This window comes from Streptomyces sp. NPDC050619, from assembly GCF_040654815.1.
Classification (GTDB): domain Bacteria; phylum Actinomycetota; class Actinomycetes; order Streptomycetales; family Streptomycetaceae; genus Streptomyces.
Genome location: NZ_JBFAIR010000044.1, coordinates 1 through 57,047 on the forward strand (window position 1 = coordinate 1; position 57,047 = coordinate 57,047).

Genomic DNA, 57,047 nt, shown 5'->3' on the forward strand with positions numbered 1-57,047 from the left:
AACGCTCGGCTGGGAAACCCCAGCCGAGCGCCTGCATAAACTACTCACGGCCTGATCAAACCGACCACGTGTTGCGACGACCCCTAGAAACCGCCGATCAGGAGCGGCCCTTTCAGAAGCGGGTACGTCAGTCGCCGTTGCCCGGCGTCGGCGTGGTCTTCTGGATCTGCATCAGGAACTCGGCGTTCGACTTCGTCTGCTTCATCTTGTCGAGGAGCAGTTCGACCGCCTGCTGCTGGTCGAGGGCGTGCAGCACCCGGCGCAGCTTCCAGACGATGCCCAGCTCGTCGGGAGCGAGCAGGATCTCTTCCTTACGGGTACCGGACGCGTCGACGTCCACCGCCGGGAAGATCCGCTTGTCGGCGAGCTTCCGGTCGAGCTTGAGCTCGGCGTTGCCCGTGCCCTTGAACTCCTCGAAGATCACCTCGTCCATGCGGGACCCGGTGTCCACCAGGGCGGTGGCGAGGATGGTCAGCGAGCCGCCGTCCTCGATGTTGCGGGCCGCACCGAAGAAGCGCTTCGGCGGGTAGAGGGCCGTCGAGTCGACACCACCGGACAGGATGCGGCCGGAGGCCGGGGCCGCGAGGTTGTACGCACGGCCCAGACGCGTGATCGAGTCGAGCAGGACGACGACGTCGTGGCCCAGCTCCACCAGCCGCTTGGCGCGCTCGATGGCGAGCTCCGCGACCGTGGTGTGGTCCTCGGCCGGGCGGTCGAAGGTCGAGGAGATGACCTCGCCCTTGACCGACCGCTGCATGTCGGTGACCTCTTCCGGACGCTCGTCGACCAGGACGACCATCAGGTGGCACTCGGGGTTGTTGTGCGTGATCGCGTTGGCGATCGCCTGCATGATCATGGTCTTGCCGGTCTTCGGCGGGGCCACGATCAGACCGCGCTGACCCTTACCGATCGGCGCGACGAGGTCGATGATGCGGGTGGTGAGGATGCCCGGGTCCGTCTCCAGGCGGAGGCGGTCCTGCGGGTACAGCGGCGTCAGCTTGTTGAACTCCGGCCGCCCGCGCCCGGATTCGGGCGCCATGCCGTTGACGGAGTCCAGGCGGACCAGCGCGTTGAACTTCTCGCGGCGCTCGCCTTCCTTGGGCTGACGCACGGCACCGGTGACGTGGTCGCCCTTGCGCAGGCCGTTCTTGCGGACCTGGGCGAGGGAGACGTACACGTCGTTGGGACCGGGCAGGTAGCCCGACGTCCGGATGAAGGCGTAGTTGTCGAGGATGTCGAGAATGCCCGCGACCGGGATCAGGACGTCGTCGTCGGTGATCTGCGGCTCGGACGTCATGTCGTCGCGGCCACGACGGCCCCGACGGTCCCGGTAACGGCCACGACGGCCGCGACGGCCGCCATCGAAGTCGTCGTCGTCCTGAGGGCCGTTGTCCCGCTGGCGGTCCTGACGGTCCTGCCGGCCGCCGCCCTGCTGGGTCTGCTGCCGGTCCTGCTGGCGGTCCGGACGGCCGCCGCCCTGCTGCTCGTCGCCCTTGCGACGGTCACCGCGGTCGCCACGGTCAGCGCGGTCCCCACGGTCACGGCCGCGCTCACGGCGGTCGCGGCGGCGGCCCTCGCCGTCACCGGCGTCGCCGCCCTTGGCCTCGCCCTGCGGCTGCGTCTGGGTCTGGGTCTGCGCCTGCGGGGCGGGCGTCTCGGCCTTCGGCTCGCTCTGCGCCTCGGCAACGACCTTCTCGGGGCTGCCGACCTCAGCGGTGGCGCGACGGCGGCGGCGCTCCACGGGAGCGTCGTCTCCCCCACGCTCGGCCGTTCCCCCACGCTCGGCTGCGCTCGCGCGGGAGGTACCCCCATCGCGGGAGGGGCCTCCAGCCGGCTGCCCGGGGATCTCGATCTGCTGCTGGGCCACGGCCTTCTCGGCGGGCGCCGCGGCCTTCTTCGCGGCCTTCTCGGCGGGCGCGGCCTCCTCGCCCGTACGCGCCTTCGAGGTGGCTCGGCGCTTCGGCTTGGTCTCGGTGGCTGCCTCGGCGGTCTTCGCCGGGGCACCCCCTCCCGCCTGCGCCTCCTTGATGACCTCGATCAGTTGACTCTTGCGCATCCGCGCGGTGCCCCTGATGCCGAGGCCTGATGCGACCTGCTGGAGCTCGGCCAGCACCATGCCCTCGAGGCCGGTACCGCGGCGCCGCCGGGAGCCGGCACCGGTGGCAGGCGCGGAGGCGTCCGTGGAGGGCGCGGCAGCGGTCTCCTCGACACGTGCGCCCATCAGATCGGTGGTGTCGCTCACGAAGGGTCCTTCCCTGGAGCGGACGTCGGCCTGTCTGGCTCGGCGACCGGTTGTGCTGTCCGGCTTCGGTCCTTGCTGTGTGGACCGTGCCGGGGCGGTGGTCCGCCTAAGCGGCGGAGGAATGTGGTGACGGCGCTTCCCGAAGCAGTGGCACTGAGTGTCTGTGTCACGTGGCTTGGTCGCACCGGTTCCGGAGCGTGCCCGGCAAGTCGCTCAGTGCCCGCATACGACGTACTGCCCGCATACGACGTACGAAACACAGTGCGGCTTGGGAGGCTCCCGGAAGGATGTCTGTCCCGGACGGGGACAGGAAGCACCTCGCCATGGTGGGGTCGGGTGCAGACTTGAGATTAACACTACCGGATCCAACAAACATTCCCCCTCTCGAAATCCGGCAACCGCCGGTGCTAAATGTCACCGGAGGGCGCCAGCGGGAGCACGCACGCTCCCTGGGCGTCGAGTTCCAGCCGGTTCGCGGCCCAGCCCTCGCCCGCCAGATGGGCGACTTTGTCAGCGCTGTCGCCGTCGACCAGCGCGAGCACCGTGGGGCCCGCGCCTGAGATGACTGCCGGGACTCCGTCGGCCCGCAGCCGCTCCACCAGCGCCGCGCTCTCCGGCATGGCCGGGGCGCGATAGTCCTGGTGGAGGCGGTCCTCGGTGGCGGGCAGCAGCAGCTCGGGGCGCCTGGTGAGGGCCTCGACGAGCAGGGCCGCCCGGCCCGCGTTGGTGGCGGCGTCGACGTGCGGCACGGTGCGCGGCAGCAGGCCGCGCGCGGTCTGTGTCAGGACCGGCTTTCCGGGCACGAAAACCACCGGAACGATGGAATCGGCGGGGTCCATCCTGATCGCCCGCGCGGCTCCGGCCTCCATCCAGGAGAGCGTGAAACCGCCGAGCAGACAGGCCGCCACATTGTCGGGATGGCCCTCGATCTCGGTGGCGAGTTCCACGAGGGCCGGGTCGTCGAGCCTGGCCTCGCCGCCGATGGTCACGGCACGCGCGGCGACGATGCCGGCGCAGATGGCGGCCGAGGAGGAACCCAGGCCACGGCCGTGCGGAATGCGGTTCGCGCAGACGATTTCCAGGCCGCGCGGCTGTCCGCCCAGCAGATCGAAGGCGGTGCGCAGGGACCGTACGAGAAGGTGGTTTTCGTCACGCGGGAGCGTCTCGCCGCCCTCACCCGCGATGTCGATGTGCAGCCCGGAGTCGGCCACCCGGACGACCACGTCGTCGTAGAGCCCCAGCGACAGGCCGAGGGCGTCGAAGCCCGGGCCGAGGTTGGCGCTGGTGGCGGGGACGCGCACCCGGACGGCGGCGGCGCGGAACGCTGGACCGGCCATCGCTCGATGACTCTCCTTGAGCTGCGTGATTGTCGATTGTCGAAGACATTCGATAGGTACGTGAGGTTTCCCGGGGCGTCAGGGCCCTGGGGACCACTTCCGGGCCGCGGAGACGGCGCGGGACCCGGCCATATGTGAAGGCATATGCGGCGGGCGGGTTCACTACAGCCTATCGAAGGAAGGTTCTGTGACGACATAGGGCGCACAGGAGGCGCACGATGCGTGTCGTAAGCCCCTTGTGCACCCCCGGCCGGGAACTCCCCCGGCAGGTCGTCCGTTTACGCGAGACCCAGGTTACGCGAGACCGAAGTTACGCGAGACCGAGGCGCCGGTTACACGAGACCGAGGCGCTCGGCCGCGATCGCCGCATCGACCGGGACGGTGACGGGCTGCGGAGCGCCCGCCACGGCCCAGTCGGGGTCCTTGAGGCCATTGCCCGTGACGGTGCACACGATGCGCTGCCCCGGGTCGACCTTGCCCTGCTCGGCGGCCTTCAGCAGACCGGCCACGGACGCGGCGGAGGCGGGCTCCACGAAGACACCCTCCTGCGCGGCCAACAGCCGGTAGGTGCGCAGGATTTCACGGTCCGTCACCTCGTCGATGAAGCCGCCGGACTCGTCCCGCGCGGCCAGCGCGTACTGCCAGGACGCGGGGTTGCCGATGCGGATCGCGGTGGCGATCGTCGACGGGTCCTTGACGATCTCGCCGCGCACGATCGGGGCACTGCCGGACGCCTGGAAACCCCACATTCTGGGGGTCTTGGAGGCGATGCCGTCGGCGGCGTACTCCTTGTAGCCCTTCCAGTACGCGGTGATGTTGCCCGCGTTGCCCACCGGCAGGACGTGGATGTCGGGCGCGTCGCCGAGCATGTCCACGATCTCGAACGCGGCCGTCTTCTGGCCCTCGATCCGCACCGGATTGACCGAATTGACCAGCGCCACAGGGTAGTTGTCGCTCAGGGCGCGGGCGAGGGTGAGGCAGTCGTCGAAGTTGCCGTCGACCTGGAGGATCTTGGCGCCGTGCACGAGCGCCTGGCCCATCTTGCCGAGCGCGATCTTGCCCTGCGGGACGAGGACGGCACAGACCATCCCGGCGCGCACGGCGTACGCGGCGGCGCTCGCGGACGTGTTGCCGGTGGAGGCGCAGATGACCGCCTTCGCGCCCTCCTCCTTCGCCCGCGTGATCGCCATGGTCATACCGCGGTCCTTGAAGGACCCGGTCGGGTTGGCACCCTCCACCTTGAGGTGGACCTCGCAGCCGGTGCGCTCGGAGAGCACCTGCGCGGGCACGAGGGGCGTGCCGCCCTCACGGAGCGACACGACCGGCGTGGTGTCGGACACCGGCAGCCGCTCCCGGTACTCCTCGATGATTCCGCGCCACTGGTGGGTCATTGCTGGTTACTCTCCTTCAACCCGCATGATGCTGGCGACACCACGCACGGTGTCGAGCTGACGCAACGCCTCGACGGTTCCGCCCAGGGCGGCGTCGGACGCGCGGTGCGTGACGACGACGAGGGAGGCCTCGCCGTCCTTGCCCTGCTGGCGAACCGTATCGATCGACACCCCGTGCTCGGCGAACACGGTCGCCACCTGGGCGAGAACACCCGGTTTGTCCGCGACGTCGAGGCTGATGTGGTAGCGGGTGAAGACGTCACCCATGCCCGACACGGGCAGCGCGGCGTACGCCGACTCGCCGGGGCCCGTGGCGCCGTTGAGCCGGTTGCGGCAGACGGCGACGAGGTCGCCGAGTACGGCGGAGGCCGTGGGGGCGCCGCCGGCGCCGGGCCCGTAGAACATCAACTGCCCGGAGGCGTCGGACTCCACGAACACGGCGTTGTACGCGCCGCGCACGGAGGCGAGCGGGTGGGTCAGCGGAATCATCGCGGGATGCACGCGCGCGGTCACGGACCGCCCGTCGGCGGCCCGCTCGCAGATGGCGAGCAGCTTGATGGTGCAGCCCATCTCCTTGGCGGAGGCGAAGTCGGCCGCCGTCACCTCGGTCATGCCCTCGCGGTAGACGTCGTCGAGGCGCACGCGCGTGTGGAAGGCGATCCCGGCGAGGATGGCGGCCTTGGCGGCGGCGTCGAACGCCTCGACGTCGGCGGTGGGATCCGCTTCCGCGTACCCGAGCGCCATGGCCTCGTCGAGGGCCTCCTGGTAACCGGCCCCCGTGGAGTCCATCTTGTCGAGGATGAAGTTGGTGGTGCCGTTGACGATCCCGAGCACCCGGTTGACCTTGTCGCCGGCGAGGGACTCGCGCAGCGGGCGGATCAGCGGGATGGCGCCGGCGACGGCGGCCTCGTAGTAGAGGTCCTTGTTGTTCGCCTCCGCCGCCGCATGAAGGTCTGCGCCGTCCTGGGCGAGAAGGGCCTTGTTCGCGGAGACGACGGAGGCGCCGTGCTCGAAGGCGGTGGTGATGAGGGTGCGCGCGGGCTCGATCCCTCCGATGACCTCCACCACCACATCGATGTCGCCGCGTTTGACGAGGGCGGTGGCGTCCGTGGTGACGAGGGCCGGGTCGATGCCTTCGCGGACCTTGGAGGGACGGCGGACCGCGACACCCGCCAGCTCGACGGGGGCTCCGATCCGGGCGGCGAGGTCGTCGGCGTGCGTCGTCATGATGCGCGCCACCTCTGAGCCGACCACTCCACAGCCCAGCAGCGCCACCTTCAGCGGACGCGTACGCATCATCCGACCTCGTTTCCTCATACCGTCTACGGTGGGACCAGTCTCACTCACCGGACGGGAGTTTCTATCCCTCGTCCGGATCGTGAGACATCTATTTCATTTGCGCGGGGGTGGATCACAGGAGATCTTCCGCCTCGCATTTATGACCTGCTTTTCATAGCCGGCCTTTAGCGGTTGTTGCGGCTCACCCGACATCGAGGCGCAGGAGATCCTCCTCCGTCTCACGGCGGACGATCACGCGGGACTCGCCGTCGTTCACCGCGACAACCGGCGGACGCGGCACATGGTTGTAATTGCTCGCCATGGAACGGCAGTACGCGCCCGTAGCCGGTACGGCGATCAGGTCACCCGGTGCCAGGTCGGCCGGCAGGAACGCGTCCTTGACCACGATGTCGCCGCTCTCGCAGTGCCTGCCGACGACGCGCGCGAGCATGGGCTCGGCGTCGGAGACGCGGGAGACGAGGGCGACGCTGTACTCGGCGTCGTAGAGCGCGGTACGGATGTTGTCGGACATGCCGCCGTCGACGGAGACGTAGGTACGCAGCCCGTCGAGGGGCTTGATGGTGCCGACCTCGTAGAGCGTGAACGCGGTGGGCCCGACGATGGCCCGCCCGGGCTCGACGGAGATACGAGGAGTGCGCAGCTTGGCGCCCTCGCACTCACGCGTGACGATCTCGGTGAGCGACTTGGCGATGTCGTGGGGCTCGCTGGGATCGTCCTCACTCGTGTACGCGATCCCGAGCCCGCCCCCGAGGTCGATCTCCGGCAGCTCGACGCCGTGCTCGTCGCGAATGTCCTTGAGAAGGCCGACGACTCGGTGGGCGGCGACCTCGAAGCCCGACATGTCGAAGATCTGCGACCCGATGTGGGAGTGGATCCCAATCAGCTCCAGCCCGTCGAGCTGGAGAGCGCGCCGTACGGCCTCGGCGGCCTGGCCGCCGGCGAGCGGAATGCCGAACTTCTGGTCCTCGTGGGCGGTGGCGATGAACTCGTGCGTGTGGGCCTCGACACCGACGGTGATACGGATCTGGACCCTTTGGCGCTTCCCGAGGGACTCCGCGATGTGGGCGACGCGGACGATCTCCTGGAAGGAGTCGAGGACGATACGCCCGACGCCCGCCTCGATGGCCCGGTGGATCTCGTCCGTCGACTTGTTGTTGCCGTGGAAGGCGATGCGGTCGGCGGGCATGCCGGCGGAGAGGGCGGTGGCGAGCTCACCGCCGGAGCAGACGTCGAGGTTGAGCCCCTCTTCGTGCAGCCACCGGACGACCGCCCGGGAGAGGAAGGCCTTCCCGGCGTAGAAGACGTCGGCGTCGTGCCCGAAGGCGGTGCGCCACGCCTGCGCCCGGGCACGGAAGTCGGCCTCGTCCATGACGTAGGCCGGGGTGCCGTGCTGTTCGGCGAGGGTCTTCACGTCGATGCCGCCGACGGTGACGACGCCGTGGGTGTCCCGGGTGACGGTCTGGGCCCACACCTTGGGGTCGAGGGTGTTGAGGTCGGCGGGCGGGGCTGAGTAATGCCCCTCGTGGAGGACATCGGCGTGACGGGGCCCTGCGGGGTGTGCGGAACGACTCATGACTCTTTTAAGGGCCTTTCCAGGGCTCTCTGTGGGTGTCTCAGAGGTATTCGGGTGCGTCGATGCCGAGCAGGGACAGGCCACCGGCAAGCACCGTCCCGGCGGCTTCGGCAAGGGCCAGCCGGGAACGGTGGGCGGCCGAGGGTTTCTCCTCGCCGCGCGGAAGAACGGTGGGCAGGAAGGGGACGACGGCATCGGCGACGGTGACGAGGTGCCGGGCGAGACGGTCGGGGGCGTGGTGGGTGGCGGCGGTGGTGAGGATGCGGGGGTGGTCGGCGAGGAGGGTGAGGAGGGGGGCTGTGGCGGGGGCGGTTTCGGCGGGGGCGGTTTCGGCGGGGCCGGCGGTGAAGCCCAGGTCGGCGGCGTTGCGGGTGAGGGCGCGGGTGCGGGCGTAGGCGTAACGAACGCGGAAGAGGGGGTTGCCCTCACTCTGGACGAGATGGTCGTCGCTGATCCGGGGCCGGTCGTGGGCGGCAGGGTGCAGCAGGGCCCAGCGGGCGGCGTCGCGGCCGAGGGGGAGGGGATCGGCGGGGGCCGCTGGTACCGGTCGGACGTTGACGTCGAAGGGGGAGGGCGATTCAGATGACGCGGGTGATGCAGCTGATGCGGGTGATGCGGGTGATTCATCAGTGCCGTATGCGTCGACGTACGGGTCAAGGCGTACGGCGAGGACCTCCTCCCACTCCGGCTCGGGCCGGGCGGCGCAGCTGATGCGGACGAGGGTGCCCTGGGACCGGAGGAGGCGGGCGACGGTGTCGGCGGTGACGACGGCGCGGACTTCGTGGGCGGCGTGCAGTTGCGCGAGCTTCTCGGTGGGGCTGTCGGCATGGCCGTACCGCAGACCGCGCCGCAGGATCTCCTCGACGAGAGCGGCGGGCGAGGTGCTCTCCAGCCGGATGTTGATGAATCCGGGCCCGGTGATGACGACGTCGGCGACGACGGCCGTGTCGAGAAGGTGTGGCCGGAGGATCTCGGCGACCCGCCGGGGCGGCTGCCCGGCCGGGCGAGCGAGCTGAAGGGCGATGTTGGTGGCGTAGTCACCACACCCGCCAGGACCGGGCACCGTGACAACGGCCCGTCCCGGAACGGTCACACTCAGCTCCCCCTCGTCGACAGCACGACGCACCGCGCACAGCACGGTACGAGAGAGCTCGACGGGGGTCACGGGACAAGCGTAGGGGAGGAGGGGGGTGGGTAGGCGAGCCGGTTTGAGTGGGGTCCCGGATGCGGACGGGAGGGGGCGGGGTGGGGGGCGCTGTTGGACGGGCGGTGTTCCGGTTCGAGGATGTCGGGACGAGGGTGAACGCCGCCCCGGCCTGGCGGGCGCACCGGGATGATCGGCTACCGGCGTCGGCTGATCATCTGTAGCCCCGGAAGCACCGCGGAGTAATCAATCGCCGATCAATCACCGATCGACCACCGAACGACCGGAGTACGGAAGTGACCAGCTGCTGGCCCCGACCACCGCAACGAGGCAGCCAGCCACCGGCCTGACCGATCCACGGGGTGATCAGCCGCCGGCGCGGCCGGCCCGCTCAGCCTCTCCGGCCAGTTCGGCCTCTCCTGCGACCCCAGCAGCCCCGGCGACCCCGAGGATGTCGTCGAACGCCGACTGCCCCTCCGCCTCGACTTCCACTTCCACTTCCCCCTCCTTCCTCGCTCCCCCACTCCCCCGCCGCTCGATCAACTGCCGTACGAGACGTACGAGTTCGGCGGGCTCGAAGGGCTTCGCGAGGAAGGCGTCGACGCCGACGCCGAGGCCGGTCTCGACCTCGTACTGCGTACAGGCGCTGACGATGGCGAGAGGGAGGTGGCTGGTTCGTGGATCGGCCCGAAGTCGAGCGGCAGCGCGGAGCCCGTCCAGTCGAGGCATGACGACATCGAGGGTGACCACATCGGGCCGCACTTGATGAACGACATCCAGACACTCGGCACCGTCGGCCGCGGTCACGACCTCGAAACCCTCCAGCTCGAGATTGACCCTGATCAGCTGCCGGATGACCTTGTTGTCGTCCACAACAAGCACCCGGCCGGACGCCCCTGGCACAACTTGAGAGTAGGTCGAGACCGGCCACCGCGTCCGGGTTTTCCCCACTTCCACCCCGTGCGGGCGACCCCTCCCTGGGACGGGTAGGACCAGACCCCCACACCAGGTCCGCAGACCCGCCTCGACGCCGCGAAACCCATTCATGAACACCCCGAAGGAGCTGGTAGGGTTCTACCCGTCGCCGCAAACACCGCGCCCGACACGCCCCCGTAGCTCAGGGGATAGAGCAACGGCCTCCGGAGCCGTGTGCGCAGGTTCGAATCCTGCCGGGGGCACTCGCCGGTCAGAAAGTTGAAACGAGACCTGACCAGGGCGGATGCCGACAGAAAAGGGCGAGAGTCAGTCTCACTGACTCTCGCCCTTTCTCACTCTCTCTCACTGATCGTGCGTGAGGAGTGCGTGAGCCACGAGCGGCTCACACAGCGTCCGACGGCCCCCACCCCATCGCCTTTTCGATCTTCTTGTTGTCCTCCTCCTCGCTGTTGTCGAGGCAGCCCGCATAGTGGCGATCGATGACCTCCGGCGACGTGCCCGCCCGGCGAGCCACCTCTGCCACCGGGAGGCCGGAGCGGAGCCAGTCCGTGATGCACGTGGCCCGCCCGTCGTACGGCTTCCTGGCGAGCGGCGATGCGACCTTGTGCGGCGGGAACGCGAGGGGGCGAGCCGCCTGCCAGACACGCCAGTAGCTGGACGTGCCCACCAGACCGCCCCGCTCGTTCTGGAACAGCCGGCCGTCGGCCGCCGTGCCGAACTCCTTCACGTGCGCCCGGAGCATCGCCACCAGGACGGGAGGAATCGGCACCGGGCGGTCTGCCTCGGGGTCCCGCATTTTCAGCCCTCGCGTGTCATGCCGCTCGCCTGAGTCGGTCCACTTCTTGCCAGACACGGGCCGTGTTTCTCGGAGGGTGAGTACGCCCCATCCCGTTTCCGGCAAGTGACAGTCGGCCAGCCTCAGCCCCACCACTTCCGCCGGTCGCATCGCGGCGTAGAGGATGCAGCCGAAGAAGGCGACCAGACGCCTTCCCCTGTTTCTATGCACTGATCCCACGTACGAAACGGCCGTCAGAAACTCGCGCCCCTGTGTGGCGTTCATGAGGACACGTGGGTCAATCGGGCCGCTGGCGGCAGTAGCGGGCCGCTCCAATCCAGCGATCGGGTTCTCGTCCAGATAGCTCTTTTGAATCGCATACGTCATGGCCGAATTGAAACCGCGCCGACGACGCTTGTACGTGTCCTTGGCAGCGAGCTTGCCATCCAGCCTGTACGCGAGTCGGTAGTGCACGTCCTCGGCGATGCCGGATTCTCTCAGTGCCGACAGGGAAAGGGAATTCTCTGCAAGCCACGCGCAAACCTTTTCCAGGTCCGGCGGGGGTTCCTCGCTCTCGTGAGCCGGTACGACGGCCCACCTCACGGCCCGCCGCACCGCGGGGAGTTCCGGAGTGTCGGGCCCCTCCTGCACCATCCCCAAGGCTGCCGAGGCAAGACTGTCTGCGAATCCCTCTCTGGTCTTCGCTGCCGCAGTACGCCAACGACGCTTCATGAACTCACGCGAGAACTCCCACCATGTGGGGTCGGCCTTGGACTCGGTCTTAGCCTTTGCCGCTGCCTCCGCCTTTCGAACCTCCGACTCAGGTAGGCCCGATTCCACGTCGAACGCCTCACCCTTGCGCATGGCATGCCGCAGCTCCGAACGACGATTATCGGCAAGCGTGAAGGTGGCAAACGATGCGTAGCGCCGCTCACCCGCAACGATCCAGCGGAGTTGATACGGGGCACTTTTGCTCTTCACCTTACTGATGCCCCACACACGGACGTCATTAGAGAAGACGCGTTCCTTCCCGCCCTCAGGGCGCCCACTCTCGTGAGCGCCCTCGGGTGCACTGGACGTGCGGCTGCTCACGCCGTCTCCTCCAACGTGGTAATCCAGCGGTCCAGTTCGGAACGACGAATCCGCACGGAGCCGTTCGGGAGTTTGATTGCCTTTGGCCCTTTCCTCAACTGGCGCCAGCGGTGGAAGGTCGACAGAGGGACGCCGATTTCCTCAACGACTTCAGAGATGGTGAGCATTTCGTCACGCGCCATATTCGACTCCCCTCCAGGGTTCGTTGGCGGGCCGAAAGTCGGACAGTCGGACACTGGGGAGTTGAGGGTGTCCGGTCTGTTCGCGCAGGTCAGACGGGGCAATCGGACAGTCGGACACCTAGGACACCTCCGGGGGTGGGGTGTCCGGGAAGTAGCGGCCTCCGGCGCCCTTGGTGAGCTGTCCCGCCTCTGCCATGCGGGAGCAGTAGCGGCGGACGGTGTCCGCGTCGATGTCCGGCAACGCAGCGACGACGTCCCGCGGCCGGACGCCGGGGTTTTCCCGGACGTATCGCAGGATGGCCGCGCGGGTGTCGCCGATGGTGTGGTCGGTGACCGGCCCGTCGAGCATGTGCCAGGCGCCGGAGGCGGCTTGGAACTGAAGCGCGTACTCGGCTTCGTCGACGTCGCGCCCGGTGACGTGCAGAATGCCGTCCGCCTGCCCGCGCGCCCGCTTGAGTACGAGCGTGGCGTCCGCGGCTCCGGCGATGCCGTTGGTGCCCGAGACCTCCGTCAGGAAGTCCTCGGAAGCCATCTTGCGGACGTGGTGGACCAGCACGACGGCGATGCCGTAGTGATCGGCGATCCGCTTGGCATAGGTGACGGCGACATAATCCGCGTCGTACGCCGACACGCCCTGAGGGGCGGGACCGCGCATCTTGGCGAACACGTCGACGACGACCATGCGGGCGTCCGGGTTGCGGTCCAGCCATCCGGCGATGGCCTCGCTGCCGCCCTGCGGGAAGGGCGGGCATTCGGTGACCAGCGTCAGCCCGGCCGGGGCCGCCTGTCCCCCGAGCATCTTGCCCATGCGGGTCTGGAGACGGCGCGGGGTGTCTTCCAGGGCGAGGTAGAGCACCGGTCCGCCATCAACGGGCAGGGAGTCGAAGGCGTAGCCCCCGGAGGCGACCGCAAGAGCCAGTCCGAGGGACAGCCAGGACTTGCCCACCTTGGGCGGTCCGGCGAGCAGGTTGACGCCCTCGGCGAGGATGCCGGGCACCGCCCATTTCGGCTCCGGGAAGTCCGCGGCCATGAGCTGATCCGCAGTCCACGCGGTCCGGGGCCGTTCCCGCTTCGGCATCTCCCGTGGGGCTGGTTGCGGGTCGCTGGGGACGGAGTACAGGTGAAGCGGGGGGATCGGGTTGGTACTCATGCCGCGACCCTTCGGGGGCGGTTGGCTCCGGCTCGCAGGCCGGAGGCGATGGTGCGCCGTGCCTCGCGCTCGCCCTGACCGACGTTGAGCGCCGCTTCGACGAGCTTCTCGGTCACCTCGTACGCGTCCAGCTCGCCCCCGGCGACCAACTGACCGAGGGCCACGGAGGCGATGTAAAGCGCGATGTTGTGCTGGTGCTCGCCGGAGCCGGTGACGCGCGCCAACTCGCCGTTGACTGCCGCGGTCAGGAACTTGCCTCGCCGATCGCGGGTCGTCAGCGGGACCGTGACCGGACGCTGCGGGGGCAGCGGCGCCGGGCGCAGCAAGTTCGTCAGCCAGCCCGGCAAAGGGGCCACCGGCACGTCATGGACGGTCGCGTACGGGTGGCCGCTGACGACGCTGCCAGGGGCGACGACGAATCCTCCTGCCGCGCGGGTGTCGACCTTCCAGCCCAGCCCGCGGGCACTGTCCCCGGCAGTGTTACGCAAGGGCTCACCCTCGGGTGCGGCGAAGTACAGGTGCCTACCGCCGCTCCAAGTACAGACCGTGTACGTGTCGGTGGGGAACGTATGGCCGTGGCGCTCGCAGAGGACTGCGAGCACGTCGGCTCCATCGGTGACGCCGTGCTCGGCCCAGTCGGCCGGCGGGGTGTCGTCCGGGCCCTTGGGGATGTCGAGGTCGACGACGACCAGGCCGGAGGGGCCGGTGGCGATGCCGATGTTGTAGCGGGCGTGCGTCCAGCACCGGGTGATGCGCTCGCGGTCGGTGGTGGCCCGCTGCTCCCATGCGGTGATGGCGGGGCGCTTGTCGCCGGGAATGAGGGGGAAGACGTGCCAGCCGCGCGACGCAGCGTCAAGCGCCGCGGTGAGCTGGGCAGGGCCGTCCAGTTGAGGCATTCTGGAGGTTCTCCTGTTCTGTCGAAGGGACAAGGGAGCCGGGGCGGCCGTGGTCTTGTGGTGAGAGACGGCCGCCCCGGGCGCATCTAGAACGGGGGTTCGTCGCCGTACTTCGCGTCTCCGGCCGCAGCCGGGGCGGGCGTGCCCCATCCGCCGGAGGCGGGAGCGGCGGTGTTCCACGCGTCGGTGGCCGGGCCGGAGTTGGCGCCGTTGCGCTGGACGCGGTCGACCTTGGCCGTGGCGAAGCGCAGCGAGGGGCCGATGTCGTCGATTTCCAGGCCGAGCATCGAGCGGTTCTCGCCCTCGGGGGTCTTCCAGTTGTGCTGCCGCAGTCGGCCGGTGACGACCACGCGCATGCCCTTAGTCAGGGTCTCGGCGATGTGGTTGGCCAGGTCGCGCCATGCGGTGCAGCGCAGGAACATCGCGGTGCCGTCCTGCCACTGACCGGTGGTCTTGTCGTAGCTGCGCGGAGTGGAGGCGACGGAGAACTTCACCAGCGCGGCGCCGCTCGGGGTGTAGCGCAGTTCGGGGTCTGCGGCGAGGTTGCCGACGACGGTGATGGGGGTCTCTCCCACGGACATGGGGATCACTCGCTTTCGGTGTGGGTGGGGTTGGTGCTGGAGTCTCGGTGTTCGGCGGTGACGTACAGCCGCTGCCGCTTGCCGTCACGGGTGGGGTACTGGCGTGCCGGACCGGTGTCGAACGCAGCGGCCAGTGCCTGGCTGATGCGGTCGGCGTCGCCCAGCGGGCAGATGACGCGGATCTCGAACACGGCTTCCTTTCGTCAGGCTGCGTCGAGGAAGGGCTGTTGCCAGGTGGGCACGGCGTCCAGCACGCGGGTACGCCAGCGCAGGGCGTAGGGCAGACAGTTGGCGCAGTTCTTGTGCGTGTGGCCGGGCATGGCCGGGCGGCGGCGGGCGTGGGAGCTCCAGGCCATGGAGTCGGCTGAGGCCATGAGGTGACCGACGCGGGCCAGGCCCAGGGTCTTGAAGCCGAAGCCGTGGAGCTTCAGCCCGTGTGCGGCCATCGCGGTCACGATGGCGGCTCCCTCGCTTGTGGACTGCAAGCGGCAGACCGAGCCGAGGCCCACGGTGGGCTCCCGGGTCAGGTCGACGCCTGCCTTCTCGTACAGCTCCGCGCACCACTCGTAGTCCGCGACCTTCCGCCCCTGAAGCACGGGGGCGATCCGCAGTTCGGGGGCCAGGGAGCGCAGTTCGAGGAAGTTGGCAACGGTGCGGCGTTGGTGCTCTTGCACGCTGAGGTGGGTGCCGACGAAGGTGAGCGGTCCGGCCGTGCCGCCGTGGATGATGAGGTCCTCACACATCCAGTCCTGTGGGGCAGCCCAGTCGTACGGGCCGACGTGTTCCCAGATGCGGCGCAGGTCGTCGATGTACTGGCGCGGGGTGCGCGTCCAACGGCCGTGGCGCTGGAGTTCCGAGAAGCCGCCGGAGTCCACGGCGTACGGACCGCGGGCCGGATCCAGCTTGGCCGCGTTCACGAAGTGCTCGGACTTCAGGAACAGCGGCACGTCGGTCAGCCGGACCCAGTGGCGTTTGTGGGTGGTCAGGTAGAAGCGCAAAGCCGCTCCCCTCAGCCGTGGAAGTGGTTGCGCTTGATGACGGCCTTGCGGATGTGGACCGTGCTCCCGCTCCGGCCGTTGGCAATCGCACGGACGGGTGTGCGCCAGGCGAGGACGGCGAGGGCGATCCACATGGCGGCGCCGGAGCTGAACCCGGCGACGGCGTTGATGACCTCGCCGATGCCGTAGCCGACGCCGGCCGACAGGGCGCCCCCGCCGATCCCGGCGCCGATGAAGCGCTGAGCGATCGGGTCCAGTAGGGGCAGCGGGGTCAGGTCGCGCGGCTCCGGCGCGGCCATGGGCGCCGGGGCGAGGTGTTTGGGCATGGGGACCATGCGCCCGTACGCGTCGGGCACCCACACCACCGGTCCGCGGTCGGCGGCCAGTTCGACGGCCGCGGGGTCCGGCGCGTACAGGCTCAGCGCGACCGGGTCGTGCGCCGGGGCGGTCGGTGTGTCGGGCCGCAGGGCGGGGACGTGTTCGTTCATGGCCTGCCTCCTCTACAGGTCCGGGAGCGCGTTGACGACGGCGCTCATGAGCTGGTTGACGGTGTCGGCGGCGCCGGTGGAGGCGAGGTAGAAGCCGAACATCACGGCGACGAACGCGGAGCCCGCTCCGAGCGCCTTGGAGCGCAGCAGGATGACGAGCAGGAAGCCGAAGAGCAGGGCCAGGGAGATGGTCACGGCCATGCGGCGGGGTTCCTTCCGGTGAGGGGGTGGGGTGGTCAGCGGGTGCCTTCGCGGTAGATCCGTGAGGCGCGGTTGTAGATCCAGCGGCCGACACGGACGCGCTTGCCGCGGCCCTTGCAGCGGCGGCAGTTCTTGCCCCGCTTGGGGCGTCCCTTGCGGTCGGTGGTCATGGCGAAGCCGAAGCCGTTGCACTTGCGGCAGTCGCCGAACGGGCTCCCCGCACACACAGCCGCGTAACACAGCGTGACGGCGAGTAGGCAGGCCATAGCAAGGGCTATGGGGGTCATCGGGGCCCCTTTCTCGGGGTTTCCGGGGTTTTCGCAGGTGGGGTGCTATCCGCTAGAGCGCAGATGGGATGCTGTTTGGGGTGCTAGCGGGGGTGCTACCGGTAGCAGGTGACCCCGCTACCGGTAGCAGTCACTCGGGGCTAGGCGGCGCCCTGCTTTTCGTCACGCTCCGCAATTGCTGCGGTGAGGTCGTCGCGGACGATGCCGCGGCGGGTGGTGCGCTCACCGTCGTCGGTCGTCCCGGCCACGCCGGTGGTCTTGATGCCGTGCGGCTTGAGCGCGGACGTGACGTTCTCGCCCTTCCAGCCGCCGTAGACCTCCGGCCGCAGCTCCGCCAGTCGGGCGGCGATCCGCTCGTTCCACACCCGCTTCTCGCTCGCGGGCACGACCGCGGCGACGTCGGCGAGCAGGTCGTACGACGGTCCGGCCGTGCTCTCGGCGTCTTCCCCGAGCGCGTGCCCGGACAGGGTGCCCTCGGCCTTGCGCAGTGCGAGCGCACGCTGAGCGATGGCGTGCGTGGCGTTGTCGTCCAGGTAGGCGGTGCGCACCACGACCGGCAGCGTGGTGGCGCCGGCGAGGTAGCCGTTCCCGGCGTCGATCTCCGGGCGGAACGAGGTGGCGCGCACGCCGTTCTTGTAGGCGGACGTGCCGAGGATCATGTCGTTCTCGACCTGGCCCGCGACCTTGAGTGCGAACCGGATGGACACGTTGCCGCTGATCCCCGTGGGCAGCGAGTCCTTGTCGGGCCGCTGCGTGGCCAGGATCAGGATCACGCCCAGGGCGCGGCCGAGTTTGATGATGAACTCGGCGTCCTCACCAGCCTGCTTGCCGTACTTGGGGTGGGCGAACAGGTTCTGGCACTCGTCGAACACTCCGACCAGCGGCCACAGCTTCAGCGAGCGCTTGTCGGCAATCTGCCGGGTGATGCGCTTGTCCGGGCACAGATCCCGCGGCAGCTTCTTGATCACGCCCGCCCGGCGCATGACTTCCTCGCGCAGCAGCTTGAGGGAGTCGGCCGCGTACTTGACCGAGTCGTCGTCAATGCCGGAGACGAACCGGTGGCTGACGCATTCGAGGGCGTCCAGGTCGCCGGTGCCCTTGTTCTCGTGCAGCCACAGCTCAACGGACGGATCCAGGGCGGCACCGCATGCGAGCACGCGCACGGATGCGGTCTTGCCCTGGCCGGGCAGCGAGCCGACCAGGATGTTGTGCTGGATCATCGGCACCGACTGAGCCCGGCCGCGCGGGTCGATGCCGAACGGGTTCCGCTTGAAGATGTCGTGCCGGCGGGCGTTGGCCAGCGACCACTTGACGATGCCAGTCTTGGACAGGTCCCGGTCACCCACCCACAGGATGAGCCGTCCCTCATGCTCGTTGGGGTCGGCGTCCGGCCACACGCACCCGAGGGGGCGGCGCAGGCCGGAGGCGAGTCGGGCGCGCCGGTCGGCCACGTCCGCGACCGTCACCCCGAGGGGCAGGTCGATGTCCGCGCGCCAGCCCGGCCCCTCGCGGGTGATGGGCGAGACGAACCGGATACCGTCCTGGCCCTTGGCGACCGCGGACGCGATCTGGCCGATGCCGATGGACGCCATGGCCTTGACCACGATGTCGCTGGTCAGCTTCTGCACCTCGGTCTTGATGACCGCCCGCGTGGCCAGCGGCGCATCGGCCGGCGCCCCGGCCAGGCCGAAGCCGAGCACGGCCACCGTGGCCGCGATGAACTGCGTCATCGGCTGCGCCCCGAACACCAGGAACAGGGACACAGCCAGGGCGAAGATGCTGCCGAGGACGGTGAGAACCATCCGCAGCCGCACCCGCCGGTCACGCTGCCGCGAGAGCTTCAGGTACTCGTCGACCTGCTCGTTCGTGGCGGTGTACTGGCGCAGGGCCTCGCCCTCGCCGTCCACGGCCCAACGCCCCACCTTGCCGAGGGTGTTGAGTGCGCCGCGGGGCGAGCGCCACATGAGCTTGGGCAGGTAGACAAACGGCACCCGCACCGCGTGGAAGGCGACGGTGTGCCAGGCGTGCCCGGCCAGCCAGCCGAGCGCTTCCTTGAACTCCTGGCCCGACTTCATCCACCCGGGGAAGACGTCCAGCCGCTTGGAGTTCTTGATGCGGTCGATGACGCCGGGGCCGGACACAGTCGGTACCTTCTGGTCGACCAGAGTCGGCCGCGCGTCGGCCGACTCGGTCGGCTCCGGGTCGGCCGACTTCGACGGCCGGGAGTCGGCCGACGGGTCGGGGGTCGGGTCGGCCGACCCGTCGCGCGCGGTGCGCGCCTTGCCGAGGTCGACCACCTCGCCCCCGGACACGGTGCCCGGGTCGGTCATCTCGGCTTCGAGCCGGTTGAACAGTTCGTTGTCGTCGTCGGGGTGTTTCACTGATGGTCCTTCCACTTCTGGTGTGAGGGAGAGCGGGCCCGGCCGACGCTGTAGGAGGTGAGCGGCCGGGCCCGTGTCGTGCGGTCGTGCGTGCCCCGGGCCGGATTCGATCCGGCGCCCTCACGGCGTGGATGCCGGGGCTGTTGGGTTGGTCAGGTCATGCACCAGCCGGAGTCGCAGCCGGTGTCGGTGTCGTCGAAGGGCAGCGTGTCGACCCCGTCCGGGATCGCGTCGGCCAGCGGCCGCAGCAGGCGGGTCAGATACACGTGGTCCTTGCCGAGCGTGTCCCGGCGCCGGTTGAGCAGCGCTTCGAGGTCGCACGCCTTGGCGAACAGCTCCGGCTCATCCCGGCGCATGTCGTGCCAGTTCTCCGGCCGGTGGAAGGGGCAGAACCAGCACGCCGACTTCGGCGGCACCGGCAGACCGACGGATCGAATGATGCGCGGGCAGTCCGCCCGACGGATGCCGAGATCAAGCAGCGGGTACTCGATCCGCTCATGCGGCTCGCAGCGCCGGGCATTCGCCCGTCCGATCTCATCCACACTGATGCCGATGCCGACCGTGGCCGGGTTGTCGCGAGACGCGCCGCGCCGCTTCAGCTCCTTACCGATGACCTTGATCTTGAAGTCGCCGGTGCAGGCCCGGGTGCCCGGCGCCCCGCTCGGAGACAGCCGCACGGGGATGGGCAGCGACCGCGAGCCCTCCCGGGTGATGCGCCCGTACAGGGTCTCGGACGTGCCGTCCCGGCGCACCCGGCCGACCGTGACCAGCTCCAGGCCATGGGCTTCGGCGAACGGGCGCGCGTACTGCTCGACATAGCGCAGGGTGGCGGGCTTTTCGGAGTCGTCACCGACGTTGGCGAAGATGAACGTCTGGTAGTCCAGCTCTCCGCGCGCGGCCAGCGCCAGGGCCGCGGTGGACTGCCAGCCGCCCCCGAAGCTGAACGCCTTCACCGGCTCGGTCGTGGTCGTCATGCCGCCTGCCCTTCACTCTGGCCGGCGTGCGAAGCGAGGTCGCCCCATCGGGAGACGATGTCGGCTGGCTGCGCAGCGTCGGAGCTGACGCGGATGGGCATCTGGAGACCCACGAAGTCCTCTCCGCACGTGATGACGAGCGGCTTGCCGGGGCCGCCTGTCCACACGGTCAGCGGTGCGTTCCGGGCGACTCCCCCGGAGCGTCCCCAGCGGGCCAGCAGGGTCGGGTTCAGAGTGAGTTCCTGCCGCAGATTGGGGGCGCTGTGGAGGTGGCTCGTGAGCGTCTCGCGCCACTGGTCGCGCGCCCACAGGGCGGGCAACTCGCCGTCGTAGCCGGGCACTTCCAGTGACTGGCCCCCGGCCCGGACCGCGAGCGCGTTGGGCTTGAACAGATCCACTGTCGCGGGGCGGAACTCCAGCGTGAGCGGAGTACGGCGGTTGAGGCGGGCGAACGCCCGCAGCGACTTCAGTTCCTGCTCGCCCACCAGCACGGCCCACGGGCGTGCCGTGCGGGTCTCCAGGCGGCGCCGGGTGACGGCCATCGTGTGGCGGTCGGTGGCGACCGCGTACAGGTACGCGCCTCGGGCCTCGAAGTAGACGCCGTTGAGGGCGGGCAGGGTCTTGTCACAGCTCATGTGGTCGCTGACCTGCTGAAGCAGGTACGGGAAATCAGTGATGGGGCCGATCATGAGGGGTCCTCTCCGGCACTCAGGTCGAACAGCGCGCACTGAGCCGCGGGGGCCGCGGGGAGTTGTTTCCTGGCCTGGCGTGCGGCGGCTTCGTGGCAGTCGGGGCACCATGCCCGCAGCGCATCGGCCGGGAGCCGTACGGCGGCGACGTTGGTGGCGAGCGGGTCAACCGGCGCGGCCATCAGCCGCACCCGGCGCCCGTGTTTGCTGGTGTAGTGGTCGTGCTCGTGCTGGCACCGGCCACCGCCCTTGGCGTGCAGGTTGCCGCATGCTCCGGTGCACTGGCAGCGGTAACCGGCCGTCTCCATCACCGCGGTGAACACCGCGGCGCCGACGATGGGCTGTGACTTCATGCCGCAGCCCCCTCGCCGTCGTCGGCGCCGTCGATCGGGTGCAGCCGTCGGCCGTCCGCGCGCTCGTTCAGCAGCAGGTCCCGCAGGACGCGGGAGTTGGCTGCCGAGCAGTGCAGCGTGGTGCGGATCGCTTCGGCGTTGATCGCGTCATCCGCCCACCCGGCCGTGGCCTCACGCGCCTCGGCGAGCAGTTCCGCCGGAGTCCGGGAAGCCTTGCCGGTCTTGGTCTTGGCCTTGGGGGCGCGCTTGCGCGGCGGTTTGGGCGCCTCCTGCTTCGACGGCTCCGGGTCCTGCGGCGGAACGGGGGGAACGTCCTCACTGGCCGGGGCCAGTTCCCCCAGCTTCAACAGCACCCGCTCGGGGCGGGGCGTCTTGGAGCGCCACCGCCGACCGAACCGCTCACGCAGCTCCGCACGGGCCAACTGCCGCTCACGCTCGCGCCCCAGGGCATCCGCGTACGAGGTGACCTCCCACAGCGTCATGCGCCGCCAGAGGGCGAACGTGGACAGCGGAGCGAGCAGCCAGCGGGAACGGCGGATCTTCTCCATCCGGCGGCCGGTCACGGCGCCGATCCGGGAGGCGTAAACGTGCGCGGCCACCTCGGACAGGACAACCCACAGCAGGGGCATCGTGCCGTGCGCGAGCTTCGCGGACAGGGAGTGTCCGGCCGCGATGTTCAGCCAGCACGTCACCCCGGTGAGCGCCCACGGTACGAACCGCACCCAGCCCAGCGGCATGTCTGTGCGGATCAGCAGCAGGAACGCGGCGGTGAACACCGGAATGGCCACGTCGATACCGACCGGCAGCATCCACGGGGAGGCGAAGCCCCAGCGTGCGCCAGCGTCCGACACCGCCTCGAACGAGGACGCCAGACCCAGCCCGCCAACCCCGGCTGCGAGTACGGCGACCGCACCCAACAGCCACAGCTCAGGCTTCGTCAACGGCGGCACCGCCGGACGTTCGACGGTCTGTGTCGTCTCAGTGCTGGTCATGCCGCACCCCCGTCCAGCGGCCGGATTTGCGCCGCGGCCATCAGCACCACGCGCACCGGGTGCGGGTGGTACTCCGAGGTGATGTCCTCGCACCACTCCCATTCGGCGTCCTCGGCGAGCGCGAAGCCGAGCGAGGCCAGCGCCGCCGCGCGATCTTCGACCGTCGGGGCCTGCGGCGAGGTGGGCCACGTGAAGACGGGCCAGTCATCCACCCGGCCGATCATCACGACGAACAGCTGCCAGCACGGCCCGGCGGTCCGCTCCGGAGCCGTCGCCCCGCAGCACCGCATCGTGATCTGAGCCCGCAGCACCCGCCCGTTCATCGCGCACCCCCGACCGCGAGCAGGGCAGCCAGGATGAGCAGGGCGCCGCCTACACAGGTCACGTCGACCGCGCGACGCAGGCAGACGAACTTGGCGACCGCGAGGCGGGACAAGCCCGCGATGTCGGCAGCCAGGTCACGGGAGACGGCGTCGTTGATCTCTTCGGGGGTCAAGGTGGCCCACAGCGGGAAACCGTGCCGCCCCTTGACGTTCGGCCGCACCGACCGCAGCAGCAGACCGGCCGCCGCGACCAGCACCGCCATACCGAGCCCGCCCACCACGTACGCGGGCAGGTTCATCGGCAGGTCACGGGCGACCGTCCAGGCGCCGGCGAACACCGCGCCGACGAACGCCAGCAACAGACCGGTCTTGGTGTCGGTCCGCGTGATCTCCGCCTTCACCTCCGCATGCGCAGCGGCAAGCAGGGCGTTGGTGTCCAGGGCGCTCATGCCGCCGCTCCCTTCCGGGAGGACCGACGGCGCCCGAGCGGGCGGGCCAGCGGGACAACGTTGAACAGGTCCGGGGCGTGCGCCTCGATGACCTCGGCGACGATGCGGGTCACGTTGTCCGGGAGCTCCGGGTTGTCGGCGAGGATGTCGCGCGCGGCGTCCAGCCGGGCCGCGCGCTCTTCCTCGGTCTCGCCCTCCTCCCCCAGCCACAGCTCAACCGGGGTACCAAGGGCCAGTTCGATGAACTCGTTGACAGAGACGGCCTGATGACCGCCGATGTAGGCACGCATGCAGCGCTCCTGATGTCGAAGGGACAAGGAAGGTGCTGGCGGTCGTGGCCTGGTGGTGAGAGGCGACCGCTCTGGAGAGCAGGCAGTGAAGTGCGTTCCGGCTCCCCTCGGCGCTGCTCGTACGAGACGAGCAACGGAGGCAACCGGCCGCAGCGCAGATGCATGACGCTGCGGAGGGGTTGGAGTCGCACGGTCTTGCATCCGCGCGGCCGTCACTTCGGGGGAGACGGCTCAGAGACCCACTTATGTGCGCCTGTGACCAGGCGTTTCTCAAAGATCAGCTGCTTCCTTCAGACCCGTTTCACGGGGCCCTCCGGGCAGTTGGTGTTGCAGTACCTGTTTTACAGGTACTGCATAGGGGTCCGTCAAGCACTCTGGCGGAACCTCTTGGTTTTGCGCCGGGACTTCTTGGCGCACAATCAGAATCGCCCCAGGTCAGGGGAGTTGGTCACCCCGTACGTGGACAGCTCCGGATCATCTGGCTACCGTCAAGAGCTCCCTAGATGTCCCACGAAGGGGTACAGATGCCCAACGAGCGGTTGCGGTCAGCCCTGTTAGCTCGTGGCATGACCGTCCAGAGCCTCGCGGACGAACTCAAGGTCAACGCAAAGACAGTGGAGCGCTGGATCACGCAGGGCAAGGTGCCGTACCGGCGCCACCAGTACGCAACGGCAGCAGCGCTCAAGGTGGACGTGACGACGCTGTGGGACGACTCCCGGACTCAAGACTCTGCGGCTGACCTGAGCAAGGCCGAGATCGTGACTGTCTACCCTCATCGGCATGTCGTGCCCTCAGGCCTCTGGCGCGAGATGTGCGAGCGTGCCACGGAGCGCATCGACATCCTCGTGTATGCCGGTATCTACCTGGCGGAGGATCCTCTCTTCTTCTCGACGTTGAAGGAGAAATCCGAGAGCGGCGTGCGTATCCGAGTGCTCATGGGTGATCCAGAGTGCGAAGCCGTCATCCGACGCGGCGTCGACGAAGGGCATCGCATCATGGATGGCAAGATCCGTAATGCGCTGGTCAACTATCGCCCGCTGTTCACCAGCCACCCGGAGATTGACTTCCGCTTGCACGACACAGTGCTCTACAACTCGATTTACCGCGCCGATGACGAGATGTTGGCCAACACGCACGTGTACGGCATCGGCGCCTACATGGCGCCCGTACTCCACCTGCGGCGACTCCCCGGAGGTGGTCTGTTCGACACCTTCGCCAATAGCGTTCAGCAGACCTGGGAAGGCGCCAGGCCAGTAACCGAACACGACATCACAGGAGCTTGAGCATGGGACGCATCGACTACTTGCACGACCCGGACGCCCCGCCGGCCAACTCGGTCGTGCCCTCGGTCGTGGCGTTCGTCCAGAACGATGCGGGCCAGGTGCTGATGATTCAACGGTCCGACAACGGCCGTTGGGCGCTACCCGGCGGCGGGCATGACGTCGGCGAGTCCATCAGCGACACCGTTGTGCGCGAAGTCTGGGAAGAGACCGGTGTCAAAGCCGAAGTCGTCGACATTTCCGGGATCTACACCGACCCCGGCCACGTAATGCAGTACGACGACGGAGAGATCCGCCAACAGTTCAGCATCTGCTTTCGAGCCAAGCCTGTTGGCGGTGAATTGCGCACAAGCAACGAAACGACACAGGTCCGTTGGGTTGACCCAACGGACCTGTTGAAACTGGATGTTCACCCCACCATGCGGCTTCGAATTGAGCACGCCATGGATCGGACGCGGAAAAACCCTTACATCGGCTGACGCTTGACGGTCGCAACCCGCTCAAGCACACGCGCTGTACTCGCCAGAATCTCTGGCTCGGCGCGGCGGATGAACGTACCGATCAGGCTGTCCGGCCCATACCGTCCAGCAATCTCGTTGACCCGATCTACGGGGTTCGTCGGCGTACCGTCCGGCGTCGTGTTCATGTCGCAGAAGCAGAGAGCGTCGTTGAGGTGCGCGCTCTCGCGGGGGAACTCGCCCTCCAACTCCGCACGCAGTCCCCGCGCTTCAGCCTCCATCCAGGCACAGGAGTGGTGAGCAACCAGATTCACAACCCGCGTGTCTGCCTGCGCGACATCCCGGAGGTAGCGAGCACCATCCAGCGGGTGGAAACCGGTCTTGGCGAGATCCGGCGAGTATCCGATGTCATGCAAGACCGCAGCCACTTCCAACAGCTCGGCGTCTTCGCCAACAACGGCGGCGATTGTGCGCGCCCGCTCAGCGACGCCCAACGAATGCTTCCAGCGGCGCGGCAGCGGCTCAGCAAGCAACGATTCGGCAAGTGGGTAGGCCCACTCCGTCAGTCCCGTCAAAACGAGGAACTCTCCTCTCGATTCGGCAGGGCTCGCACGATGCGGAGTTTGCCCTGCCCCCCTTCAGACAGCCATCCCGCGGCTTCCAGCTTTTCCAACGCCTTGGTCATCGTCGGACGCGAGACACCGAACCTCTCGCTCAGCGCGGAAGCACTGGGGAAGGTTGCCCCCACTTGCAGACGGTCATCCACGAAGACGTCTGTGAGCCGTTCCGCCAGCGGCCGGCGGTCCGTCTGCTGCCCTTCCCTGATCACGCGCCAGCGTCCGCCAGGTACCGGCTCAGCGACTCCGTCCTTCTGGAGCGTGCCGAACGCCCGGAGCACGACGCCGCGAGATACGTCCTGGGCATCCATGACTTCCGCGACCGTTGGCAGCTCCACCATCTTCGGGTCTGCCTCAATCTGCGCCTTGAGCGCATCCGCGATCACTCGGAAGGTCCCCCGCGGGCTCGCCTGCTGCGACACTCGCTCTCCCTCTCTGTCCGCCCGTCGTCGACGTCAAGCCTCGCATGGTGTATCTACCCTGAGAGTGTCCCACGTGTCCGACTGTCCGGTTAGGCCCCTGACCTGCACGAATGGACCGGACACCCCTAGAGGGCAAGTGTCCGACTGTCCGGGTTCCGAGGCTGTAACACCGGGGTGTTACAGCACTCCTGACAGCGGCAGCGCATAGGCCGATGGCTCCGGGAGCACGCAGCGAATGCGTGAGCAGTGCGTGAGAGTCGGGACCGAACGATCTCGGATTTACATCTACGCAGGTCAGGGCCATAATCGAGCATGTCATGCGCATGCTCTCCGGAGCCGTGTGCGCAGGTTCGAATCCTGCCGGGGGCACTCGCCTGCGCGGCGTAAGTGCAGGTCAGTGCGCTTTTTGGGCAACTCGACAGCTGAGGGTCAGTCAGATTTTCCTGGTTGACCCTCGGCTGTTCGCTTTTGCGCAGGTCGGGACTGGTCTGGGCTTCTGCGCAGGTGGGTGCCCCGGGGGGAATCAGTACATGGGAACGCTGCTTCGGCCGGTCTTGGTGCGCTGATTCATGCGCTCGGCCCTGCGGCTGCACCAGCAACCGGAGGGGCATGGCGGGAATCGCCCCGCCCTGGCGCCACTCTCTGGGTCCTGCGTGAAGACACGTTCAGCGTGCGGGAGCACGGAGCAGTCACTCTGCGTTGCCGGCAATCTCTTTGTCGCGCTCCGCGCAGCCCTGGTGTGTGTACAGCCACACGAGGACCTCGCGGATGGCCTCGCTCTGCCTGATCGCCAACTGCTCGCCTTCGGGCCCATCCACGACGACGTACTCGATGACGACCTTGGGCGGGTTCTCTGCGCCTCACCTTCTCTACTCTGCGCCGTGTCGTCGGTCTTTCGCATGGGCTGGAAGAGTTGTGGCACTTCGGGACGCTGCTTGGCGCCGGCGAGATGCTCCACGACCGCCGGGGTTTCGATATGGATCACGGTCGCCAGAGCGCTGAAGCGCCCGGTCGCGTCCATGGACGTCGCAGTTTCGGTGTGACTCGTCCAGCAGGGGTCGCAACGCCGCGTCTGCGCCCGGGGGCTGCGGACCGGCTCCGCGAATGGCGCGGCACGGGTCCGCTGTTCACGGGACGCCGCAGAGCTACGCCCTGGCGACCCGGACCGCTGGCGTCCCATCCTGAAGGTGCACCGCGAGCTCGCCCGCGTCCCACTCGCGCCACACCTCCAGGGACGGTCCCGGCCACGGCCTGCCCCCGGACAAAGAACGAGAAAACCGGTCGCCAGCGCGAACCTGACGCCATCCGCGTCGGCGGGCGGCGAGCTGCGCTGCGGGCGCGAGCACCCGCCCTGGCCCGGTTCATCGGTCGCCCTCCGCCCGCCCTTCGTGCTCTGCGCGCCAGCCCCTTCTTGAGCGCGTCGAAGCCGAGAGCAGCGGTCACGGCCAACGCGCTGACCGGGTCTGCCGCCTGCACACCACCCCGATGTGATCGCCGACGTTCTGCGCGAGGCTGGACGACTCTTCGACCACACCGGTCTTGAAATCAGCGCGTTCCTGGCGTGTGTCAGTACAGAGGCTCTCTTCCTGTGACCTGCCGATAGACGCCGTCGAGAAGATCGTCATCGACTTCGAGTTCTCCTTCCTCCAGGAAGTACGCTCCGCCCGTGTATGCCGCGAGCTGTACGCGCAGCATCTCCTCCACGGTGAGGAACTCAATCTCGGTGTCGGCACCTTCGACGACTCCGGCCACACCGACGAATTCGTCTTCCTTCCAGACTGCGGCATAAAGGTCAGACGAGGCGGACAGAAGGATGGGGATCCACTCTCCCAGTGCATCCAGATCTGGAAATCCCAGTCGGCGCACCTCTCTCGCTTCTTCCGCGGAGGGGAAGATGTAGCCGGGAATGAACGCCACATCTCCCACGGTCTGTCCCGGGCGGCGACGGGTGCCGTTGCACCAGGAGAACCAGTCCGTGACCTCTTCCGGGAGGTCGCCGAGCAGGCGGCGCAGCTCGTCCGCGGGGTGCCCCGGTTGTTCGAGATCGGCCACCACGGGCCGGTCGAAACGGGAAAGCTCCCCTCGGATGCTGTCCAGCAACTCGGTCACTGCGGTCATGCTTGCCTCGAAGGTTCCTCGAATGAAAAGGCGGTCGGCGAGTGGAGTCTACAGGTCAGCGTCTGAACCACCCTTCCGGTAGGACATAGAAGGGGTCACCATTCTGGATTCCGTGTTTTGCGTAGAAGGCGCTCAAGAATCCACCCTGCCTATTATTCTCAGCCCTTTCGACAAGTGTGGTGATTGCGCCCCGACCGCCTTGGCTCGAGGAAGCGAAGGGGAATTCCTCCCATGTCATCTCCGCTGGGGGACGGTCCAGCCCCTGCTGTGCCTGGCGTCGGTTCCGCCGGATGTTCCGACGGCCGGTCAGTCGTTCGACGATGGGACTCTCTCCCCTTGCCAGCGCTTCTGCGAGATTGTCGTTCACCCCTGGGAACAAGCGCTCCTCGAACTGTGCGACCGGAAGTTCGCGGGCGACTCCGGAGCTGTCCACGGCGAAGACACGACAGGGCGCGAGACCGAGCGGGTCACTCCAGAGGTGAGGGTTGAGGACGTACGCGACCGGGTTGGGCGCCGGCGCGAGACCGAGTGGGTCAGGGCTGGCGTAACGCGCTGTTTCGGGGTCGTAGTGGCGGAAGTAGTTGTAGTGGAGGCCGGTTTCCGGGTCGAAGTACTGGCCCGGGAAGCGAAGCGGTGTGTAGGCGCTGCTGTCAGCGGCCCATGCAGTGGTGCCCCAGAGGGTGGAGCGCATGCGCCAGGCTGTGTCGCCGTCCTCGCCTATCAGTTCGGTCGGGGTACCGACGAGGTCGGTGATGATGGCGTAGAAGCGTTCGTCGATCTCGTCCTGCGGCGTTTCACCGGCGCTCAGGCGTTCCGTCTGGACGAGCGGGCGATGTGCGTCGTGATCCCAGGTCAGCGTGACGGAGGCCGGGTGGTTGCCGCCATGAGTGGTCTGCTCGCAGAGCGTGGTGCCGTCCCAGGTGAAGTCGACGCGTTCGACGACTGTCATGCCGTCGTCGGCGATCCGTTCCTTGGCCAGTCGGCGGCCCAGTGGGTCGTATGCGTAGCGCCATTCTGATCCGTCCGGGGTGATGACCGACGTGAGCCGGTCCTCGGCGTCCCAGGTGTACCGCCATGTCTGGGGCTTGCGGGAGAGACGATTCTTCTGGCGCAACACCATGCGACCGGCGGCGTCGTGCTCATAGCGCATGCCGCCGGCCCGCACGATCCTGGTGCCGGTGTACTCGCGCCGCCCCTGGGCCTCGGGTGCCGGGTGGCCTGTGGGCCAGGTGGCGTCCGTCTGATTGCCCATTGCGTCGTACGCGTAGGTCTCGCGCCATCCGGCGGCGGTCACGCCTGTGACCCGGCCGAGGACGTCGAGGTCGTAGCCGCGGGTGCCGGTGGCCTGGTCCTCGGCGCCGGTCAGATAGCCGTCGGTGCGATAGCGGTACGTGCGTTCGTGGATTCTGCTGCCCTCTGAACCCGTGACGAACTGCGCCGTCAGGCGTCCGAGTTCGTCGAACGAGTGGGTGAAGGTCAGGTGCTCGCCAATGCGCGTGGTGGTCTCGCGTCCGGCCGTGTTGTGCTCGAAGCGCAGGCTGCGGCCTGCTGTCGTGAGTTCGCTACGGTTGCGACCTCGTCGTACCGCCATGTGCTGACTGCCCCGGCAGGGGTCGTACGGCTCGTGCGGCGTCCGAGTTCGTCGTAGGTGTGGCTCAGCGTGCGGGTCGGGAGGTCCACTGGGGTGACCGACTCGGACTGCAGGTGGCCGTTTTCGTCCCACTGCCACTCGACTATCGCGTCCCGGGCAGCGGCCCGCAGCATGCGCCCGGCCGCGTTGTACGAGTAGTCCGTGATCCGTCCGGCGGCGTCCTTGCAGGTCACCCGTCCGAGCTGGTCGTGCTCATAGCGGATCGTTTCGCCCAGGGGGGTCGTACGCTGCACGAGCCGGCCGACGGCATCGAGCGTGAAGCTCTGCTCGCGCCCGTCGAAGTCGGATTCTGCGACCAGGTGGCCTGCCGCGTCGTATGCGTAGTTCCACGTCAGGCCCTGCGGATTGAGCACCTGCACGAGGCGGAGTTCGGTGTCGTAGGTGAGCTCGTAGCGTGCGCCGTCGGGGCCGGTGTGTGCCGACAGGACGTCGAAGTGCGTGAACTCGTAACGGGAGACGCCGCCGCCCGCGTCCACGTGGTGGGTGCAGTTGCCTTCACCGTCGTAGAGCCAGGACTCCTGCGATCCGTCTGCCGCGACACGGCGGGCCGGCTTGCCCTCGATGGTCCACTCCAGGCGGGTCTGAGCGCCCAGCGGATCTGTCAGGCGGACGGGCCGCCCGAATCTGTCACGCTCGCAGACCTTCGTGGCACCCAGAGCGTCAGTGACCTCGACGGCCAGGCCCGCCGTGTCGTTGCGTATGAAAGTGCTGTGGCCGAGGGGGTCGGTGACCTGTGCGAGGCCACCGACTCTGTCGTAGGCGAAGCGCGTCGTGCGACCGGCCGGGCCTGTGATGGCCACTAGGTTCCCGACTTCGTCGTACTCCCGCACCGACCGCGAGCCGTCCGCCTCCGTCACCGACGTCGGCAGGCCAAGTGCGCTGTATTCCGTGAGGAGTTCCGCGCCGTCGGGCCGCACCACGTGCGTGATCCGGCCATTGTCGTCGTACTCGTACCGGCTGGTGTGGCCGAGCATGTTGGTGACTGCGACGAGGTGGAGGTCCTCGTCCCATTCCTGCACGGTGATGTTGCCGAGTGGGTCCGTCTCTCGGATCAGGCGCAGATTCTCGTTGTGTTCGTAAACGCGGGTGTGCCCGAGGGAGTCGGTCACACGGGTGGTCCGGGTGGCTTCGTGATAAGTGAGGGTGGAGGCCAGGGCATTGCCGGTGCCGCCGGTGGCGATGACTCGGCCGTGGTCGTCGTAGGTGTACCAGTACGTAGTGTTGTTGCGGTCGGTCCAGGAGGTGATGCGCCCGTCGGCGTCGTAGGTGTAACGCATCGGCAGGCCGGAGGAGTTGGTCTCCTCGATCAGGTGACCGGCCTCGTTGTAGCTGAAGGTGAGCAGAGTGGTCCCAGGGGCGTCCGGGGCATCGGGATCGAGCAGGCGCAGGCCCATGATGCGGGACTGGGTGGGATGGTGATCGAGGGCGATGTGGTAGCCGCCTGAGTGGACCACTGCGGTGGGGATGTCGCCTCCGTCGGCGTAGACGATGGTGATGCGGTTGCCGTGGTGGTCCTGGATGTGCTGCAGCGGCAGGTCGACCGCGGTGTCGTCAGCGGCCGGGACCGGGCTGTGGAAGACGTATGCCAGGCCTGTGTCCGGGTCGGTGATACTGATCGCGCCGTCGGTCTCGTCGTCCCAGGTGAGGGCGAGGCGTGAGCCGGGCGTTTCCGGGTGGACGGGCTCGTTGGTCTCGGTATCCGGTTTGGGGAAGCAGATGCGGGCGCCGTCGGCGGTGGCGTAGATGAAGCCGTCGTCGTCGGCCTGGACACGCTGGTCGAGAGTGGACGCCCAGGTGGGGCCGAACCAGCCGCCGAAGCGGTAAGACGATATGTGCGTGCGCTCGATGATCAGGGGCAGCACGCCGGGCAGGGCTACATCGTTGCGGGTGAGGGCCATGTCGCCGGTGGCCACGTCGATCGGGTCCCGCACGAACCTCTTGACCATGTTCTGGATCGACGCGGGAAGCTTGTCGAAGCCCGGGTTCAGCTTCAACCGCTCGAAGGCCGCGCAGTTCAGCTTCAAACCCTTGCTCAGCTTGGCCAGGTCGGCCGGCTTGAGCGCCTTCAGCCCCTTGCCCAGCGCCTTGCCGAGGACTCCGAAACCGACGCCCAGCACCGCGCCCTCGGCCAGGATGCCGGCCAGCTTGTCCGGATCCTTGAACGCGCCCGGATCCTCCAGCAGCGTCGCGAAGGCGGAGAACTCCATACCCCCCTTGGCCATCTTCGCCACCGCAGCGACCCCGCGTATCTCCTTCAACGCCTTCAAAGCGCGCTCCACGCCCCGGATGACCTCCATCACCCCGCGGATCACGGACGCGAGCGCGGTCCCCTCCTCCTCGATCCGGGCGATCAGCGCCACCACCTTCAGCGCCCGCTCCCCCGCCACCAGCGTGGCGGCCACCTCGGAGGCACCCGCCGTGAGGATCGACAGCGCAAGGCCCGCGATCTCGAACTCGGCGATCTCCGCGAGCATCACGCCGATCTCGGACAGCAACTCGTGCGCCTTGTCCGCGAAATCGTCCAGCGCCTTCGCACCCTCGCGCAGGGAATGCGCCATCTCCGTGGCGTTCTTACGGGTCGCCTTGGCCCGCTTGTGGAACGCCTTGGCCGCCTTGCCCTCCCACTCCACGTCCCTCAGCGCGCGTTCGGCGGCGGTGGCCGCGTCGTCCAGGCCCGTGGCCAGGTGCCGCCACTTCTTGGCGATCTCCCGTACGCCGTCCGGGTCCACCGCCGGATCCGAGATACCCAGGAACTCCAGACCGCTGGCCAGCGAGTCGCCGAACATGTGGTTGAACTTGCTGACGTAGTGCAGCGGGTTGAGATCCACCATGGCCGCGCCGCTCAGCCCTTCTTCGCCCGGGCCGCGGCCGCCAGCAGTACGTCCAGCAGGTCGAAGGCGTCGGAGACCTCGCCCATCAGTTTGGCCTCGGCCCCCCACTCCTCGTCCAACGCCTTGGCCAGCTTGGCGAGGGTGGTCATGCCCTCCTGTATCTCGCTCTTCGCCCCGAGCAGCGAGCCGAGTGCACCCAGCGCGTCCAGGTCGTGCGAGGCGGCCTTGAACTCCTGCAACGGCTTCGCCGTGTGATGCCCCAGCGTGCGCAGGCCTGAGGCCGCCTTGTGCAGCGACGCCGCTTCCTTCTTCAGGTCCGACATGTTGCCCGTCCCCCGCACTTCACTCTGTGCACATGCCGACCGAACGACCCTAGGTGGGCTGGTTCTTGAGCGGGCAAGGCATGATCCAAGGAAAGGTAAAGATTCCACTGTTAAGGACGTCCTGCCGACGGTGCGGGCCGGCCTACGGTGTCAGCGGTTGATGGACTGGATCTCCTGGACGTTCATGTCCTGGGTGGTCTCGAAGGTGCCGTCCGGAAGGTCGCCGTTCGCGCCACCGGACCCTTCCCAGGAGATCTGCCAGGTGATGGACGCCTTCAGCTGAAACGGCTCGCCGCCGCTCGCACGCAGGTACCTGATGCCGCACGGCGGAGTCTTGTCGGCATCACCCTTTGTGTACGGAGTGCCGATCGAGCCGTCGTCGTTGATCGCACAGTCACCGGAGGCGGGGTATGTCTCAGCATCCTCCGTGCCAGCGTTCAGGTGCAGAGCGACCGGCTTGGCCGTCGTCTCCGCCCACACGCCGGCGTTCGGCAACTCCGCACGGACCTTGACCTCTTGGAACGTGGCCCTGTCCAGCCACACCCAGGTCGGCAGGTTCACCGTCGACTTGGCGGCGGGCTTGAGCTCGACCTCGGTCCCCGGAACGTTGATCTTGTCGTAGGCGTAGGCGGCAAGGACGTCAGGAGTGGGTGCGTGCTCGTCGTCGGGGAGGGTGTTGGCGTTCTGCCAGAACAGGGTGCGCTCGCAGTCCATGGAGTCGAGTTCGTTCCGCCGGTTCTCGTTGATCACCCCGCGCCAGAAGTAACCGTCCTTGCCGAGGTTGTAGTTCTCGTACCCCTCGCCGCTGTCGAACTCCGCCTTGCCCTTGCCGTAGTGGTCCACCATCAGCTGTTCACCCCAGCTGAGCGAGGGAGTGACGGGCACAAGATCCCCGCCCTTCTTGAGCCTGTCCACGGCATCTTTCAGCTGCTGGGGTGTGGCCACGGGCTCGTACCAGCACGCCGGTGGTTCCCAGTTGGGGTCCACAGGGGCGAGCGTCTTCGGAGAGGTGCCTGAGCCACCACCGCTGACCTGCCTGATCTTGATGCCGGTGGTCGTGGCCGAGGCGGTCAGCGCATTGCCGGAGGCTCCGCCAGAAGGGCCGGGCGGAGGTGGGCTGGGAGCCATGTCGTCACTTTCGCCGTAGCCATATGCCCCAGCCGCCGATGACATCAAGGCGACGAGTGCCGCCGCGAGGAGGCAGAGTGCCCTGTTCACCCGCTTCACTGCCCGCACGCCCCCCGCTCCGTCTGCACCGATCGGGTCTTCCAGACACCCTGGGAGGTCTTCTCCAGCGTGGTGCGGTACTGAAGGAACGGACTGACGTTGTCGGGCGTGCCCACGACCTTGTTCGTCTTGCGGTTCTTCGTGTACGCCTTGTTCTCGTCCACACAGTAGAAGAGGACACCAAGGCCCTGGCTGTTCAGGCGGACCTGCGAGTCGAAGACGCGGACTTTGCCGGTCAGGCTGTCGTCCGTTTTCACGAAGCCCTTGATCCATGTGTGGGCCGATTCCAGGGCCGCACCCTCGTTGTAGAACGCCACGTAGTCGGCATCGGGGTCGGCTTCGATGACGGCTGCATGGTCCGCCCGCAGCGCCTCCTTGCCGTCGTCCAAGACCGCCTGGAGCTTCGGATCGCTGTTCGTCCACCCCTCGAAGGTCATCGTGAAGGTCGACGGGAGCGGAATCTCCGGCCGCTTGACGCCGCCCGATGATGCGGAGGAGGAGGGGCTCGCTGAAGCCTCCGTGTCTCCGACGTCCGCCCCCTTGATCTTGTCCGAGGACGAGTCGTCGTCCCCTCCCGAACCGCAGGCGGTGAGCAGGAGGGCCGCTGACGCGGTGAGCGCGGCGGCAACGGGCAGGACACGGCGATTCACTTCTGGCTCCCGTGGGGTGAGGGCTGGTCAAAGCACCCGTCGGTACTCAAGGGGCTCATGATTTCACCGCTGCACAGTTTGCTGTGGCGGAGGGGTACGTCTTCGGCCAACACCTCAGCGCTGGAACGGTTCTTATGTACGGTTTGCTCTCTGCATGTCATTACGAGTGCGTACAAGGACGGGCGAGAAAAGCGATGAAGGTCATGCCGTGCGCAGACGCCGTTAGACTGCGCCGCCCTAACACCGGGCGCTTGGTCAGCCTGGCCGATGTCCTGGACCATCCGCCCGACCCGCGCCGGGTACGCGGCCGCTGCTGCCGAATCGGGGTCCTGCTGCCGTTCCCCTCGCGCCAACCGGTCATCAACGGATTCAACAATGGCACGACCCTGGTCAGACCCGCTCGCTCCCTGGACCCGGGATGAGGATCTCGAGTGCGGCAGCAGCGTGCTCGCCAACGCCCAAGTACTCAGCCGCGTATTCGATCGCCGACACCAGCAGGCCGGGTCGCCGGTAAATACCTGACCAGGGTGCCCGGTTCATCCTCACGGATCGGGCGGCGACTCATACTCACCGATGACATGCGCCGCCGAGCCCTCGCCGGTGCGAAGACCCTTTGCGAAGCCCTCGTTGACGCGCTGCGTTGGACGAACGGCTCGCCGACTCCGAGGGCGATCTCCACCGCCGCACCCCTCGCGCGCTCTAACCTCGCGCTTGCGCGAGTGGGCCTGTCCGGGTCTTGATCAAATAAATGAGAGTGCCACTGACCTACAACGATGGGACTTGTCGAGGGTCCTGTCAGCTGCAAGGAAAGAAGCACTCTCCAGGTGAAGAAGCGTAGCTGGTCGTATCCGCGTGTTCGCGTCGAGGGCAGAGGCGTGGGGTGGTCTCGCAGGCCGGGGCGGTGCTGCTGGTCGAGACGGTCCGCAAGTTGGGCCTGGACACGGCGATATCGGCGGCGCCGGCGCCATGGCGCAAGCCCCGGACTGTGCACGATCCGGGCAAGATCCTGCTGGATGTGGCCCTGGCGGTTTCGCACTCGGCGGCGACTGTCTGGCCGATGTCGCCATGCTGCGGGCCGAGCCGGGTGTGTTCGGCCCGGTGGCTTCCGATCCGACGGTCTCCCGGCTCGTCGACGCTCTCGCCGCGTCCGGCCCGAAGGCTCTTGCGGCGATCCGGGGCGCACGTCCCGAAGTGCGGACGCGGATCTGGGAGTTGGCAGGGGCGGGCAGTCCGGCCGCCGACGGCCAGATGATCGTGGACATCGACGGGGTGCTGGTGCTCGCGTACTCCGAGAAGCAGGACGCCACCGCGACCTGGAAGAAGACCTTCGGCCATCATCCGCTCGTCGCGTTCGCCGACCACGGCCAGGCCCGGTCCGGGGAGCCGGTGGCCGCCCTGCAGCGGCCCGGCAACACGGGCTCCAACACCGCCGCCGACCACATCGAAACCGCTCAACTCGCCCTGGCTCAACTGCCCAGACACCTGCGGCGGGGACGGCAGACACTGATCCGCACCGACTCCGCCTCCGGCACCCATGCCTTCCTCGACTGGCTCTCCAGACCGGGGCGGTGGCTGTCGTATTCCGTCGGAATGACCATCAGCGACGCTATCCATCAGGCGGTGCTGAAGATCCCGCGCTGGCCGTTGTCCATGACGCGGATCCGGCTCCGCTCCGCCCGCACGACATCATCACCCCGCCCCGAGGCCGCACCACCCGCCGCACCCCGCGCAAGGGGCCCAAAGCCCGCGCGAAATGGCTCACCGCCTCGGTGGAACACGACGCGGACCAGGTCATCGCCGCCACGTTCGACGAGGCACAAGCCTGTGATCCGCAGCACCGTCTGTGCTGGGTGGTTCTGGTCGACGGTGCCGAGCACCAGCTCGAGTTGATCCATGCGGAGGCCGCCCGATGAGGCGTCACCATCCATGTCGTCCTCGACATCGTCCACGTGATCGAGAAGTTGTGGGCTGCCTCGCGGTGTTTTTATACCGCCACCGATCCCGCTGCCGAGACCTGGGTCGGAGCCAAAGCCGCCCGGACCTGGCCGGCGACGCCTTTGGCGCGATCGTCGGCATCCGCACGCAAGCCGACCGGCCGGGCCTGTCCGCAGATCAACGGGCCGCAGCGAACAGGGCCTGCCGCTACCTGGAGAACAACGCCACCTATCTCCACTACGACAAGGCCCTCGATGCCGGATGGCCGATCGCCAGCGGCATCGTCGAAGGAGCAGCGCGTCATCTCGTGGCCGACCGTCTCGATATCACCGGCAGCCGGTGGAGCGTCCCCGGAGTCGAAGCCGTCCTGACCCTCCGGGCCCTCATCAGCAACGGCGACTTCCCGCAGTACTGGACCTTCCACACCCACAGAGAACGCGAACGCCTCCGCCCCCGGCCCGACCAGCACAACTACGAACTCCTGGCCTGACCAGCGATCTCACTCCAGAAGAGCCGTTTTCGGATTCCGGCTATACGAAGGGGCGGCACGGGAAATACTGAAGGAATGACGGGGGAAACGGGAGCGACCGTGTGTGACGCATCCCTGGGGCATGGGGAAGGTCCGCGTTGAGTGCCCTGGGACGGCGTGGTCACGACCACTCAAGGACTGATCCGCCCGTGTCGGCGACCGTATCTTCGCCCGGAGATCGATCGACCGCCGTGGGCGGGAATGCCGGTCAAGTTGTCGCTGGTGACGGAGCGACTGCGCTCCACATCGAGAACATCGAGCGGGCGGTCCTAGTCCCACAGGAGGCGTTTACCCAGGCCACACATCACGAGCGGTCGGCCGCGGCGGCGTCCCCTTCTCGCTTGGACCTCACTTCGACCCCGCTCGCTGTTCCCCAGCGACGGGTCGCCTCAGACCGGCTGCGCGGGCGGGATGATCTGGTGGCGACGCTGACCGTCGGCATGGGACGACATACAGGTGGCAGCACGGACAACAGCCGTGTTCGTGTGCTGACCGGGCTCGGCGGCTGCGGGAAGACCTCGGTGGCTTTGGAAGTCACACACCGGCTCTCCCCCATGATGGGCCACGTGTGGTGGGTGTCCGCCGCCGACCGTGAGAGCCTCTGGGGTGCGCTGCACGCCGTCGCGTTCGACGCAGGCGCCGATACCCGAGAGTTCGTCCACGCCCACGCCGCCGACGTGCTGTGGAAGCGGCTCAACGCGCTCACCGAACCATGGCTTCTCGTCCTCGACAACGTCGACGATCCGTCGTTCCTCACTGCCCGGCCACACCCGCTGGCACGTGGCGTCGGCTGGCTGCGGCCGCCCGGCACCCCATACGGGACAGTACTCGTCACGAGCCGCGAATCCCGCCGGGAGCGATGGGCGCCGTGGATACGCCTCCTGCCAGTGGATGTTCTCGACATCGACGACAGTGCTCGCATCCTGCTCGACCTGGCTCCTGAAGCGGGCGATGAGCGGGAGGCGATGAAGCTGGCCCAGCACCTCGGTGGCCTGCCCCTGGCCCTGGACATCGCCGGCTCGTACCTTGCGCTGGCAACCGAGGAGCCATGGCCCGTGCCCGGAGCGCCGGAGACTTTCGCAGAGTATCGCCGCAGCTTCGACGGGCGGATCGCGGAGATGGCCGCCGACCCGGACTCCTCGCTCGGGGAGGCGGAACAGGCCCGCCGGGCCATCCTCACAACCTGGGAGCTCTCGCTCGATCTTCTCCACAATCAGGGCAACGATCTCGCCCGGCCGCTGTTGCGCCTCCTGTCGGCTTTTGGACCAGCACCGATTCCGCACCAGCAACTGCTCCAACCGGACTTGCTCGCCACCTGCGACCTGTTCCCCACTCCGACCGACAAACGGATCCAGGCCGCGCTGAAAGGGCTCTCCGGTCTGCGACTGGTCAACCTTCAGAGCCTGAGCCCGGAACCCGGCAAAGGCGATTCGTCTGACGCCGACATCCGTCGGAAGATCGACATCCACCCGCTGGTCCGCGCCAGCAACCGTGCGCACGCCGACTTCACCACGCACGCGGGGAGGCTCCTCGGCCTCGTCACAGCCCTGCTGGAACGGGCCGTCGGCCCGCTCGAACCGGACAATCCCACGCACTGGCGGCGATGGCGCCACTTCGCCCCGCACTGCACCGCCCCCCTGCACCTCCTGGAACTGGTCGGCCCTTTGACGGACGACATGACCGTCGCCGCCACCGAACCTGCCTTGCGTTCCGGACAGAGCCGCAACTTCCTTGGCCTGTACTCCCTGGCCGTCACGGAGCTCAGCACCGTCGTCGCCCTCCGGGAGAGCCGCCTCGGTCCCGACCATCCCGCGACGCTTGAAAGCCGTCTGGGCCTTGCCCTGGCTCTGCGCGACGACGCGCAGCTCCGTGAGTCCGAGGCCGTGTACACGGCGGTGGCTGAGGCTTGCGAACGGACGCTGCCGTCCGACCACCCGTATCTCCAGTCCGCCCGAGGCGGCCGGGCACGGGTGCTGTGTGCACTCGGACAACCGGACATGGCGGAGAAGGATCTGCGCGCCGTCCTCGCGATCCGGCTGCGCGACCCGGGACCGCACTCCCGCAAAACCCTTCGTACCAGGTACGACATTGCCACTGTCCTGCACATGCGTGGGCTGCTCAGGGAGTCCGCCGACGAACTGCGAGAGATCCGACGAGCGGGGCGAGAACTGTTCGGACACCGCGATCCGCTGACACTTGCCGTCGGCACCAGCCTTACGCGGGCGTTGCGCGATGCCGGGGATCTTGACGAGGCCGAATGCATCGGAGCGGAGGTCGTCGCGGACGCGGTGAACCTGCTGGGTTCCGCCCACCCTGACACACTCATCGCCCGCCACGAACAAGCGCGCATCATGCGGGACAAGGGCCGGCTCGCCGAGGCCGAGGCCGAGTTCGCCGAGATCTGGAAAATCAACAAGCGGCGTTTTGGCGAAGACCACCCCGACGCGGTCTCCAGTCGGCACGAACTCGCCACCGCTTTGCATCTACTGGGCCGCCCGGCCGAGGCGGCGGACCACTTCCGTGCGGTGCTGGACGCCAACGTCCGCCTCTTGGGCGAGGACCACCCCGATGTGCGGACCAGTAGCCGGAACCTCGCGCTTGTCCTGAACGGAGCGAACGAGGAGGAGCACGCAAGGATGCCCCTGGACGACGCGCTCGCAGCCGATAGCGACGAACTGGCCCCCGATGTCCGTCGAATCCTCGAAAGGTTTGCCCGACCACGGCAGAGCAAATCGGGTGAGGGACCAGGCGGCGGCGGATACTCGTCAGGCGGCTACTCCTATCCCCCAGCTCCGCGTTCGCGACCCGTCCTTTCCTACCGTTCGCAGTCCCGCTTCGAGGACAAGTCCACCGCGCCGGCACTCGACACCAAGCGCCTCTGGCCGGGTAGGCTCCGCGTCCTGGCGGCCGGGCGGGAGACCCGCAGCGGCGTCGAAAAGCTATGCGACCATCAGCGCACGATCCGCGTCCTGGCACTGAGGGAGATCCTTGCCTGGTGTACTCGGTCGTATGGTGACCCGTGGATCCGGCACGTACGGGCGTTGCTTGTGGAAGCCGACCGGGTCAACCCGGTCCTCGTGGACGAACTGCTCCTGCACCCCGGGACAGGCCGGTGGATGAGCCGTACGTTGCGTGCGCTGGAGGACGACTCCTCCCAGGCCGACCCCGGCTATCTACGGGCGCTCGCGGCCACGGCCGGCATCAACGCCGAGCTGTACTTCACCCTCCGGATTCCGGTACGCGATGGACTGGCCGTCCTGCCGACCCTCGGCTTCGCCGACCTCGGAACCGACCGGCGCACGACGGAGGCGGAGGTCGTGACGGAGTACGGCCAGAGGTACGTCCGCGCCGCAGGCAAGAAGGTGCGACTTCCCTCCTCGTTGGAGGCCGAGTCTCCCGGCTGGCACCCGGTGCGCCGTATCAAAGCCCATACCGCCGGCGAAACTCTCCTGGTCCGCCTCGACGACACCGATCCTTACCGCGTTGTCGACCCCGATACGGCGCCCTGCCCGCTCACTCCCGAGCAGGCGGACCGCTGGCAGGAACTGCTCGGTGAGGCATGGAACCTGCTGAACCACACAGACGGCGTTGACGCCGGCGCACTCGCAGCCGCCCTCACCACCCTCACGCCGCAGGCCCCGGCGCCCGGCGCCGGGCCGACTTCACTCACGTCGAGCGATGCGTACGGCGGGATCGTCCTCACCGAACCGGAGGACGCGCTGCAACTCGCCCAGACGCTCGTGCACGAGTTCCGGCACATGAAACTCCATGCCCTCCTCGACATGGTGTCGCTGCACAGTGAGCAAGACGGTGAGGAAGAGCTGTTCTACGCGCCCTGGCGGGATGATCCGCGGCCCTTCGAAGGGCTGTTCCAGGGGGTGTTCGCCTTCTTCGGGGTGGCCGAATTCTGGCATGGGCGCTGCCTTCGCTCGACCGGCGATGACCTGAGGCACGCGCAGTTCGAGCTGGCCTACTGGCGCATTCAGGTCTGGGAGGCATTCACGGTGGTGAAGTCCTCACCCCGGCTGACCGACACGGGCCGGCAGTTCGTCGCCGCGATGGCGGACAGCGCCGCCGCGTGGAGGGCAGAGCCGGCCGTACCCGCTGATGTGGCCGCAGCAGCTCGGGCGGCAGCCGTTGCCCACCGGGCCCGGTGGGAACTCCTCCACGGCCGACCTTAACTACATGTCGCGGGGAGTATGGATTCTCCGAATTTGTCTCGATTTCCCGCGGTGGTTTACGTCTGGGATCCATCGCCGGTGATCGCCTCGCCGATGTCGCCGGCAGCTGCGATGCCCCGCTCGCCGGTGGCCCGGGCCGGGAAGGTCGGCCCGCGCGGAACTCCTGCTGCAAACGGGGGAGCAGGGGCAGCAGTAGTGAGGGAAGCGTTGTCACCGGTGACAACGCGCCCGATATTGCCGCCAGCGGCCACCGACCGGACGCCTCCTGCTTCTACGGAAGCATCAGAGCCTGTCGAAACGGGGGTGCGGCACAGGGCGTAGACGGACACAGCCAGCCCCGCGATGCCGACGAGCGCCCCGGCGACACTTGCCGCCTGATCCGCGGTGTTCAGATCCACCGCAACCACCAGAACTACCAGTCCCGCTGCCCCCAGGCCACACAACACTGCGACGGCCCACACCACGATTCTTGCTCGTACGGTCAGGTTGGCCATCTTCCCATGTTGCCAACTTCAGTCCGAGTCCGGCGGGCACTCGGAGCTTTTCGACGGTGAGCTTCATCCAGGTCGCCCCCGGCGCCGCCACGTCCAGCCCCTTGTTTAGCGCTCGCCCCTTACACCCCAAGGTCATACAGGACAGCAGAGTGGCTATGACGTTCTTCAGCGGGGTCTGGCAGCGAACAGGGGAGCCGTCACGGTCCGTGAAAGGGCTGTTCGATTCCAGACCGTGAGCCGGGGGTACGCCCCGCCGTGATCCATCGAGATTGACGCTCTGTCATATCTCGGTGAGACGGCCTGAACCGCCCCGTCGGCATTGATAAGGATTCTTGAAAACGGCTCTGTCCGCAGTTCCGTTTTGCGCCGCGAGGTGGCTGGGGCGACGTTCAGCGGCCCCACCAAAGCGACTCCAACTGGCCGCCGGTCGTTTCGATCACGTGCTGGGGGGGTGTTCGTCTCGTCCCAGGTCAAGAGGGTCTGCGTGAGGGATCGGGAAGCCTCAGTCTCCTCGGATGTGGGCATGCAGATGCATGTCGTGTCGGCCATCGTCATGCACGGCGGCGCTGCGTTTGGTGCCTTCCAGGAGGTACCCGGAGTTGGTGGCGACCCTGCACGAAGCATGGTTGCGGGTGGAGTGGTCCAGCTCCAGACGGTAGAAGCCGATCTCGTTCAGGGCCCAGGCGGTGAGCGCCCCGAGGCCGTGCGAGGCGATACCGGCGCCGCGGGCGGCCGGGAGTACCCAGTAGGCCACGCCGGCTATGCCGTCGTCGAAGTCCAGTCCGCGTAGTGCCAGTCGGCCGAGTACCTCGTCGCCGTCCCGGGTGATCGCCCAGTGGCCACCCTTCTCGCACTTCCAATGCTGGCGGTATGCGTCGAACCATTCCCGGACCTGGGCCTCGGAGGAGGGCCGCCGCGTGTGCCAGCGGCGGATCTCATCATCCTGGTAAGCAGTCAGGAACGCTGGTGCATCGGCTTCTCCCCAGGGGCGCAACAGCAAGCCCCCGGTGGCGGGGAGCACGGGTTGGGGGAAGCCACCGAGCAAACCGGAGGCAATGACGGGCGGCGTCGACAGAGCGCGAGTCATGCTCCATGATCGCCCGACGCTGACCACACACGTCAACAATGAGCCGGTCGCCAACGCGTCACGACCGCCACGGCAGCTCGCTGTCGGCAACGGCTCAATTCAGCCGTTGCCGACACCGCATGTCATCGGCTGGGGAGCCATTCTCGCGTCCCCCGCCATGGGCGGGCTTGCCCGATGGGCCGGCCGGTCCTGGATGACGAAGCCGGCGGAGAAGAAGCCCGAACGCATGTGATCGCCTCGGTGGAGCCCCGGAGCTCCACCGAGCACTCCGTCGAACCAATGCAACGCCCCGAGCGCAACGCGGCGTCCGCAACCCGGCCTTCTGGCCTGATAACTGACCTATAGAAGGCATCAGCCAGGGTCGCAGGTCTTCCTCATCACGGGCCGGGGTTCGGCAGCCGCGGGGACCGCCCCTGGCGAAAGCGGCACCAGCCTCGTACGCCCTCAACCGCCACCGCGGCGAGAATACGCAGGTCAGCGCCCCGCGCACGACCAGCCATGTTTTGTGGCTCCTGCCCAGGACTCGAACCCGCGGCCAACGGCCAAGCCGCTTCATAGGTACGGAGTGGACTCCACGGTGATCCGTGATCCCGGTGACCACCGCCCGCCCCCGTTCCCATCTGTCTGGTGCCCTGCCCAAGACTCGAACCTGCGACCAACGCCCGCTCGGGGGCCGGTGCTCGGCCCCCGTGTGAAGGCGCTGTACGCCCTCCACAGAACGGCATGACTTCAGCTTCGCTACCCAACTCGCTGCTCTGCAGGGGCCTTTCCCGTGTATAACCCCACCCTATCTGGCAAACACCGGACTTCTGCTGCTGCAGACACGTCCTCAACAGCCAACGGAGCTTCTCCATGCCTTTCCACGCGCTCAGCCACCGTTCAGCAGCGATGGACTTCCCCGTGCCGGACCACACAGCACGCCGGGACACGGCAGTCTCCACGGCATCGTCGGCCAGTTCCGACCGCACGGTCTAACGCGCAGACCGCCCACGATGGGCTGCGACGAGCCTGGAACACGCACCTCACCACGGTTCGGCGCAGCGCCGAAAGGACTGCCTTGCTCTCCGACCCCCTTTTCATCGCTGCCTCCATCACCGCATTCACCCTCGTCACTTGCTGCGTGGCTATTTGTGTCACCGCATGTCGGATCGTCAACGCGGCTCTTCGCAACAGCCGCTCCGCCGACCGTCCCGAAATCATCCGGGAACTCGCCAGAATTTTTCGCCATCTCCTGACGTCATGGTGGCGACGGAAGTAATAGCTGTTCCCGGTCTCCCCCCCTGCCTGCCGGACCACCTTCGGGATTCGCGTGCTCCGGCAGGCAGGGGAAAGCACCTGCGGAGATAGAGTTGAGCAGTATTGCTGACGACCTCGTCGGGGCTACGCTCCGCCGAAGCGGCAGCTCAGAGGGTCCTCCGAACTCGCCCAAGACCCTGCACGCCACCTGGGGGCACTCCTTGCTGTTCCATGCACCGGCACACGAAGTCGCCGCACGGGCCCGCGAAGGTTCGCTACCCTTCCGCTTGCGCAAGCGGTTCGTTCAGATGTACGGCTACGAACCCAGCGCATCGGAGACACACTTCTGGGAGCGGAGCTTTCCGGCGCTATCCAGCGTGCTGGTGGATGCCGGACTCGAGCAGGTCGACATGATGATCGAGTACGGGCTGCCGTTCACTTCCAAGCGGGCCGACGTGATCCTCGCCGGGGTGCACCCGGACAGCGGCCACCCCTCGTACGTCGTCATCGAGCTGAAGCAGTGGAGGAGCGCGGAGCGGGTGGACGAGGAACCACTGTTGTGTCGTATCGGTCCCAATATCCCGCCGGTGCTCAACCCGGTCGAGCAGGCCCTCCGCTACTGCGATTACCTGGCGTCCTCCAACGAGGTTCTCGCTGAGCACCCGGAGCGGATCACGGGTGCGGCCTACCTTTACAACGCGACCGACTCCGGCATCGTTGGATTGTACGCGGAGGGCCAGAGGACACACGGGCGGGTGTTCAGCGCGGAGCGCCGCAGAGACTTCATTACCTTCCTCAAGGAGATCCTGGCCCCTCAGGCCGGGGCAGCGGCGGCCGACGAGCTACTCACAGGAAACGTCCGCCCTGCGAAGCGGCTCATGGCAGTGGCCGCTGATGAGGTCCGCGAGCGAGAGCAGTTTGTGCTCCTCGACGAGCAGCGCGTCGCATACGAGGAGGTACTGCATGCGGTCCGCAGGGCACAGCACTCGGCCTCCAAGGAGGTGTTGATCGTCACTGGCGGCCCGGGGTCGGGCAAGAGCGCTATCGCGTTGGCTCTGCTCGGGGAATTCCACCGGCGTGGCCTCACTGCGCTGCACGCCACAGGATCCGCTTCGTTCACGAAGACCATGCGTAAGCTGGCTGGCGCACGCAGTCGTGAAACGCAGAGACTCTTCACGTACTTCAACAGCTTCATCAGCGCCGACCGGAACAGTGTCGATGTCCTGATCTGCGACGAAGCACACCGCATCCGCGAAACCTCCGCCAATCGCTACACTCCGGCCTCTCAACGCACAGGAAGGCCGCAGGTGGAGGAGCTGATCGATGCGGCACGGGTTGCCGTCTTCCTGCTCGACGAGCTCCAGGTCGTGCGTCCCGGTGAGCTGGGAACGGTCGACATGATCCGGACAGCTGCCGAAGCCAAGGGGCTCGAGTGTCGGATCGTATCCCTGAACAGCACTTTCCGAAGCGGTGGCAGTGACGCATATCTGCGTTGGGTGACGCAACTGCTCGACCCGCCGGAAGACGGACCAGCAGCCTGGGAACCTGACGGACTCATGGAAGTCCGAACCGCCGACTCACCCAAAGAGCTGGAAGCGTTCCTCGACCAGCAGCGGTCTCACGGATTCAGCGCGCGCATGACAGCCGGCTACTGCTGGCCGTGGTCGAACGCCAAGCCGGGGAAGCCCCTGCCGCAGGATGTAGTGATCGGCGGCTGGGCCCGCCCCTGGAACATCATGGGCGAACGGTCCGTGATGGGTGCCCCGCCCGCCGCGCTCTGGGCCACCGATCCAGCTGGTTTCGGCCAGGTCGGCTGTATCTATGCCGCGCAGGGCTTCGAGTACGACTGGAGCGGCGTGATCCTTGGGCCGGACCTGGTGTGGCGGGATGGTGAATGGATCGTCGACCGTACGGCATCGAAGGATCCTGTCTTCAGGAAGACCATCTCGGACTCTGACATACGGCAGCTGATCCTCAACACGTACAAAGTACTTCTGACCCGCGGCAGCGTCGGCACGGTCATCTATTCCACCGACGCCGAGACCCGCGTCAAGCTGCGTGAACTCATCGAGACACCGGCCGACAAGAACGTAGTTGGGCAGCGGTGACGGCGGTCGCGTCGTCCGCCGGCCCGAAGCGCACAGCGTCCAGCAAGGCGACCCAGGAGGTCCAGCCGGTCTCCAGGGCGGCGACGAAGGAGTACGGCCAGCCGGGCACGAACTGATCCGTCTTGCGGTCTCCGCGCCCGCAAACGTGGCAGAACAACCGGTCGTCGCTGGTCGGGGCGTCCGGGAGGATCCAGTTGCTGACATCCACGGCCAGCACGATGCGCCCGTCGGCCGCCTTCGGCAGCGGCAAGCCTGCCAGCGTGGGGCGCAACCGCGTCGGCTCCAGCCAGCCCCGGTCCAACGCGGCATACGGGGCCCCGTGCCCCCGTCGGTGCTCGACCGACAGGCAGAGCTCGACCAGGGTCTTCACCGACCCGTCCGCGCACAAGATCGCGTCGGTGAGCTCGAAGAGCGCATCGGCACGGCTGTACAGGCAGTCGTAGAAGTCGACCCGAAAGCGGGACAACACCCTGAATGCCTCGCCTGCGGGCGCGTCGACGGGGAGACTCATAGGCAGCCGCCGTTCTTTCGTGCTTCGTTACTCGACATCTCGAAGCGTGAAGAACGGCCGCGTCACATGCCGCCGATTTGCGGGGATCTCAGCAGGTCGAGTGACCTGGGACGTTAACGCCAAGTTCAGCCCACAAAGAGGCCGCACTGGAGGTCGAAAACCGCATGCTCCTCGAACCGCTTGCCCACAGGGCCCATGACACCTCCGCGCCGTGCCAGGATTTCGTGCCTACCCATTTGCCATCTCAGGCACAGAGGTAGCGGGACGCGACCAGCCCTTGATTGTGGATCCTGCCGGGGACTCGAACCTGCGGTCAATCGCCGACGATCTATCGATTCAGCCGGACAACCGTCTCGATCACCAGCTGCCCGCCCCCGCCCGGCGACTTCCCCCGTTCCCATGTTCTGTGCCCCCGCCGGGGGCACTCCGGAAAAGACTCCTGACCTGCAGAAATACAGGTCGGGAGTTTTTGCGTTCACGTCAAAACGCACACGGTCTTTTGACCGTTGCGGTTTTCGAGCGACGCAACGGTGTCCGCGCTCTCTTTCTGACGCGTTTCCGCAGCTCAAAGGCCATTTACCAACGGATCGTCGGCCATACACGCCGTCGAATTCCGACCGTGCCCCACACCTGAAGCCCACACAGAAACGCAAACGGTCTGGTGGGTCGTTGCCGCTTCCGCCTGAGCACCTGCTTCTCCGTTCCCGCTCAGCTCGTAATCACCGTGTGCGCGTAGCTGGTGTTCGAAGGGAGGAGAGCAGGTGTTGGGTCTGTCCGGGCTGGCAGCGGAGCCGTACGCATTCTCTCCGCCCAAGGCGTTGAACGACCAGCCATTGCAGCGGAGTTGACGGATCGCTAGAGTCGGTCCGCCAACTACCCACAGGAGGCTCCTTGACTTCATCGCTTCATACGTGGACACAGCCGGACGGCTGTTCCGGGGCGACCTAAGCCCCGCTGCGTACCGCTGGTGACCACTCGACCCAGGTCAAGTGCGTCCAGATCCAGCGGAGATAGCGAACAAGTCAATGGAGGTACCGAGTGTCGGCCAACTCGACGCAGCAGCTCGCCTGTACGCATCCCGGGCGTGATGTTGCGATCGTCAGTCTGTGTGCTGTCGTGGCTTCTCTCGTCGCGGTCATCGTGGTGATGGCCTTCCATGGCAACCCCCTCGCGACTTTCGGTGCGAGTGGCAGCGCCTTCGCTGCGGCCTTCAGCGGAGGCATGGGCGTACTGGCCCACCTCAAACGCACCGCGTAGCGACCCGGGAGGGGCGGCCTGGACCGGCTGCCCCTCAGCGGTCTTCCCTGGTCGCCACTCCCCACGGCCGGTCTGGGAGAGTTCCGGTGCTTCACGGAGGGCCGTCCTGGCAGGACCTCTCACCATGTGCGCTGGTTGTGGCAGTGGATCAGTCGGCATCCAGGCTGCCGCGCCAGCCCCGGCGCAAGAAAGACGGCTGGCTGCTGACGTCAGTCCAGTCGCCCCGGGCCGTGGCCTTCTACCACCGCCAGGACTGGACCCAGGCCACCCACCCCTCCCCCGACGGCAAGGGCATCGTCGTCTTCCTCGGCCCCCGGCACCCGGCCCGGGCCCTGGCCCTGGCCGCCCAGCCGTTGTGACCGTCCGGAAAGCGAGCGCGTGGCCCACCTGGTCACCGGCCGAATGCTGGACTACATCACCTTCGGCAGCGACTACGCCTTGATCAAGATGCTCGCCCCGAAGGCTGTCGGCGGGATCCCGCTCGGCGAGAGCCGAGCGCGCAGTACGTACGGCGTCACCGCCGTCGGCATCGAACGCCCCGGCGCCGGCTTCACGCACGCCCCGCCGAAACGGTCGTCCACCCGGGCGACGTCATCATCGTCACCGGCAAGATTCGGGCCGTGGAGACGTTGGCTGAGCTGGACCAGTGGGAGACGTGGCGGCGGCGCCGGGCACGGAAGCCAGCCGATCCACGGGATAGCAATCCAGGAATTTCTGAATCCAGGATATCCTGTATTCTCATCTGATGCTGGCCCTCGCTCCCGAGGTCGAGGTGCTCGTGCGCTTCGGCCGTGCTCTCGCTGACCCGATCCGCTGCCAACTGCTGCTGGCCCTGCGGGATGCCCCCGCCCATCCGTCCGACCTGGCCGACCGGATCGGGGTCTCGCGCACCCGGCTGTCGAACCATCTGGCCTGCCTGCGCGACTGCGGCCTGGTCGTCGCGGTCCCCGATGGCCGGCGCACCCGCTACGAACTCGCCGATCCCCGGCTCGGTCATGCGCTCGACGACCTCCGCAACGCGGTCGTGGCCGTCGAGACGGACCGCACCTGCGCCGATGCCGACGAGAAGGGCTGCTGCTGATGGCCTCCATATCCCTCGGCCCGTCCCCCGTGCGCCGCGACGCTCTGACCCGGCGCATACGACTGCTGGTCGCAGCGACGATCACTTACAACGTGATCGAGGCGATCGTCGCCATCACCGCCGGCTCCCTCGCCTCCTCCTCCGCACTGGTCGGATTCGGGCTCGACTCCGTCATCGAGGTCTCCTCCGCGGCAGCCGTCGCCTGGCAGTTCTCCGCCGCCGACCACTCCGTCCGGGACGCGCGCGAGAAGACCACCCTGCGGATCATCGCCGTGTCGTTCTTCGCGCTTGCCGCCTACGTCACCATCGACTCGATCCGCGCGCTCACCGCCACGGGCGAAGCCGAGCACTCCACCCCAGGCATCGTGCTCGCCGCTCTCTCCCTGCTGATCATGCCGTTCCTGTCCGCCGCTCAACGCCGTGCCGGCCGCGAACTCGGCTCCGCCTCCACCGTCGCGGACTCCAAGCAGACCTTGCTCTGCACCTACCTGTCCGGCGTCCTCCTGGTCGGACTGCTCGCCAACAGCCTGTTCGGCTGGTCCTGGGCGGACCCGATCGCCGCGCTCGTCATCGCGGCCGTAGCCGTCAAGGAAGGTCGCGACGCCTGGCGCGGGGACGCCTGCTGCGGACCCGTCCAGACCACGGCCTCGTCGGCGGCGAAGGACGACTCGTGCGGCTGCGGGCCCGGCTGTAGCTGCTGCTGACGGCAATCGCCGGCCCGAGGAAGAGCAGGGCGGCGAGTGCGGCGTAGCCGTAGGTCAGGGTGGCGAGCGCGGCGACGCCAGCGACGAGCAGCGGGCCGCCCGCGTCGCCGAGTTCGCGACCCAGTTCGGCGGCGCCCATGGTCTGGCCGAGGCGTTCGGGCGGGGTGCCGGCGGCCAGAGCGGCGAAGCCGAGGGGGGTGATCAGTCCGGTTCCGGCGCCGATCAGGACGGCGGCCGGGAGGATGCCGAGCAAACCGGGCAGCATGGCGCAGGCCAGGCCCGCAGCGGTGAGCAGCAGTCCCGTGAGCAGTCCGCTACGAGTGGTCAGGCGCCCCTCGTCCAGGGCGCGCCCGGCACGCGGCTGGACGAGTGCGGCGCTCGCGGCGAGCAGCGACACGGCAGCGCCGGTGGCCACCGTGCCGAGCCCGGCGACCCGGCCGGAGACCGGCAGGAATCCCACTCCGACCGACAGGGCGGCGGTAGCCGCGGCCAGAGCGGCGGTCGGGGTGAGGAACGCGGGGTCGGCCAGGCGTCGGGCCAGATCGAGCACGGTCTGCCGGACCTTGGGCAGTGGCGGTACAACGGGCACGGCGAGCGCGGCCCAGACGGCGACGACCGCTCCCAGCACCGCATGGACCGCGAACAGCAGGCGCAGACCCCCGGCCCACACCAGCACGCCGCCGAGCAGCGGGCCGAGGGTGTAGCCGATCGACTTGTAGAAGCCGTAACTGCCGAACGCCCGGCCGTGCTTGGCCGCCGGGTTCAGCTGGGCGACCAGGGCGGAGGCCGACGGGGAGAAAGCGGATGCGGCCGCGCCCTGGCCGAGGCGGGCCGCCCACAGCCAGCCCGGGCTGTCCGCTGCGACGTACATGGCGGAGGCGGCGGCGAAGGCGACCAGCCCGCCCAGCAGGACCGGCCGTGCGCCGACGCGGTCGGCGAGCGTGCCGAAGACCGGCTTGAGGACCACCTCGGCGCCGTCGTACAGCGCGAGCAGTCCGCCCAGCACCAAGAGCGAGGTGACGGCATCGTCGGAAAAGCCGCCGAGGTTCGCGGCGATTCCGTGCGCGCCGAAAGCGGTGGTGAACCCGGCCGCGTACAGCGGCCACATCTGCCGCGCCGGTGCCGCCTGAGCCTTCACATCCGTCGCCTGCGTCATCGTCGGTCGCCCTCTGGAGTCTCGTGCGGCGTCTCGTGCGGCGTCTCGTGCAGGGCGCGGAAGACACGCTCCGCGTAGTCCTCACAGGCAGCGGTGCACTCCTTCAGCCTCCCTGCGGCCTCGGCCGCCTCCGGCGCGCCGAACACATCGCGGGCGGTCAGGTCCCGGTGCCAGCGCCGCAGCCGCTCCAACGACTGCTCCTCTTCCTCCAGTTCGGCCAGGGTGAACTTGGCCGTGCGGATCTCCTTGGCGAGCTCCGCCTCGAACTTGCCGCAGTCGGCGAGGAATTCGGCCCAGTCCGCGGAACGCGCAGCGGTGAAAAGCGCCTGGAAGCGGGCAGCATCCTCGGCGCTGCGACCGGACGCGTTGAGCGTCACGGCCTGCCCATCGGCGGCCCCGGTCAGGTCGATCGCCCGCGCGATGCCGTCAGCGAAGACCGGCACGTCTGGTACGGCCCACACGCCCTGCCCGAGCGACAGCGCGCCGATCTTGCGGAGCTCACGCCAGACGGCGACCCGGTGCCGGGACGGCTCTGCTGCCAGTTTGATGATGAGGACGAGCCAGCGGCCTTCTGATGGAATGGTCGACACACTGAAAAATGTAGCACGCGTTACACGCCACGACTCCGGGCCCCGGCATCCCACCGTCGCTCGCCGCGCAACCCTTCCAGCCCGGACGGCTCGTCGATCTCGGCGACGGTCTTTCTGGCGGAGCCGGAGGCCGCACGCCGGCGCCGTATCCGGCGCTGCGGGCCAGCGAGCGGCGTCACACTGTCGAGCCGGCCCGACTTCGCGCAAGCTCCCCTGAAGGCGGCTGCAAACCCTTCAACTCCGCGATGTGTTCGGCGAGTTCGGGCGCGAGGCGCTGTATGTCCGCCAGATCCTCGCCATCGGCGGCCTCGCGGAGCTTCCTCAGGTCGGTGTCCACCGGCGCAGCGTCCGGCACCTCGTGCCGCACTCGCTCCCACGCGAGTTCCAGGGCGGTCACGTCGCCCGCGACGGCGCCCTCGTTCCCGGCCTTCGTGTCGATCGTCAACTGGCGTGTCCAGAGGGCGAGTCGGTCCTTGTCAACCGTCGGTACGGGCTCATAGCGCAGTCGCAGGTCCGTCACGTTCTGGGCGACGCGCAGCGCGGGGGCGACCGCCTGCGCACCGTCCCCGGCCTTCTCCAGGGCGACGAGGTCACGTTCCATCTGCCGCTCCAGCAGGTCCGGTACGGCGTCTGAGGCACGGTAGGCGTCCCACGCGGCGCGGACCTCGCGGACGGTGGCGGCCCCGGGCGACTCGTGGGCGGCAACGGCCACGCGCTCCAGGGCGGTCAGCCGGGCCGGCAGCGGGCCGGGCTTCGCGTCGGTGGGCACGGCGAGCGACACTGCCTCCAGGTCGCCGCCCTCGGTGCCGGTCGAGAACTCCCCGTACCCCGGCGCGAACACCTTGTCCTCGGTCGAGCCGTCCATGTGCAGCTCGCGGACGGTCAGCGCGCCCTTGATCGTGCCGTACGGTCCGTCGACGGTCTGGTCCACGGCCGGGACGGTGACCTCCTCGAAGACGACCTCCGGCAGGTTCTCGGGTCGGTAGACGTCGCCCTTCTCCGGGTCCGCCGGCATGATCATCGCGGCCGGTGCGTTGCCGCGGTCCGCCTGCCAGGTGCCCTCGGTGTCGGCGACTACCCCGTTGTCGTAGTTGAAGACGTCCTCGCCGAGCGCCCCGGATGGGCGAGGGCCACCTCGGCGTGCTGCCGGACCGTGGCGAGGGGTGAGCGCAGTTCGTGAGAGGCGTCCGAGACGAACCGCCGTTGCGCCGCCTCGGCGCGGGCGACCCGCCGCAGCGTCCGCCCCACGGCCACCCAGGTCGCGGCGGAGGCCAAGGCCAGCAGCACGGGCAGGCCGATGAGCAGCATCCGGGTGACCGTGGAGGTGGCCTCGGCGACCCCGGCGGGCGTACGGCCGTCCAGGACGGTCAGGCGCCGGTCGCCGTCCCGCGCCCCGACCGCCACCACCAGGAAGGGGTCCTCGTCGATCGGGGTGTCGACCTCGGTGCTGCCGCCGGGCCGAAGCCGGGCCAGCGCCGGAAGTCCCTCGACGTTCGAGCTCGCCGCGACGACCGTCCCCCGCTGGTCGACGACCTGCAAGAACTCCTCCTCGGGATCGGCCACGCTCACCTCGGGCACCCCTCGCCCCGCCTCGATCACCCGGGCCACCTCCTGGGCGCGGGCCCGCGCGGCGTCCCGCACGTCGTTGCTCAGCTCAACCCGCAGCCCGAGCACCAGGACGACGCCGCCGGCGACCAGCGCAAGCCCCACCGCCAGGGCGGCGATCACCGTGGCCCGGACGCGCACCGCCCGCAAGCGCCGCCGCTCACCCGCCATCCGGCACCAACCGATACCCGTGCCCGCGCACGGTCCGCAGCGAGTCACGCCCGAAGGGACGATCGACCTTGTTGCGCAGGCGCCGCACATACACCTCGACGATGTTCGGATCGCCCTCGAAGTCGTCGCCCCACACATGGTCGAGGATCGTCCGCTTGCTCACGGCCTCGCCCGTCCGCCGCATCAGGAACTCCAGCACAGCCAACTCCCGCGCCGTCACCTCGACCTGCCGCCCGGCCCGGGCCACCGTGCGCGCGGCCGGATCCAGCCGCAGGTCGCCCACCGCGAGCACCGCGGGCCGCTCGCGCGCCTCCCGCCGCAGCAGCACCCGCAGCCGGGCCAGCAGCACCGCGTACGAGACCGGCTTGGTGAGGTAGTCGTCGGCGCCCGTGTCCAGGCCCTCGATCTCGTCCCACTCGCCCTCCTTGGCGGTGAGCATGAGGATCGGCGTCCAGTCACCCTCGCCGCGCAGCGACCGGCAGACCCGGTAGCCGTTCAGCTTCGGCAGCATGATGTCCAGGACGATCGCGTCGTACGCGTTCTCGCGCGCCATCCACAGTCCGTCGACCCCGTCGAGCGCGACGTCCACAGCGAAGCCCTCAGCCTCCAGCCCGTCCCTGAGCCCGGCCGCGAACCGCTCCTCGTCCTCGACGACCAGCACCCGCATACGGCCCACGCTACGGGAGCCGGTGGCGGTGACAAACGGAAGCGGCCGCATGGCCGACCCGAGCCGCCGCCCCCATCGACGCGGCCGATTCGTCCTCGCGCCCGGCCCGACTGCCGCCGATCACCATGCCGCGGGCAACGGCCAACTCCTGGAGCCTGCCTTACGCCGCACCGGGCGGCGAGCGCGGTCCGATGCGGCGCGCAGGATCAGTCCTTGTCATTCGCCTTGTCCCCGCTGTCCACCTTGCTGCCGAGGACCTTGAAGTCCTTGTCGAGGTGCACGTCGGCCTGCTTGCCGTTGCCAAGCGTGACCTCGACCTCGTAGTAGCCCTCCTCGTCGCCGACCTCGGTGTCCGTGACCCTGCCTCCTCCGGTGTGGGCGAGTGCCGCGGCGCTCGCCTTCTCCAGCGCGGGTCCCGAGATGGATGCCTCGGTGTCATCCCCACCGGTCGCGGATACCGCGATGCCGGTACCGCCGCCGATGAGGGCGGCCGAGAGCACGGCCCCGACGATCCACTTACTCTTGCGCTTCATGCCGCATCCTCTCGCCGCGGCCCCCGGCCGCTGGGCGCGGCCGAGCTGACTGCCTCATGGTGCGACAGACCCGCTGAACAGCGGCTGAACGAATCTGAACGAGGTGTCAGTCTCCAAGGCATGTCACAGTGCTTTGCGCCGGACCAGCACGCCGGGCGCCACCCGCTGCTGAACAACAGCGACGGCACCGTGTGCGGGCGGACAGCTATGCGCCCGGTCACCGCGACGAACGGTCAGCTCCAGGCGGTCCCGGCCCTCTGCACCCGCCGACCGGTCGGCGATGCGGGCGGCCCGCCGGATCAGTTGGCGCCCTCGGGCCCGCCGGTCAGCGCGACCGCGACCCGCTCCCCGTCTCCCCGGCGGGCAGGGCAGCGGCGGTGTCCGGTCGCCGGACGAGCTTCGCATGCAGTCCGTGGCGCGGTACTGGCTCGGCTGTTGTCTGATCGTCCGCGCAACAGTGGTTCGATGGCACCGCCGACGCCGGGCGTTCCACATGCCTGGCGCCCTGAAGGGGAGGGCCGGCGCTGCCCGATCAGGCAACGGCGGGCTGTCCGGCTCCCCGGAGCGTCAGGGCGTGGTGGTAGCGGCGCAGCAGGAGCATGGCGGTGGCGGCGAGGCCGGTGAGGAGGCCGAGCCAGACGCCGACCGTCTCCAGGCCGGCGAGGTGGCCGAAGAGCCAGGCGGCGGGCAGTCCGATCAGCCAGTAGCCGACCAGGGTGATGCGGAAGCCGCTCTTGGTGTCGTCCAGGCCGCGCAGCAGGCCGACGCCGATGTTCTGGGTGCAGTCGAAGAACTGCAGGACGGCCGCGACCAGCAACAGGTTCGTGGCGATGTCGGTCGCGCTGTGCCCGTCGGCGGACGACGGGTCGAGGAAGGGGCGCAGCACCAGGCCGGGGACGGTGAGGTAGACGACGCCGACCACGGCCATCACGGCCGCCGCGCACGCCAGCGCCGTGTTCTTGATGCGCCGGGCCGCGTCGATCCGGTCCAGGGCGAGTTCGCGGCTGACGTTGAGGGACGCTGCGTGCGACAGGCCGACCGCGATCTGGAAGACGATGTAGATCAGCTGGTTGACGGCGGTGTGCGCGGCCAGCGCGGCGCTGCCGAAGGTGCCGATCAGCAGGGCGACGACGGAGAAGAAGCCCGCTTCGGAACCGTAGGTCGCGGCGATCGGCACGCCCAGGCCGGTCAGGCGGCGCAGGGTGGCCGGGCGCGCCTTCCAGATCCGGACGTCCAGTAGTGGGGCGAGCCGGGGGTCGCGGCGGGCCGAGGCGTACAGGGCTACGCAGGTGAGGGCGTACACCAGCGTGGTGGCGAGGCCGATGCCCGGCAGGCCCAGCTCCGGCAGGATCCACGTGCCATGGATCAGGCCCCAGTTGAGTGCCACGTTGACGGCCACCGAGGCGATGGTGATCTGGAGCAGGGCCTGCGGCCGGCGCATGCCCACGGTGAACTGGCGTATCGCCTGGAACCAGAGGCAGGGGATCAGGCCGGGCGCGAGGGTGAGCAGCACCGGCCAGGCGGTGTCGACGACGTCCGGGTCCTGGCCGAGGTAGGTGACGGCCCGGCCGATCAGCAGGATGACGAGGGCGCCGACGACGCCGGCCAGGGTGGCCAGCGCCAGTGCGGCGCGGACCACGTCCCGGACCTCCTCCTGCGCCGCCTCGGTGAGTTCCTCGTCTTCGTCGGCGCGGGCGGAGGCGGCGGAGACCTGGTTGCCGACGGCGGTGACGAGGCCGACGCCCATGGTGCGCAGCTGGTTGAAGATGACCATGGCCAGGCCGCCGCCGGCCAGCGCCTCGGCGCCCATGACGCCCATCATCACCGTGTCGGTGGTGGTGAGGGCGACCTGAGCGAGCTGGGTCAGGACGAGCGGTACGGCCAGGGTCGCCAGGGCGCGGCTGTCCCGGAGCAGTGTGGTGAGCGGTGTTGGCATAGGTGTCAGTTCTCGCGGAGTTTGGTCAGCAGCTCGTCGACTTCGCGTTCGATGTCGGGATCGATGAGGTTTCGGGCGTTCATCCAGTCGTCGTTGAAGACGGTGTCCATGTACTTCTCGCCACCGTCGTTGATCAGCGCGACCATAGTCGTGCCGGGCGCGAGCGAGGTCATCCGGGTCAGGGCCTCGTACACCACGCCACCCGCGGAGCCGCCGATGAGGAGGCCGATACGGCGGGCCAGCACCCGCGCGGTGGCGAACGCCTCGATGTCGCCGACCTTTGCGCCCTCGTCCAGCAGGTCGTAGTCGACCATGGCGCCGATGGTGGCACCCTCGGGGGTGCCCGTGCCGGACTGGTAGTAGTCGTGGGCGGGTGGCCCGAAGGCGATCGACCCCTTCGGCTCGACCCCGACGATCTGCACATCCGGCACAGTCTTGCGCAGCTCGCCTCCGGTTCCGAAGAGCCCGCCGCCCGTTCCCACGGCGCCTATCAGGATGTCGATACGGCCGTCCAGGGAGGCGTCGAGTTCATGGGCCACCGGCCGGTAACCGTCGCCGTTGGCCGGGTTGTTGTGCTGCTCGGTGAAGTAGGCGTTGTCCCTCTCGGCCGCCAGCTTCTCAGCGAACTCCTCGCGGGCGGCCGTGGCCAGCTCCTCGTCGCCCTCC

General features: G+C 68.3%; 51 protein-coding genes, 1 tRNA gene and 4 pseudogenes (1 of these 56 running past the window's edge). 11 read left to right on the forward strand and 45 right to left on the reverse strand.

What is annotated here, in order from left to right:
* Positions 1–127 precede the first annotated feature (127 nt).
* The 7 genes from rho to AB0I77_RS45085 all read right to left on the reverse strand — a co-directional run bounded on the left by rho (position 128) and on the right by AB0I77_RS45085 (position 9,868).
* Positions 128–2,242 carry a transcription termination factor Rho gene (rho, locus tag AB0I77_RS45055; RefSeq protein WP_363288712.1) on the reverse strand — a complete coding sequence of 705 codons (2,115 nt, stop codon included), beginning with the start codon at positions 2,240–2,242 and terminating at the stop codon, positions 128–130.
* A gap of 407 nt (positions 2,243–2,649) precedes the next feature.
* A complete protein-coding gene (gene thrB / locus AB0I77_RS45060) occupies positions 2,650–3,579 on the reverse strand; it encodes a homoserine kinase (protein WP_363288714.1) in 930 nt (309 codons plus the stop codon).
* A gap of 332 nt (positions 3,580–3,911) precedes the next feature.
* On the reverse strand, positions 3,912–4,970 hold the full coding sequence (thrC, locus tag AB0I77_RS45065; RefSeq protein WP_363288715.1) for a threonine synthase: 1,059 nt from the start codon (positions 4,968–4,970) through the stop codon (positions 3,912–3,914).
* A 6-nt stretch (positions 4,971–4,976) separates the two neighbouring features.
* Positions 4,977–6,269, reverse strand: coding sequence for a homoserine dehydrogenase (locus AB0I77_RS45070; protein WP_363288716.1), 1,293 nt, complete (start codon positions 6,267–6,269; stop codon positions 4,977–4,979).
* Between the two features lie 181 nt (positions 6,270–6,450).
* Positions 6,451–7,842 (reverse strand): diaminopimelate decarboxylase, encoded by a 1,392-nt coding sequence (lysA, locus tag AB0I77_RS45075; RefSeq protein ID WP_363288717.1) that lies wholly within the window; start codon positions 7,840–7,842, stop codon positions 6,451–6,453.
* A 40-nt stretch (positions 7,843–7,882) separates the two neighbouring features.
* On the reverse strand, positions 7,883–9,007 hold the full coding sequence (nrtL, locus tag AB0I77_RS45080) for an ArgS-related anticodon-binding protein NrtL (protein WP_363288718.1): 1,125 nt from the start codon (positions 9,005–9,007) through the stop codon (positions 7,883–7,885).
* A gap of 345 nt (positions 9,008–9,352) precedes the next feature.
* A complete protein-coding gene (locus tag AB0I77_RS45085; RefSeq protein WP_363288792.1) occupies positions 9,353–9,868 on the reverse strand; it encodes a response regulator in 516 nt (171 codons plus the stop codon).
* A gap of 224 nt (positions 9,869–10,092) precedes the next feature.
* On the opposite strand from AB0I77_RS45085, the gene AB0I77_RS45090 reads away from it, so the two are divergent.
* Positions 10,093–10,164 (forward strand) — tRNA-Arg (locus AB0I77_RS45090).
* Positions 10,165–10,304: 140 nt separating this feature from the next.
* On the opposite strand, the gene AB0I77_RS45095 is transcribed toward AB0I77_RS45090, so the two are convergent.
* From AB0I77_RS45095 to AB0I77_RS45180, 18 genes are all read right to left on the reverse strand, one after another.
* Positions 10,305–11,789, reverse strand: a complete 1,485-nt coding sequence (locus tag AB0I77_RS45095) for a site-specific integrase (RefSeq protein ID WP_363288720.1) — start codon at positions 11,787–11,789, stop codon at positions 10,305–10,307.
* On the reverse strand, positions 11,786–11,971 hold the full coding sequence (locus AB0I77_RS45100) for a helix-turn-helix domain-containing protein (RefSeq protein ID WP_363288722.1): 186 nt from the start codon (positions 11,969–11,971) through the stop codon (positions 11,786–11,788). The genes AB0I77_RS45095 and AB0I77_RS45100 overlap by 4 nt, the downstream gene beginning before the upstream one ends.
* 118 nt (positions 11,972–12,089) lie before the next feature.
* Positions 12,090–13,121 carry an AAA family ATPase gene (locus AB0I77_RS45105; protein ID WP_363288723.1) on the reverse strand — a complete coding sequence of 344 codons (1,032 nt, stop codon included), beginning with the start codon at positions 13,119–13,121 and terminating at the stop codon, positions 12,090–12,092.
* Positions 13,118–14,017, reverse strand: a complete 900-nt coding sequence (locus tag AB0I77_RS45110) for a bifunctional DNA primase/polymerase (RefSeq protein ID WP_363288724.1) — start codon at positions 14,015–14,017, stop codon at positions 13,118–13,120. The genes AB0I77_RS45105 and AB0I77_RS45110 overlap by 4 nt, the downstream gene beginning before the upstream one ends.
* A gap of 86 nt (positions 14,018–14,103) precedes the next feature.
* On the reverse strand, positions 14,104–14,598 hold the full coding sequence (locus AB0I77_RS45115; RefSeq protein ID WP_363288725.1) for a single-stranded DNA-binding protein: 495 nt from the start codon (positions 14,596–14,598) through the stop codon (positions 14,104–14,106).
* Positions 14,599–14,603: 5 nt separating this feature from the next.
* Positions 14,604–14,789, reverse strand: coding sequence for a hypothetical protein (locus AB0I77_RS45120; protein ID WP_363288726.1), 186 nt, complete (start codon positions 14,787–14,789; stop codon positions 14,604–14,606).
* Between the two features lie 12 nt (positions 14,790–14,801).
* Positions 14,802–15,596: a hypothetical protein gene (locus AB0I77_RS45125; RefSeq protein WP_363288727.1), complete on the reverse strand. Its 795-nt coding sequence runs from the start codon at positions 15,594–15,596 to the stop codon at positions 14,802–14,804.
* A gap of 11 nt (positions 15,597–15,607) precedes the next feature.
* Positions 15,608–16,084, reverse strand: a complete 477-nt coding sequence (locus AB0I77_RS45130) for a hypothetical protein (RefSeq protein ID WP_363288728.1) — start codon at positions 16,082–16,084, stop codon at positions 15,608–15,610.
* A 12-nt stretch (positions 16,085–16,096) separates the two neighbouring features.
* Positions 16,097–16,285, reverse strand: coding sequence for a hypothetical protein (locus AB0I77_RS45135; RefSeq protein ID WP_363288729.1), 189 nt, complete (start codon positions 16,283–16,285; stop codon positions 16,097–16,099).
* A gap of 35 nt (positions 16,286–16,320) precedes the next feature.
* The gene (locus AB0I77_RS45140) at positions 16,321–16,572 is read right to left on the reverse strand and encodes a hypothetical protein (RefSeq protein ID WP_363288730.1); all 252 of its coding nucleotides are present in this window, start codon (positions 16,570–16,572) and stop codon (positions 16,321–16,323) included.
* A gap of 140 nt (positions 16,573–16,712) precedes the next feature.
* On the reverse strand, positions 16,713–18,953 hold the full coding sequence (locus AB0I77_RS45145) for an FtsK/SpoIIIE domain-containing protein (protein ID WP_363288731.1): 2,241 nt from the start codon (positions 18,951–18,953) through the stop codon (positions 16,713–16,715).
* Between the two features lie 152 nt (positions 18,954–19,105).
* Positions 19,106–19,927 (reverse strand): phosphoadenosine phosphosulfate reductase, encoded by an 822-nt coding sequence (locus AB0I77_RS45150; protein ID WP_363288732.1) that lies wholly within the window; start codon positions 19,925–19,927, stop codon positions 19,106–19,108.
* A complete protein-coding gene (locus AB0I77_RS45155; protein ID WP_363288733.1) occupies positions 19,924–20,616 on the reverse strand; it encodes a hypothetical protein in 693 nt (230 codons plus the stop codon). Before AB0I77_RS45155 ends, AB0I77_RS45150 begins: the two co-directional genes overlap by 4 nt.
* Positions 20,613–20,969, reverse strand: coding sequence for a hypothetical protein (locus AB0I77_RS45160; RefSeq protein WP_363288734.1), 357 nt, complete (start codon positions 20,967–20,969; stop codon positions 20,613–20,615). Before AB0I77_RS45160 ends, AB0I77_RS45155 begins: the two co-directional genes overlap by 4 nt.
* Positions 20,966–21,961, reverse strand: a complete 996-nt coding sequence (locus AB0I77_RS45165; RefSeq protein WP_363288735.1) for a DUF2637 domain-containing protein — start codon at positions 21,959–21,961, stop codon at positions 20,966–20,968. The genes AB0I77_RS45160 and AB0I77_RS45165 overlap by 4 nt, the downstream gene beginning before the upstream one ends.
* On the reverse strand, positions 21,958–22,284 hold the full coding sequence (locus tag AB0I77_RS45170; RefSeq protein ID WP_363288736.1) for a DUF6303 family protein: 327 nt from the start codon (positions 22,282–22,284) through the stop codon (positions 21,958–21,960). Before AB0I77_RS45170 ends, AB0I77_RS45165 begins: the two co-directional genes overlap by 4 nt.
* Positions 22,281–22,733, reverse strand: a complete 453-nt coding sequence (locus tag AB0I77_RS45175; protein ID WP_363288737.1) for a Pycsar system effector family protein — start codon at positions 22,731–22,733, stop codon at positions 22,281–22,283. Before AB0I77_RS45175 ends, AB0I77_RS45170 begins: the two co-directional genes overlap by 4 nt.
* Complete coding sequence (locus tag AB0I77_RS45180) at positions 22,730–23,023, reverse strand: hypothetical protein (protein WP_363288738.1); 294 nt, start codon at positions 23,021–23,023, stop codon at positions 22,730–22,732. The genes AB0I77_RS45175 and AB0I77_RS45180 overlap by 4 nt, the downstream gene beginning before the upstream one ends.
* 566 nt (positions 23,024–23,589) lie before the next feature.
* Between AB0I77_RS45180 and AB0I77_RS45185 the strand changes: the two genes are divergently transcribed.
* Both AB0I77_RS45185 and AB0I77_RS45190 read left to right on the forward strand, forming a co-directional pair.
* The gene (locus AB0I77_RS45185) at positions 23,590–24,306 is read left to right on the forward strand and encodes an XRE family transcriptional regulator (protein ID WP_363288739.1); all 717 of its coding nucleotides are present in this window, start codon (positions 23,590–23,592) and stop codon (positions 24,304–24,306) included.
* 2 nt (positions 24,307–24,308) lie between these two features.
* Positions 24,309–24,782 (forward strand): NUDIX domain-containing protein, encoded by a 474-nt coding sequence (locus tag AB0I77_RS45190; protein WP_363288740.1) that lies wholly within the window; start codon positions 24,309–24,311, stop codon positions 24,780–24,782.
* On the opposite strand, the gene AB0I77_RS45195 is transcribed toward AB0I77_RS45190, so the two are convergent.
* The 9 genes from AB0I77_RS45195 to AB0I77_RS45235 form a co-directional block, all read right to left on the reverse strand.
* Positions 24,770–25,336 carry an HD domain-containing protein gene (locus tag AB0I77_RS45195; protein WP_363288741.1) on the reverse strand — a complete coding sequence of 189 codons (567 nt, stop codon included), beginning with the start codon at positions 25,334–25,336 and terminating at the stop codon, positions 24,770–24,772. The two genes, AB0I77_RS45190 and AB0I77_RS45195, sit on opposite strands and share 13 nt — an antisense overlap.
* A complete protein-coding gene (locus AB0I77_RS45200; protein ID WP_363288742.1) occupies positions 25,333–25,800 on the reverse strand; it encodes a GntR family transcriptional regulator in 468 nt (155 codons plus the stop codon). The genes AB0I77_RS45195 and AB0I77_RS45200 overlap by 4 nt, the downstream gene beginning before the upstream one ends.
* A 689-nt stretch (positions 25,801–26,489) precedes the next feature.
* The gene (locus AB0I77_RS45205) at positions 26,490–26,618 is read right to left on the reverse strand and encodes a hypothetical protein (RefSeq protein ID WP_363288743.1); all 129 of its coding nucleotides are present in this window, start codon (positions 26,616–26,618) and stop codon (positions 26,490–26,492) included.
* Between the two features lie 748 nt (positions 26,619–27,366).
* Positions 27,367–27,918 carry a hypothetical protein gene (locus AB0I77_RS45210; RefSeq protein WP_363288744.1) on the reverse strand — a complete coding sequence of 184 codons (552 nt, stop codon included), beginning with the start codon at positions 27,916–27,918 and terminating at the stop codon, positions 27,367–27,369.
* Positions 27,919–27,973: 55 nt separating this feature from the next.
* The gene (locus AB0I77_RS45215; protein ID WP_363288745.1) at positions 27,974–29,509 is read right to left on the reverse strand and encodes an RHS repeat-associated core domain-containing protein; all 1,536 of its coding nucleotides are present in this window, start codon (positions 29,507–29,509) and stop codon (positions 27,974–27,976) included.
* Complete coding sequence (locus AB0I77_RS45220) at positions 29,395–32,400, reverse strand: DUF6531 domain-containing protein (protein WP_363288746.1); 3,006 nt, start codon at positions 32,398–32,400, stop codon at positions 29,395–29,397. The genes AB0I77_RS45215 and AB0I77_RS45220 overlap by 115 nt, the downstream gene beginning before the upstream one ends.
* 11 nt (positions 32,401–32,411) lie before the next feature.
* Positions 32,412–32,723 (reverse strand): hypothetical protein, encoded by a 312-nt coding sequence (locus AB0I77_RS45225; RefSeq protein ID WP_363288747.1) that lies wholly within the window; start codon positions 32,721–32,723, stop codon positions 32,412–32,414.
* A 150-nt stretch (positions 32,724–32,873) separates the two neighbouring features.
* On the reverse strand, positions 32,874–33,950 hold the full coding sequence (locus tag AB0I77_RS45230) for a hypothetical protein (protein WP_363288793.1): 1,077 nt from the start codon (positions 33,948–33,950) through the stop codon (positions 32,874–32,876).
* A complete protein-coding gene (locus AB0I77_RS45235) occupies positions 33,947–34,600 on the reverse strand; it encodes a hypothetical protein (protein WP_363288748.1) in 654 nt (217 codons plus the stop codon). The genes AB0I77_RS45230 and AB0I77_RS45235 overlap by 4 nt, the downstream gene beginning before the upstream one ends.
* An 824-nt stretch (positions 34,601–35,424) precedes the next feature.
* Here AB0I77_RS45235 and AB0I77_RS45240 point away from each other — a divergent pair.
* The 3 genes and pseudogenes from AB0I77_RS45240 to AB0I77_RS45250 form a co-directional block, all read left to right on the forward strand.
* Positions 35,425–36,235: pseudogene (locus AB0I77_RS45240) on the forward strand (transposase); the annotation flags it as partial.
* A 328-nt stretch (positions 36,236–36,563) separates the two neighbouring features.
* Entirely contained in the window at positions 36,564–37,025 is a 462-nt protein-coding gene (locus AB0I77_RS45245) for a hypothetical protein (protein WP_363288749.1), read from the forward strand.
* A gap of 380 nt (positions 37,026–37,405) precedes the next feature.
* Positions 37,406–41,245, forward strand: coding sequence for an HEXXH motif-containing putative peptide modification protein (locus tag AB0I77_RS45250; protein WP_363288750.1), 3,840 nt, complete (start codon positions 37,406–37,408; stop codon positions 41,243–41,245).
* A gap of 56 nt (positions 41,246–41,301) precedes the next feature.
* Here the strand turns inward: AB0I77_RS45250 and AB0I77_RS45255 are convergent, their stop codons facing one another.
* Complete coding sequence (locus AB0I77_RS45255) at positions 41,302–41,739, reverse strand: hypothetical protein (RefSeq protein WP_363288751.1); 438 nt, start codon at positions 41,737–41,739, stop codon at positions 41,302–41,304.
* Between the two features lie 502 nt (positions 41,740–42,241).
* On the reverse strand, positions 42,242–42,826 hold the full coding sequence (locus tag AB0I77_RS45260) for a GNAT family N-acetyltransferase (protein WP_363288752.1): 585 nt from the start codon (positions 42,824–42,826) through the stop codon (positions 42,242–42,244).
* A gap of 1,457 nt (positions 42,827–44,283) precedes the next feature.
* Here AB0I77_RS45260 and AB0I77_RS45265 point away from each other — a divergent pair.
* Positions 44,284–46,170 (forward strand): DUF2075 domain-containing protein, encoded by a 1,887-nt coding sequence (locus AB0I77_RS45265; protein WP_363288753.1) that lies wholly within the window; start codon positions 44,284–44,286, stop codon positions 46,168–46,170.
* Here the strand turns inward: AB0I77_RS45265 and AB0I77_RS45270 are convergent.
* A pseudogene (locus AB0I77_RS45270) lies at positions 46,151–46,681 on the reverse strand (transposase); the annotation flags it as partial. The gene AB0I77_RS45265 and the pseudogene AB0I77_RS45270 sit on opposite strands and share 20 nt — an antisense overlap.
* A 1,038-nt stretch (positions 46,682–47,719) precedes the next feature.
* Between AB0I77_RS45270 and AB0I77_RS45275 the strand changes: the two are divergent.
* The 4 genes and pseudogenes from AB0I77_RS45275 to AB0I77_RS45290 all read left to right on the forward strand — a co-directional run bounded on the left by AB0I77_RS45275 (position 47,720) and on the right by AB0I77_RS45290 (position 49,723).
* On the forward strand, positions 47,720–47,938 hold the full coding sequence (locus AB0I77_RS45275) for a hypothetical protein (protein WP_363288754.1): 219 nt from the start codon (positions 47,720–47,722) through the stop codon (positions 47,936–47,938).
* 197 nt (positions 47,939–48,135) lie between these two features.
* Positions 48,136–48,297, forward strand: a pseudogene (locus AB0I77_RS45280) (GNAT family N-acetyltransferase); the annotation flags it as partial.
* Positions 48,298–48,683: 386 nt separating this feature from the next.
* Positions 48,684–49,019, forward strand: a complete 336-nt coding sequence (locus AB0I77_RS45285; protein ID WP_363288755.1) for a metalloregulator ArsR/SmtB family transcription factor — start codon at positions 48,684–48,686, stop codon at positions 49,017–49,019.
* Positions 49,019–49,723 (forward strand): cation transporter, encoded by a 705-nt coding sequence (locus AB0I77_RS45290; RefSeq protein ID WP_363288756.1) that lies wholly within the window; start codon positions 49,019–49,021, stop codon positions 49,721–49,723. Before AB0I77_RS45285 ends, AB0I77_RS45290 begins: the two co-directional genes overlap by 1 nt.
* Here AB0I77_RS45290 and AB0I77_RS45295 read toward each other — a convergent pair.
* From AB0I77_RS45295 to AB0I77_RS45330, 8 genes and pseudogenes are all read right to left on the reverse strand, one after another.
* Positions 49,605–50,831, reverse strand: coding sequence for an MFS transporter (locus AB0I77_RS45295; protein WP_363288794.1), 1,227 nt, complete (start codon positions 50,829–50,831; stop codon positions 49,605–49,607). The two genes, AB0I77_RS45290 and AB0I77_RS45295, sit on opposite strands and share 119 nt — an antisense overlap.
* 44 nt (positions 50,832–50,875) lie before the next feature.
* On the reverse strand, positions 50,876–51,469 hold the full coding sequence (locus AB0I77_RS45300) for a Chromate resistance protein ChrB (protein WP_363288757.1): 594 nt from the start codon (positions 51,467–51,469) through the stop codon (positions 50,876–50,878).
* A 175-nt stretch (positions 51,470–51,644) separates the two neighbouring features.
* Positions 51,645–52,490 carry a hypothetical protein gene (locus AB0I77_RS45305; protein WP_363288758.1) on the reverse strand — a complete coding sequence of 282 codons (846 nt, stop codon included), beginning with the start codon at positions 52,488–52,490 and terminating at the stop codon, positions 51,645–51,647.
* 53 nt (positions 52,491–52,543) lie between these two features.
* A complete protein-coding gene (locus AB0I77_RS45310) occupies positions 52,544–53,245 on the reverse strand; it encodes a hypothetical protein (protein ID WP_363288759.1) in 702 nt (233 codons plus the stop codon).
* The gene (locus AB0I77_RS45315) at positions 53,235–53,912 is read right to left on the reverse strand and encodes a response regulator transcription factor (protein ID WP_363288760.1); all 678 of its coding nucleotides are present in this window, start codon (positions 53,910–53,912) and stop codon (positions 53,235–53,237) included. The genes AB0I77_RS45310 and AB0I77_RS45315 overlap by 11 nt, the downstream gene beginning before the upstream one ends.
* A gap of 206 nt (positions 53,913–54,118) precedes the next feature.
* Positions 54,119–54,445 carry a hypothetical protein gene (locus AB0I77_RS45320; RefSeq protein WP_363288761.1) on the reverse strand — a complete coding sequence of 109 codons (327 nt, stop codon included), beginning with the start codon at positions 54,443–54,445 and terminating at the stop codon, positions 54,119–54,121.
* Positions 54,446–54,977: 532 nt separating this feature from the next.
* The gene (locus tag AB0I77_RS45325) at positions 54,978–56,381 is read right to left on the reverse strand and encodes an MATE family efflux transporter (protein WP_363288762.1); all 1,404 of its coding nucleotides are present in this window, start codon (positions 56,379–56,381) and stop codon (positions 54,978–54,980) included.
* A gap of 5 nt (positions 56,382–56,386) precedes the next feature.
* Positions 56,387–57,047: pseudogene (locus tag AB0I77_RS45330) on the reverse strand (cysteine synthase family protein); it runs 368 nt beyond the window's last position.

Coding starts and splice junctions, on each gene's coding strand:
- thrB (WP_363288714.1), bottom strand. CDS start 3,579: ATGGCCGGTCCAGCGTTCCGCGCCGCCGCCGTCCGGGTGCGCGTCCCC.
- thrC (WP_363288715.1), bottom strand. CDS start 4,970: ATGACCCACCAGTGGCGCGGAATCATCGAGGAGTACCGGGAGCGGCTG.
- AB0I77_RS45070 (WP_363288716.1), bottom strand. CDS start 6,269: ATGATGCGTACGCGTCCGCTGAAGGTGGCGCTGCTGGGCTGTGGAGTG.
- lysA (WP_363288717.1), bottom strand. CDS start 7,842: ATGAGTCGTTCCGCACACCCCGCAGGGCCCCGTCACGCCGATGTCCTC.
- AB0I77_RS45100 (WP_363288722.1), bottom strand. CDS start 11,971: ATGGCGCGTGACGAAATGCTCACCATCTCTGAAGTCGTTGAGGAAATC.
- AB0I77_RS45105 (WP_363288723.1), bottom strand. CDS start 13,121: ATGAGTACCAACCCGATCCCCCCGCTTCACCTGTACTCCGTCCCCAGC.
- AB0I77_RS45110 (WP_363288724.1), bottom strand. CDS start 14,017: ATGCCTCAACTGGACGGCCCTGCCCAGCTCACCGCGGCGCTTGACGCT.
- AB0I77_RS45115 (WP_363288725.1), bottom strand. CDS start 14,598: ATGTCCGTGGGAGAGACCCCCATCACCGTCGTCGGCAACCTCGCCGCA.
- AB0I77_RS45130 (WP_363288728.1), bottom strand. CDS start 16,084: ATGAACGAACACGTCCCCGCCCTGCGGCCCGACACACCGACCGCCCCG.
- AB0I77_RS45135 (WP_363288729.1), bottom strand. CDS start 16,285: ATGGCCGTGACCATCTCCCTGGCCCTGCTCTTCGGCTTCCTGCTCGTC.
- AB0I77_RS45140 (WP_363288730.1), bottom strand. CDS start 16,572: ATGACCCCCATAGCCCTTGCTATGGCCTGCCTACTCGCCGTCACGCTG.
- AB0I77_RS45150 (WP_363288732.1), bottom strand. CDS start 19,927: ATGACGACCACGACCGAGCCGGTGAAGGCGTTCAGCTTCGGGGGCGGC.
- AB0I77_RS45155 (WP_363288733.1), bottom strand. CDS start 20,616: ATGATCGGCCCCATCACTGATTTCCCGTACCTGCTTCAGCAGGTCAGC.
- AB0I77_RS45160 (WP_363288734.1), bottom strand. CDS start 20,969: ATGAAGTCACAGCCCATCGTCGGCGCCGCGGTGTTCACCGCGGTGATG.
- AB0I77_RS45165 (WP_363288735.1), bottom strand. CDS start 21,961: ATGACCAGCACTGAGACGACACAGACCGTCGAACGTCCGGCGGTGCCG.
- AB0I77_RS45170 (WP_363288736.1), bottom strand. CDS start 22,284: ATGAACGGGCGGGTGCTGCGGGCTCAGATCACGATGCGGTGCTGCGGG.
- AB0I77_RS45175 (WP_363288737.1), bottom strand. CDS start 22,733: ATGAGCGCCCTGGACACCAACGCCCTGCTTGCCGCTGCGCATGCGGAG.
- AB0I77_RS45180 (WP_363288738.1), bottom strand. CDS start 23,023: ATGCGTGCCTACATCGGCGGTCATCAGGCCGTCTCTGTCAACGAGTTC.
- AB0I77_RS45185 (WP_363288739.1), top strand. CDS start 23,590: ATGACCGTCCAGAGCCTCGCGGACGAACTCAAGGTCAACGCAAAGACA.
- AB0I77_RS45190 (WP_363288740.1), top strand. CDS start 24,309: ATGGGACGCATCGACTACTTGCACGACCCGGACGCCCCGCCGGCCAAC.
- AB0I77_RS45210 (WP_363288744.1), bottom strand. CDS start 27,918: ATGACCGCAGTGACCGAGTTGCTGGACAGCATCCGAGGGGAGCTTTCC.
- AB0I77_RS45215 (WP_363288745.1), bottom strand. CDS start 29,509: ATGGCGGTACGACGAGGTCGCAACCGTAGCGAACTCACGACAGCAGGC.
- AB0I77_RS45220 (WP_363288746.1), bottom strand. CDS start 32,400: ATGGTGGATCTCAACCCGCTGCACTACGTCAGCAAGTTCAACCACATG.
- AB0I77_RS45225 (WP_363288747.1), bottom strand. CDS start 32,723: ATGTCGGACCTGAAGAAGGAAGCGGCGTCGCTGCACAAGGCGGCCTCA.
- AB0I77_RS45255 (WP_363288751.1), bottom strand. CDS start 41,739: ATGGCCAACCTGACCGTACGAGCAAGAATCGTGGTGTGGGCCGTCGCA.
- AB0I77_RS45260 (WP_363288752.1), bottom strand. CDS start 42,826: ATGACTCGCGCTCTGTCGACGCCGCCCGTCATTGCCTCCGGTTTGCTC.
- AB0I77_RS45285 (WP_363288755.1), top strand. CDS start 48,684: ATGCTGGCCCTCGCTCCCGAGGTCGAGGTGCTCGTGCGCTTCGGCCGT.
- AB0I77_RS45290 (WP_363288756.1), top strand. CDS start 49,019: ATGGCCTCCATATCCCTCGGCCCGTCCCCCGTGCGCCGCGACGCTCTG.
- AB0I77_RS45295 (WP_363288794.1), bottom strand. CDS start 50,831: ATGTGGCCGCTGTACGCGGCCGGGTTCACCACCGCTTTCGGCGCGCAC.
- AB0I77_RS45305 (WP_363288758.1), bottom strand. CDS start 52,490: ATGATCATGCCGGCGGACCCGGAGAAGGGCGACGTCTACCGACCCGAG.
- AB0I77_RS45310 (WP_363288759.1), bottom strand. CDS start 53,245: ATGGCGGGTGAGCGGCGGCGCTTGCGGGCGGTGCGCGTCCGGGCCACG.
- AB0I77_RS45315 (WP_363288760.1), bottom strand. CDS start 53,912: ATGCGGGTGCTGGTCGTCGAGGACGAGGAGCGGTTCGCGGCCGGGCTC.
- AB0I77_RS45320 (WP_363288761.1), bottom strand. CDS start 54,445: ATGAAGCGCAAGAGTAAGTGGATCGTCGGGGCCGTGCTCTCGGCCGCC.
- AB0I77_RS45325 (WP_363288762.1), bottom strand. CDS start 56,381: ATGCCAACACCGCTCACCACACTGCTCCGGGACAGCCGCGCCCTGGCG.